Annotated in this window: 51 protein-coding genes, 1 riboswitch and 1 other annotated feature (1 of these 53 running past the window's edge); of the genes, 22 read left to right on the forward strand and 29 right to left on the reverse strand. The window is 53.8% G+C overall.

The window, feature by feature from the left end; all coding sequences use genetic code 11:
• Window positions 1–343 precede the first annotated feature (343 nt).
• The 4 genes from IDH45_RS28240 to IDH45_RS28255 form a co-directional block, all read right to left on the reverse strand.
• The gene (locus IDH45_RS28240; protein ID WP_190931505.1) at window positions 344–595 is read right to left on the reverse strand and encodes a hypothetical protein; all 252 of its coding nucleotides are present in this window, start codon (window positions 593–595) and stop codon (window positions 344–346) included.
• Window positions 596–1,168: 573 nt separating this feature from the next.
• The gene (locus IDH45_RS28245) at window positions 1,169–1,507 is read right to left on the reverse strand and encodes a DUF4870 domain-containing protein (RefSeq protein WP_190931506.1); all 339 of its coding nucleotides are present in this window, start codon (window positions 1,505–1,507) and stop codon (window positions 1,169–1,171) included.
• 39 nt (window positions 1,508–1,546) lie between these two features.
• On the reverse strand, window positions 1,547–2,032 hold the full coding sequence (locus tag IDH45_RS28250; protein ID WP_190931507.1) for a hypothetical protein: 486 nt from the start codon (window positions 2,030–2,032) through the stop codon (window positions 1,547–1,549).
• A gap of 34 nt (window positions 2,033–2,066) precedes the next feature.
• Window positions 2,067–3,332 (reverse strand): stalk domain-containing protein, encoded by a 1,266-nt coding sequence (locus tag IDH45_RS28255; RefSeq protein WP_190931508.1) that lies wholly within the window; start codon window positions 3,330–3,332, stop codon window positions 2,067–2,069.
• A gap of 269 nt (window positions 3,333–3,601) precedes the next feature.
• Between IDH45_RS28255 and IDH45_RS28260 the strand changes: the two genes are divergently transcribed.
• Together IDH45_RS28260 and IDH45_RS28265 are read left to right on the forward strand one after the other, a co-directional pair.
• Window positions 3,602–3,961 carry a zinc ribbon domain-containing protein gene (locus IDH45_RS28260; protein WP_190931509.1) on the forward strand — a complete coding sequence of 120 codons (360 nt, stop codon included), beginning with the start codon at window positions 3,602–3,604 and terminating at the stop codon, window positions 3,959–3,961.
• A gap of 24 nt (window positions 3,962–3,985) precedes the next feature.
• Complete coding sequence (locus IDH45_RS28265; RefSeq protein ID WP_190931510.1) at window positions 3,986–10,144, forward strand: VWA domain-containing protein; 6,159 nt, start codon at window positions 3,986–3,988, stop codon at window positions 10,142–10,144.
• Here the strand turns inward: IDH45_RS28265 and IDH45_RS28270 are convergent.
• Window positions 10,066–10,443, reverse strand: coding sequence for a hypothetical protein (locus tag IDH45_RS28270; RefSeq protein WP_190931511.1), 378 nt, complete (start codon window positions 10,441–10,443; stop codon window positions 10,066–10,068). The genes IDH45_RS28265 and IDH45_RS28270 overlap by 79 nt on opposite strands.
• A 726-nt stretch (window positions 10,444–11,169) precedes the next feature.
• On the opposite strand from IDH45_RS28270, the gene IDH45_RS28275 reads away from it, so the two are divergent.
• Window positions 11,170–11,700 carry a hypothetical protein gene (locus tag IDH45_RS28275; protein WP_190931512.1) on the forward strand — a complete coding sequence of 177 codons (531 nt, stop codon included), beginning with the start codon at window positions 11,170–11,172 and terminating at the stop codon, window positions 11,698–11,700.
• 668 nt (window positions 11,701–12,368) lie between these two features.
• Here IDH45_RS28275 and IDH45_RS28280 read toward each other — a convergent pair.
• The 15 genes from IDH45_RS28280 to IDH45_RS28350 all read right to left on the reverse strand — a co-directional run bounded on the left by IDH45_RS28280 (window position 12,369) and on the right by IDH45_RS28350 (window position 29,553).
• Window positions 12,369–12,719: a VOC family protein gene (locus IDH45_RS28280; protein ID WP_190931513.1), complete on the reverse strand. Its 351-nt coding sequence runs from the start codon at window positions 12,717–12,719 to the stop codon at window positions 12,369–12,371.
• A 78-nt stretch (window positions 12,720–12,797) separates the two neighbouring features.
• Window positions 12,798–13,226, reverse strand: a complete 429-nt coding sequence (locus IDH45_RS28285; RefSeq protein ID WP_190931514.1) for a VOC family protein — start codon at window positions 13,224–13,226, stop codon at window positions 12,798–12,800.
• 132 nt (window positions 13,227–13,358) lie between these two features.
• Window positions 13,359–13,970 carry a histidine phosphatase family protein gene (locus IDH45_RS28290; RefSeq protein WP_190931515.1) on the reverse strand — a complete coding sequence of 204 codons (612 nt, stop codon included), beginning with the start codon at window positions 13,968–13,970 and terminating at the stop codon, window positions 13,359–13,361.
• A gap of 214 nt (window positions 13,971–14,184) precedes the next feature.
• The gene (locus tag IDH45_RS28295; protein WP_190931516.1) at window positions 14,185–14,559 is read right to left on the reverse strand and encodes a hypothetical protein; all 375 of its coding nucleotides are present in this window, start codon (window positions 14,557–14,559) and stop codon (window positions 14,185–14,187) included.
• A 162-nt stretch (window positions 14,560–14,721) separates the two neighbouring features.
• Entirely contained in the window at window positions 14,722–15,786 is a 1,065-nt protein-coding gene (locus IDH45_RS28300; RefSeq protein ID WP_190931565.1) for an alpha/beta hydrolase, read from the reverse strand.
• 5 nt (window positions 15,787–15,791) lie between these two features.
• Window positions 15,792–17,135 (reverse strand): alpha/beta hydrolase, encoded by a 1,344-nt coding sequence (locus IDH45_RS28305; RefSeq protein ID WP_190931517.1) that lies wholly within the window; start codon window positions 17,133–17,135, stop codon window positions 15,792–15,794.
• A 25-nt stretch (window positions 17,136–17,160) separates the two neighbouring features.
• Window positions 17,161–18,075, reverse strand: a complete 915-nt coding sequence (locus IDH45_RS28310) for a LacI family DNA-binding transcriptional regulator (RefSeq protein WP_190931518.1) — start codon at window positions 18,073–18,075, stop codon at window positions 17,161–17,163.
• 61 nt (window positions 18,076–18,136) lie between these two features.
• Complete coding sequence (locus IDH45_RS28315; RefSeq protein WP_190931519.1) at window positions 18,137–19,885, reverse strand: glycoside hydrolase family 13 protein; 1,749 nt, start codon at window positions 19,883–19,885, stop codon at window positions 18,137–18,139.
• Window positions 19,886–19,919: 34 nt separating this feature from the next.
• The gene (locus IDH45_RS28320; protein ID WP_190931520.1) at window positions 19,920–20,798 is read right to left on the reverse strand and encodes a sugar ABC transporter permease; all 879 of its coding nucleotides are present in this window, start codon (window positions 20,796–20,798) and stop codon (window positions 19,920–19,922) included.
• Window positions 20,799–22,115, reverse strand: coding sequence for a sugar ABC transporter permease (locus IDH45_RS28325; protein ID WP_190931521.1), 1,317 nt, complete (start codon window positions 22,113–22,115; stop codon window positions 20,799–20,801). It abuts the gene before it with no gap.
• 13 nt (window positions 22,116–22,128) lie between these two features.
• On the reverse strand, window positions 22,129–23,427 hold the full coding sequence (locus IDH45_RS28330) for a sugar ABC transporter substrate-binding protein (RefSeq protein ID WP_190931522.1): 1,299 nt from the start codon (window positions 23,425–23,427) through the stop codon (window positions 22,129–22,131).
• 677 nt (window positions 23,428–24,104) lie between these two features.
• Complete coding sequence (locus IDH45_RS28335; protein ID WP_190931523.1) at window positions 24,105–25,421, reverse strand: ABC transporter substrate-binding protein; 1,317 nt, start codon at window positions 25,419–25,421, stop codon at window positions 24,105–24,107.
• Window positions 25,422–25,480: 59 nt separating this feature from the next.
• Window positions 25,481–26,839, reverse strand: a complete 1,359-nt coding sequence (locus IDH45_RS28340) for a chondroitinase-B domain-containing protein (RefSeq protein ID WP_190931524.1) — start codon at window positions 26,837–26,839, stop codon at window positions 25,481–25,483.
• A 151-nt stretch (window positions 26,840–26,990) separates the two neighbouring features.
• Window positions 26,991–27,980, reverse strand: a complete 990-nt coding sequence (locus IDH45_RS28345; protein WP_190931525.1) for a hydroxyacid dehydrogenase — start codon at window positions 27,978–27,980, stop codon at window positions 26,991–26,993.
• 160 nt (window positions 27,981–28,140) lie between these two features.
• On the reverse strand, window positions 28,141–29,553 hold the full coding sequence (locus IDH45_RS28350) for an extracellular solute-binding protein (protein ID WP_190931526.1): 1,413 nt from the start codon (window positions 29,551–29,553) through the stop codon (window positions 28,141–28,143).
• A 319-nt stretch (window positions 29,554–29,872) separates the two neighbouring features.
• Here IDH45_RS28350 and IDH45_RS28355 point away from each other — a divergent pair, with 319 nt between their 5' ends.
• Window positions 29,873–30,742: a copper amine oxidase N-terminal domain-containing protein gene (locus IDH45_RS28355; protein ID WP_190931527.1), complete on the forward strand. Its 870-nt coding sequence runs from the start codon at window positions 29,873–29,875 to the stop codon at window positions 30,740–30,742.
• Between the two features lie 188 nt (window positions 30,743–30,930).
• On the opposite strand, the gene IDH45_RS28360 is transcribed toward IDH45_RS28355, so the two are convergent.
• Window positions 30,931–31,374, reverse strand: coding sequence for a GNAT family N-acetyltransferase (locus IDH45_RS28360; protein WP_317891308.1), 444 nt, complete (start codon window positions 31,372–31,374; stop codon window positions 30,931–30,933).
• Window positions 31,375–31,554: 180 nt separating this feature from the next.
• Here IDH45_RS28360 and IDH45_RS28365 point away from each other — a divergent pair, with 180 nt between their 5' ends.
• The 7 genes from IDH45_RS28365 (at window position 31,555) to IDH45_RS28395 (ending at window position 37,790) form a co-directional block, all read left to right on the forward strand.
• Window positions 31,555–32,223: a GntR family transcriptional regulator gene (locus IDH45_RS28365; protein ID WP_190931528.1), complete on the forward strand. Its 669-nt coding sequence runs from the start codon at window positions 31,555–31,557 to the stop codon at window positions 32,221–32,223.
• Between the two features lie 202 nt (window positions 32,224–32,425).
• On the forward strand, window positions 32,426–33,247 hold the full coding sequence (locus tag IDH45_RS28370) for a metallophosphoesterase family protein (RefSeq protein ID WP_190931529.1): 822 nt from the start codon (window positions 32,426–32,428) through the stop codon (window positions 33,245–33,247).
• A 34-nt stretch (window positions 33,248–33,281) separates the two neighbouring features.
• On the forward strand, window positions 33,282–34,073 hold the full coding sequence (locus tag IDH45_RS28375; RefSeq protein ID WP_190931530.1) for a tyrosine-protein phosphatase: 792 nt from the start codon (window positions 33,282–33,284) through the stop codon (window positions 34,071–34,073).
• Window positions 34,074–34,121: 48 nt separating this feature from the next.
• Window positions 34,122–35,441, forward strand: coding sequence for an ABC transporter substrate-binding protein (locus IDH45_RS28380; protein ID WP_190931531.1), 1,320 nt, complete (start codon window positions 34,122–34,124; stop codon window positions 35,439–35,441).
• A gap of 41 nt (window positions 35,442–35,482) precedes the next feature.
• Window positions 35,483–36,454 carry a carbohydrate ABC transporter permease gene (locus IDH45_RS28385; protein WP_190931532.1) on the forward strand — a complete coding sequence of 324 codons (972 nt, stop codon included), beginning with the start codon at window positions 35,483–35,485 and terminating at the stop codon, window positions 36,452–36,454.
• A 13-nt stretch (window positions 36,455–36,467) separates the two neighbouring features.
• Window positions 36,468–37,286, forward strand: coding sequence for a carbohydrate ABC transporter permease (locus tag IDH45_RS28390; protein WP_190931533.1), 819 nt, complete (start codon window positions 36,468–36,470; stop codon window positions 37,284–37,286).
• 183 nt (window positions 37,287–37,469) lie between these two features.
• On the forward strand, window positions 37,470–37,790 hold the full coding sequence (locus tag IDH45_RS28395) for a DNA glycosylase AlkZ-like family protein (protein ID WP_190931534.1): 321 nt from the start codon (window positions 37,470–37,472) through the stop codon (window positions 37,788–37,790).
• A 133-nt stretch (window positions 37,791–37,923) separates the two neighbouring features.
• Here IDH45_RS28395 and lysS read toward each other — a convergent pair whose 3' ends face one another.
• Complete coding sequence (gene lysS / locus IDH45_RS28400; protein WP_190931535.1) at window positions 37,924–39,384, reverse strand: lysine--tRNA ligase; 1,461 nt, start codon at window positions 39,382–39,384, stop codon at window positions 37,924–37,926.
• A gap of 68 nt (window positions 39,385–39,452) precedes the next feature.
• Window positions 39,453–39,726 (reverse strand) — a binding site (T-box leader).
• Between the two features lie 323 nt (window positions 39,727–40,049).
• Here lysS and IDH45_RS28405 point away from each other — a divergent pair.
• From IDH45_RS28405 to IDH45_RS28410, 3 genes are all read left to right on the forward strand, one after another.
• Window positions 40,050–40,739: a helix-turn-helix domain-containing protein gene (locus IDH45_RS28405; protein WP_190931536.1), complete on the forward strand. Its 690-nt coding sequence runs from the start codon at window positions 40,050–40,052 to the stop codon at window positions 40,737–40,739.
• A 70-nt stretch (window positions 40,740–40,809) separates the two neighbouring features.
• On the forward strand, window positions 40,810–41,070 hold the full coding sequence (locus IDH45_RS35385; RefSeq protein ID WP_397327114.1) for a toxin-antitoxin system TumE family protein: 261 nt from the start codon (window positions 40,810–40,812) through the stop codon (window positions 41,068–41,070).
• A 256-nt stretch (window positions 41,071–41,326) separates the two neighbouring features.
• Window positions 41,327–42,043 (forward strand): sulfite exporter TauE/SafE family protein, encoded by a 717-nt coding sequence (locus tag IDH45_RS28410; protein ID WP_190931537.1) that lies wholly within the window; start codon window positions 41,327–41,329, stop codon window positions 42,041–42,043.
• A gap of 72 nt (window positions 42,044–42,115) precedes the next feature.
• Here IDH45_RS28410 and IDH45_RS28415 read toward each other — a convergent pair whose 3' ends face one another.
• The 3 genes from IDH45_RS28415 to IDH45_RS28425 are packed head-to-tail and all read right to left on the reverse strand — an operon-like array spanning window position 42,116 to window position 44,787.
• Window positions 42,116–42,826, reverse strand: a complete 711-nt coding sequence (locus IDH45_RS28415; protein WP_190931538.1) for a hypothetical protein — start codon at window positions 42,824–42,826, stop codon at window positions 42,116–42,118.
• A complete protein-coding gene (locus IDH45_RS28420; protein WP_190931539.1) occupies window positions 42,823–43,590 on the reverse strand; it encodes a hypothetical protein in 768 nt (255 codons plus the stop codon). The genes IDH45_RS28415 and IDH45_RS28420 overlap by 4 nt, the downstream gene beginning before the upstream one ends.
• Before the next feature lie 12 nt (window positions 43,591–43,602).
• Complete coding sequence (locus IDH45_RS28425; protein WP_190931540.1) at window positions 43,603–44,787, reverse strand: SPFH domain-containing protein; 1,185 nt, start codon at window positions 44,785–44,787, stop codon at window positions 43,603–43,605.
• 426 nt (window positions 44,788–45,213) lie between these two features.
• Here IDH45_RS28425 and IDH45_RS28430 point away from each other — a divergent pair, with 426 nt between their 5' ends.
• Together IDH45_RS28430 and IDH45_RS28435 are read left to right on the forward strand one after the other, a co-directional pair.
• Entirely contained in the window at window positions 45,214–46,503 is a 1,290-nt protein-coding gene (locus IDH45_RS28430) for an aminotransferase class I/II-fold pyridoxal phosphate-dependent enzyme (RefSeq protein ID WP_190931541.1), read from the forward strand.
• 160 nt (window positions 46,504–46,663) lie between these two features.
• Complete coding sequence (locus tag IDH45_RS28435; RefSeq protein ID WP_190931542.1) at window positions 46,664–46,801, forward strand: hypothetical protein; 138 nt, start codon at window positions 46,664–46,666, stop codon at window positions 46,799–46,801.
• 562 nt (window positions 46,802–47,363) lie between these two features.
• Here the strand turns inward: IDH45_RS28435 and IDH45_RS28440 are convergent.
• Window positions 47,364–47,867, reverse strand: coding sequence for a trypsin-like peptidase domain-containing protein (locus IDH45_RS28440; protein WP_190931543.1), 504 nt, complete (start codon window positions 47,865–47,867; stop codon window positions 47,364–47,366).
• 46 nt (window positions 47,868–47,913) lie between these two features.
• The gene (locus IDH45_RS28445; RefSeq protein WP_190931544.1) at window positions 47,914–48,630 is read right to left on the reverse strand and encodes a hypothetical protein; all 717 of its coding nucleotides are present in this window, start codon (window positions 48,628–48,630) and stop codon (window positions 47,914–47,916) included.
• Between the two features lie 492 nt (window positions 48,631–49,122).
• Window positions 49,123–49,203: riboswitch (ZMP/ZTP riboswitch) on the forward strand.
• Between the two features lie 85 nt (window positions 49,204–49,288).
• Here IDH45_RS28445 and purT point away from each other — a divergent pair.
• Entirely contained in the window at window positions 49,289–50,449 is a 1,161-nt protein-coding gene (gene purT / locus IDH45_RS28450) for a phosphoribosylglycinamide formyltransferase 2 (protein ID WP_190931545.1), read from the forward strand.
• A 189-nt stretch (window positions 50,450–50,638) separates the two neighbouring features.
• Window positions 50,639–51,046 (forward strand): DUF6855 family protein, encoded by a 408-nt coding sequence (locus tag IDH45_RS28455; protein WP_190931546.1) that lies wholly within the window; start codon window positions 50,639–50,641, stop codon window positions 51,044–51,046.
• Window positions 51,047–51,469: 423 nt separating this feature from the next.
• Here IDH45_RS28455 and IDH45_RS28460 read toward each other — a convergent pair whose 3' ends face one another.
• A complete protein-coding gene (locus tag IDH45_RS28460; RefSeq protein WP_190931547.1) occupies window positions 51,470–51,808 on the reverse strand; it encodes an ArsR/SmtB family transcription factor in 339 nt (112 codons plus the stop codon).
• Window positions 51,809–51,988: 180 nt separating this feature from the next.
• Window positions 51,989–53,080: a sialidase family protein gene (locus IDH45_RS28465; protein ID WP_190931548.1), complete on the reverse strand. Its 1,092-nt coding sequence runs from the start codon at window positions 53,078–53,080 to the stop codon at window positions 51,989–51,991.
• Between the two features lie 397 nt (window positions 53,081–53,477).
• Between IDH45_RS28465 and IDH45_RS28470 the strand changes: the two genes are divergently transcribed.
• From IDH45_RS28470 to IDH45_RS28485, 4 genes are all read left to right on the forward strand, one after another.
• Complete coding sequence (locus IDH45_RS28470) at window positions 53,478–54,047, forward strand: TetR/AcrR family transcriptional regulator (RefSeq protein WP_190931549.1); 570 nt, start codon at window positions 53,478–53,480, stop codon at window positions 54,045–54,047.
• Between the two features lie 15 nt (window positions 54,048–54,062).
• Window positions 54,063–55,424: an MATE family efflux transporter gene (locus IDH45_RS28475; RefSeq protein WP_190931550.1), complete on the forward strand. Its 1,362-nt coding sequence runs from the start codon at window positions 54,063–54,065 to the stop codon at window positions 55,422–55,424.
• Between the two features lie 315 nt (window positions 55,425–55,739).
• A complete protein-coding gene (locus tag IDH45_RS28480; protein WP_190931551.1) occupies window positions 55,740–57,062 on the forward strand; it encodes a helix-turn-helix transcriptional regulator in 1,323 nt (440 codons plus the stop codon).
• Window positions 57,037–57,671 carry the 5' portion of a WYL domain-containing protein gene (locus IDH45_RS28485; protein WP_190931552.1) on the forward strand. 220 nt of this gene lie beyond the right edge of the window, so the window shows 635 of its 855 coding nt (coding positions 1–635); it begins with the start codon at window positions 57,037–57,039; the stop codon falls past the right edge of the window. The genes IDH45_RS28480 and IDH45_RS28485 overlap by 26 nt, the downstream gene beginning before the upstream one ends.

The following is a 57,671-nucleotide window of genomic DNA, read 5'->3' on the forward strand; positions in this document are numbered from 1 at the left end:
CATCCGCTCCCGACCCGACTCTCGATTCTATGACTCTAGCATACACCAAAATTCGCCATTTTCAGAGTCGTAGGGGTGCGGAATGTGAGTACCCCTCAATTTTTGCTATCTTTATTTTATCCAGCCTCCGCCCCTCCTTTATTGATGCACTGCGTTGTATCTATAAAATGAATTATTATAAAGTTCGATTGAGTATGAATTTTTCAGGTTAAATCTTCCAAATTAAACTGCCCATTAACTGAAAAAAAGCAGCCGATCGCTTCTTCTGGACGGCTGCCTTCAACTATCGTACCCGTTAGCTGAGCCACCTTCACTTTACTTCGGCATCCCACTAACAATCGCTTCATGGGTTCGGCTGCTCGTCTATCATTTTCTGTGTCTCTTCCGCCATCATACGCAAGCCTGTGTTGAGATCGACCGTTCCCGCAAGCAACGCATTCAGATGCTTCTCATAGATGCTCCTCGCTTTGGAATCGACGTTCGTTGTCGCTGCAAGCGGCGCGAAAGGATAATAGGTGACCGCCTGCCAATTTTTACTCGGGAAAGGAGATTCCGATCCAAGCGTCTCCCTCACTTCCTTGGCTCTCGAAGCCATCAATGTACCGCCCTTCGAATTCTCGACAAAAAATTCGAGCGAGTTCAACAAAGACGATTGCTTTCGTTTTCATTGACATGCCTATAAAATGTTCTATGCTTCATATTCAATTTCTTCATCGCATCTGTAGCTGTGATCGCCCAGCCTTCCATTCATCATAGACGAGAGCGAATGCTGCACCGATCTTGACCTTCGGACGACCGAGCTTTCCCCGGTCTGCTTTAGCAACCTCAGTTCCCTCCGCTTGTCGCTGCCGGTTCTTCTTGCGTTCCTCTCGGCCACGTACGCAAGCATGCTTAAAAACTGATCCTCGAGCAATTTCCTCAAGTCACCCACTGTTTTTAAATGTCCTGGAGTCAAATAAACGGGAGCCGCGGATCAGGTCGGCGTTCGCCTTCGATCCGCATCCCAAAGATCCGCGATTTCACGGCGCCGTTCACGGAGCGCTGGTCGGCGCGCTGTTCAGCGGCAGTCAATCCAGCCGGGGTGATCTTTAAACCCCTGCTACAGTCACGAAAACGCCGCTATTCTCCTTAAGGAAAAAAGCGGCGGTCCGTGAGACGCGGTTTTCGATTAGTGTTTGATGATCCGGAAGCTTCCGATGAGCGGAAGCGGCTTGCATCTTCCCCCGGCCGCATTAAGAATTCCTAGGATTGCGAGAATGAATAAACCCAGATTCGCGAGCGGGCCGATCAAGAGCCAGCCGATAACCGGGACGATCGTGCTGACGATATTGACGGCAACCAACGCCAGAAACAAGATCAGCCCTTGATTGGCATGATACATCGCGAACCTCGATTGCTTGGCCGCGAGCAGCGGGATAAGGAAGAGAATGTAGGCCAGAATCGCCATCCCTTTGTTGTTGGCGACATCCGTCGGTTCGGCTTGAAGCTCCGGATTTTCGACGTTCATTGTTCATTTTCCTTTCCGTCGTTTAGAATGGATTTTCGTTTATTGTTCGGTCTCCGGCTTATTCGAATAGACCAGAGCTCCTGTAACGATCTTTTTGTCCTCCAGATCGAGCTGCAGCGTAAATACGAACCGTTCCATGCCTTTCTTGGACGAGTAGTTGATAAAATCCTTGTCCTCCAGCTTATGAACCTCCGAGTAGCCGGCTCGCTTCGTATAGTCGTAATACAATTTGACTACGTCATCGTAAGGCATCTTCGTTTCGATCGTCAGCGTGACGGAATCCTTGCCGCCGATAGACGACGTAACTTGAATCTCGTCCGGAATCGGCACGTCGGACGGGAACAAATCCGGGATGTCCGCTTTGCTGGATAGCTTAATCTCCTCGCCGTTTCCCTTTGTGATTGTCGTCGTTCCCTGTTCGGCCTCTTGGATTGCCTTTTCGACCTTCGAGCAGCCTGTCGCGAAAATCATGGCTATCAGCATGACGGCGGACATAGCTATACTCCATTTTTGCCTGTTCTTCATTTTACGCTCTCCCATCTTTTTTGTATTCGGACCGTTACCAGTTCCATTCCTTGTTCTGATCTATCCGATTGCCATTAATATCGTAGACCGCGTCCCAATCTATCTCCGACGGGTCCTCGGCCGGCGGCTTGACGACATCGAGCTTCAGCTCAAGCTCCATTTTGTAGATTTTGTCTGTGACTCTTTGGAAGCCGGCGACGACCGATGGATGAAAAGGATCATCCTGACCCGGGTTCACAACCCTGATCAGCATGTGCTGGGGCTCGGCTCCGGGAGACGCATAGACCGCGCTTACTTTGTACTTGCCGATCGGCACGTTATGCACGCCGTAACCGTTGTTCGACCGGCTGCCCTTACTGACGATTTTCTTGCCCGAGGTTCCGTCCAGCATCTTGCCCTCCGGCTCGAGCGTCAGCGTGACGTCGTCCCGGTTCGGCGGCTCGGCGACGGGGTCGAGCGGATGAATGAGATCCATCATATAGAACAGCACTTCCGCGCTTCCGCCCGTTCCGGTCGAGCTATCGAGTTTGACGGTAAAATTGCGGACCGCGCCCTCGTTGCCGGCGAACGGACTATCGTCATCGGGAATCAAATCGACGCTATGCTTCACACCCTCGTACATGATCGAATATTCCGCATACGCCTTATAAGTCGCCGCCATTTTTGTCAGCTCGATCCGATACTGTCCGTTCGCGTCCGTCTTGATTTGCGAATTGCTGTTGTACAGCAGTTGGTTGTCGATCGTGATCAAAGCGCCCTTGATCGGCTCGCCTTGCGGGTTGACGACTTTGCCCTTCACGACATAAGGCTCCGCCTGATCACCCGTTTCGCCCGCCGTATTGCCGGCAGGCGCACCTGTGCCGATCCGGATGACTGTCGTGCCGGATTCTTGTGAGTAAATTACGTCATAGCCGCTGTTCTCCGAAACGAATCGCAGCGGAATCATCGTGTGATTGTTGATGATTTGCGGCGGCACGGACAGCTCCGCTGCTTGGCCGTTGACTTTGGCGGTCAGACTGTCGATCGTCAGCTCGATTTCCAGTCCTTTTTTTATCCCAATCGCTTTCCTTTCCTCGCCGTTCCATTCTACTTCATAACTTAGTGCTTCGAATATTGCGCGAAACGGCACGAGTGTCGTCCCGTTTTGGATCACCGGCTGTTGATCGGCAAATGCAAGCAGCTCCCCGTTAAAATAAACCTCCACCTCATCTTCCTTGGCCATGGCGAACGATGCCGTGCAGGCAAGGACAAGAATCAGAATGGAGAGCCAAATGACCGCTTTAGCTGAATACTTTCCCATTCTCCCATCTCCTCGTCAAAAATCCGCAGCACTCCTACATCTGCAGTTGTAAGCGAAATTCGATTTCATCGTATTCCTTTTGATAACCGGACGCCAGTTACAAGATGTCATTGGAGTTGTCACATCATTGTCATCGCCCGCTGCCGAATCTCCTTATGTTGAAACAATCAATGGAGATGACAAAAAAGGTGACAGCCTGTAACTAGGGGGTGTCTCGGCATTCTTTTACAATGAACGTAATAAACCTTTATCTCTTGGGAGGAATGGACATGAGCTTCATGGACAAAGTGAAATCGGGCTTCTCGGAAGCTGGCAGCAAGGCGAAAATCGTCGTGGAGGTCAACAAGCTCAAACTGCAGAACAGCAATAAACAGAAGGAAATCGAAAAGCTGCATCAGAGCATCGGCCGTCTGTTTTTCCTGAAGGCGGTCGGTCGGCTGGAAGAGGTCGCGGAATCGGATTATCAATCAGACGTAGCGGAAATCGTACGGCTGGAACACGAAATCGAGGAGAACAAAAAACAAATCAAAACGATCGCGAACGAAAAAGACTGTGTCTGCGGCAAAGCGTCCCCGCTGGATGCCCGGTTCTGTCCGTCCTGCGGGCATACTTTTTCGGCGACGGATTGAGCGGGAACGGAGGAAAGACAGTCCATGAAAAGCTTGCTTGCCAATAAGAACGCCAAGATCGCCTTGCTTCTTCTCGTCGGCGCGCTCTTGGCGTTTGGCGCTATTGTCGTATGGGTCAAGAATAACCGCGGCCCCCTCGGCACGGTCGTCGAATCCGTCGCTCCGGGACCGTCCGGAAGAGCAGAGGCCGTCAAAGATTTGCCGCGCAGAAAGACGTATCCGATCGGCAAGTGGGATATCGCGATCCCCTACTTGAATCCGTTCGGCTCCCAAGACAACTATCAATCCGTCAATTACACTCCGAATCAGACCCAGGAGCTGAAATACGTCGATGAAGAAAACATGGAAATGTCCCGAATCACCGGCGGGGATCTGTGGCAATTGCAGGTGCAATGGAAGGATTCGCAAACCGACCCCTGGGAGGATCTGCGGCTGTACGTTACCGAGCTCGGCGGAAAATATTATATGGGCGCCTCCGAAGGCAGTTGGGTGCTTCGCGCGGACGATCCGGAGGGAACCGCCTGGTGGGGAGTCGCTTCGAAGAGCGGCGAGGGATACCTGTTGAAGATATACAAGGAGCTTCGTCTGAAGCATGGAGAATCCGTCTCCTTCCAGACATCGTCTTACCCGAATCAGGAAATCTATTTCATGACGGACAACGAACGGCACAAGTACCAGAGCTTCAAAGTCGATCTGGCAGGAGGCCATGTTCGGCTGTCGGGCAAAGGCTCGTATTCGCAAGGGCAGTACCGTAGAGATCTGTCATACATTCAAGAGCTGTTCGCCTACAAAACGAATCATTATACGCTGAGCGATATTCCCCAGGATACGTCCGCCCCCTTGCTGTGGAAGCTGTCCTGGAGCCCGGATACCGACCCGAAGGAAATTGTCTTCACGCTTGACGAAGGGGAGGACATCCGTCCGGTCAAAGACGGGGAACGGCTGGGAGCGCTCAAGGTTCGCGGGAATGCGCTGGACCTTATCCAAGTCGAAGCGCCTCCGGGAGTCACATTGACCCACCCCGAGCTTCATCTGAAAGGCGATAAGACGCCGGAAGGAGACACGCTGTTCTGGCTGCCCTCCGGCTTCTGGAACGTCGTGGCACAGCCGGAAAATCGCCCCCCTCTGAATACGAGGCTGGTTCCCGTCAGCGCGGGAGAGATGACGGAGCTGGAGATCAAGCCGCTGCTGCAGAGCGCCTATCGGAACGACGGAATTGGAGACGCCAGCGGCGAAGAGAGCAAGCTGAAAATCGAAGAAGCTGTCGAGCTGGGCAATCAGGCCCGCGTTACCTTCATGCTGCTCGATTCCCAAAACCCCAAATTTACGCCCGATATGAAGGATATCGATATTGTAGAGGGAGGCAGGCCGGGACAGCCGGTCAAGCTCGATCGGATCGAGACGCCGCCTAGCGTCGTATTGGCGCTTGATTCCTCCGGCTCTATGTCAATGTCGATGGAGCAAGTGCTGGAATCTGCCCGCGCCTTTATTCAAGGGCTGCCGGACAACGCCTATATCCAGGTGATCGATTTCGATTCCCAGATTCGGGTGTTGGAAGGCACGAGTAAGAAGGATGTACTGGCGAATCTTGGTCAGATCAAGGCGCTAGGACATACCAAGCTGTACGATTCGGTGATTGAGGGACTGAACCTGCTGAACGATAAGCAGCGGCCGACGCTGGTCGTGTTCACCGACGGAGTGGACAGCAACACCGAGAAGGCGGGAACGGGCAGCAAGGCGAGCAAGGGCGATGTCGAGCAAGCTGTGGGGCATTCCGGCATTCCGATCTACTCGATCGGCTTCGGTCCGGATCACGATAACTCCACGCTGTTGGAGCTGGCAGCGATGTCGGAAGGAACGTATTATCCCGCTAAGGATACAGCCGCGCTGAAGCATGTGTTCGCCGCCATTAACGACAGGCTGGGCAATCGGTTCGAGCTCACCTACGAGCGGCCGAAGGAGCAATCTCCGTCCGACGTTCCGGTCATCGCTATGACGCTGGACGTAAGCGGATCGATGGATGTCGATCCCGCTTCGGGCAACGGCGCTTACCGGATCGATAAGGTGAAGCATCTGTTCCACGACTTCGTCGGACAGCTTCCGGAGCATAGCTTGATGCAGTTGCTCAGCTTCTCCGCGAAGCTGAAGTTCGATCAGGTGTTCACCTCTCGCAAGTCTGAACTGATGCAGGCGCTGGGCAACCTGAAGGCCGTCGGGGGAACCGACATTTTGAATTCCGTCTACGTGACGTACAATTCGATCAAGCAAATCCCTTCCGAAAAGCGCGTTATTGTCTACTTGACCGATGCGGCGCTTGATGTCGAAGAGAGCAAAAAGGCCTTTTTCGAAGAGATGCTGACCGGTATTAAAGAAGAGGGCATCCAGGTGCTGTGGGTAGGCCTCGGTACGGACGACAGCGCGGAAGCGTTCAAGTGGGCGGCGGAGAAATCGGGAGGCAAGTACGTGATCTCGGAAGATCCGGCCATATTGGCCAAAGCGTTCCAAGATGCGCTTGCTGAAGTCCAGAAGCGGCCTTCCGAGCAAATCCCGCTGATGCTCGCCGTCCGCAACGAATCGGATGACGGCCGAGCTCGTATTTATTCAGACGATCGATTGGTCGATTTCCCTGTGCTGCTTGACGCAGGCGACAAGGTCGAATTCCAGACGATCGGCTACGAGACGGGCAAGAAGGTCGCGCAATACGAACAGGCAACAGCTGCGCTGGTCTACGGACGCGATCTGCCGAGTGAGGAGGTCAAAATCTACAAGCGCGTTCCGCTGAACAGCCAAGGGAAAAACAAAGCGGTCGAATGGACGGCCCGGGAGCTTCTCTTCCTCAAAAAGCTGAAGGGTGTAGATGCGCCGGCGAAACGCAGCTTTGCCGCTATCGAGATGGAGCTCACAAACGCTCACCCGGGCGGAGCCGACTACTTGATTCCGGATTTCGCTTCGCATTTCTTCATGAACGTAAACGGCGAGGGCACCTATCCGGCTTCGACGGCCACTTGGTTGACGGAACAGCCGCTGGCGCATTCCGGACAAGGAGACATCACGGTCAAAAAAGGCGAGAGCGTTAAAGGAATGCTAGTATTTCTCGTACCTGACGAAGAGATTGAACGGGCTTCCGTCCACTACTACGACGTCGAACACGGGCATATATCGCTCGCCTTGGTAGGTTCCCTGCCGAGGGAGGAGCCCGCCGTATTGGCCGGCATGCCGAAAAGCGCCACAGGCAAGCTTTCGGATACGTTCGAGCTGGTCTTGACGGCATTCGGTGAAACGGATCATATCGAGAAGGTCGCGCTGACCCGCAAAACGAGCGTGTTCAAAATCGTGGAAGCCGAATTGAAATCCCTGGTTCAGGCCGATCTGAAGCTGAACCCGCAGGATCGGTTTTATATGAACATCATAACAGCCGAGGGCCCTTTCCTTATCCCCGTTCATACGGCCACCGCCCTGCTGCCTCACGGCTTGCTGCGACCCGTCATGTTCGGTCCCGGGTCTTCCAACAAAGCCCGCCTGGCCTTTCAGACGCCGAATGCGCTGGGGGCTATGCCGATGGAGCTATACGTCGACCTTTTCGGCGGCGCGACGGTGCTTCCGGTAAGAGACGGTTCGGCGGACAATGTGGGCGCAGGTGACGCAACAAGAGCATTAGGTGCGGACAACACAGCGATGCTCCCAGACAAGGGGGTATCGCTGGTCGTCAACTCGCTGGCTCGCATTCGCGACATCGAGTCCAGCAGCGGTAACTTCGTCATAGCCGACGTGACGGTTGCCGACGAATCCGACGGCTTCGGATCGTCCGGCTTCCGCGAGACGTTTAAGCTTGTGCCGGTTCAATCGCCGGCAGGACGCGAGGTTTCGGATCTGCAGGCAGACCCGGTTACCGACGAACTGCTGCTTGGCGTCGATAAGGATTGGTCCGTATTCGACGGCGCCTCGCGGCGCGGGCTGCTCGTGTTCTCGATCCCTCACAATCAAGCGGATCTGAACTGGACGCTGCAATCCGACCTGTTCGCCGACCTGAACCTTCCCGTCGGCAACGAAACCTACAAGGAAAACGGGCTGCTCGTCAAACGGGTGGAGCCGCCTCTGGACGAGAAATTCGATATCCAGCTCTCGAAGGCGCTCACGGAAGCGATCAGCCGCCACCGCACGCTGGAGGCCGCCAAGGTGCCGGCCGACGCCGTGCGGACGGCCGATTTCGACGCCGGCCAAGGCCGCAAGGAAGGCATTCCGGCTCCTCTGCCAACCGTTCACGGCATGCTGCAGTTGGAATCGGTCAAGACGTGGTCCGACTTCCAGGCACTGGTGAACGGACTGAGATGGCTGCCCTCCGCCGACCCGTATTCGACTTATCGGAGCTCCCCGGAAGCCGTGTTGGCGCAAGGCTGGGGAACCGAAGGCGACTTGGCCTACCTGACCGGAGGCCTGCTCGCCAAGTTCGGTTACAGCCCGGCGCTCAGGATGGTGCAAGTAACCGATCGGGGAAGAGCGGCGCTTGCGGAGCTGGGAGCGGTAGATTCGGTAATTCTGAAGCATTTGCCCGCATGGTCCTACCTCGACGAAGAAGGAAAAACGAAAATCTTCGTCGTGCCGTTCATGAAAGACCTGTCAGAGCTGGACGGTCTGGCCTTCTTCCCCGGCGGTCAGGGAAGCAGGCGGATGACGTCCGCGCAAAGCACGATCAGCGTCTATTTCATGGCCGAAGCGAAAGAGGATCGGGGAGTGGGAGGCATCACCGGGGACATCGGCGGCGCGCTCGGCGGAGGGGGAGGCCAAGATAAGCCATTAATCGAGGAGGTTCGTGTTCTCGAAGCCGCTCTGGACCTTGATCAGTTGAGCCGCGAGCCGGTGGATATCCGCGCGGGCGGTTCCGAAGGCAAGTATACCGCCGTGCTGGAAAGCCAGACGTTGCAAATCGTCGGCAACCGTCTGATCGACGCTAACGAACAGAAAATCGTTGGCGTGCGCATCGAGGTTCAATTGCCGAAGAAGAAACTCACGCATGAAACCCGACTTAAGGACGGAGAAGAGATCGCCGACGTCTTCCATACGGTCGCGGTCAATCTTCCCGATCTGTCCGCCGAAGCAGCCGAAGCGCTTCAGCAAGCGGCCGACCGGGTGCATAAGGCGACGGAAAAACCGGATGACCACTCCGCGCTCATCTGGTATACCCGAAGCGTTCTGTATCGGATTATCGCCAATCAAACCGCCTACGAAAACGAACTCGCAGCGGTATTGGACGTTACTGCGGGACGCGTCGACAAGGAACGGGTGATTTTCGTAACCATCCGAAACGACCGGGCGCAATCGAAGTTCCGAACAAGCGTTGACCTGCAGCAGAGCGCCAATCGGATTCATCGGGGCTCGGAGGAAGCCGTCCGCGGCTTTCACATCATGAGCGGCTTGTTCGCCTCCCGGCTCGAAGGCGCCGCGCTGCCGGGTGACAAGACGGATTTCATGGACGTATGGCAGAGCAGCCCGGAGAATACGATGCTGTTCCTGAGCCTCAGGAACAACCGAAACAAGGATTTGAAGTATATGGAGGAAAACGGCTTCCCGGACACGCTCATCGAACGGGCCAAAACCTCTCCCGCGATCATGCTGATTCCGAACCGGCCGGCGAGCATTCAGGGCGAAAGCCGCTGGGCTTGGCTGGAGATCGACCCGAACACCTACGAGACCATCTCCGTCACGGACACGGGCGAGCACGGAAGCTTCGCGGAGTACCTGATGTCGCTTGAGCCCGTTTCTCCGACGGGCGACGATTATATGGCTTTCATGTCCGGCGCGTTTATCGGCGTCAGTTCTTCGGTCTGGAGCGTCAGCTCCTTCGCGTTAAAGCTGGACGATTACGAACAAATCATCAAAGCCGCCAAAGCGTATACGTACGGATTGGGCGAAGTGCTGAGCGGCATGATGAGCAACAAGGATCTCCCCAAGCTCGAGTACAGCATCGGCTCACTTAAGCTGAAGCTGACGGACTTCGATCAGGATAAACTGGCCAAACAGTTCCATATTCTGAAATCGGGCAAGGCAGTAGAAGGAGCCGGCGACGTCGTAGGCTTCGGACTCGGCTTCCAGATCGGCGCCGCTTACTACTTCAAGCAAGCGGAGATGGCCATTAAGAAGCCAGTCGTCAAAAACGGGCCTCCGAGCGGAGGCTCCGCCAAGTAAAACGAAAGGGATCGTCTCAGAGGCAGCGATAAATAGCGCGACGAATCGGTGCGGACGCTGCTTCCTGAGATTTTGGAGCCTTGACCGTCGTAATCCAGATAAAGCTTAAACGCATACTCGATCGGCGTGTCCGCCTGGAAGTTGCCGAAGCGTGTGGCCAGATCGACACCCTCCTTGCCGAAGATCGCGAGCGCTTCCGCCTGCGCCAGACCCGCCGTAACGCCGAAGCCGTTGCCGAAGTTGTACTCCGTAATCGCCAGCTTCAGTCCGGGCTGATTGCGCTCGATGACTTCTTTCATGCGCGGAATGAGTCGAACTGGCTCTTGAATCCAGGATTGATCGACGAACTGACCATCGTACAGCCCCTTCCGGCAGCCAATGCTCGAGCGGGCGTCCGAAGGCCGTTACGCCTCCTGCAGTCAGCGCCAGTTGTACTTGCTGTCCGCCTTCGGAACCTCCATGCACCCACAGTCTCAGCTTGTCGTAGTCGTTCACCGTCAGCAGTTGAGTGCTGTATAGATACAACGCTCCGTCTCCGTTTGGAGTAAAGCGAATCGAACGAGCGCCTGTCCGTTTCACCGAGCCTTCCGCCAGGTTGACCTGTCCCCAGATGTTGTTCGTTACCGAATCCGCCAGCTTGTCATCGAACAAGTACAATCCCTCGACCGGCTCGATCGGATCTCCCGGTTCTTCACCTGGATCTTCACCGCCAGGTTCTCCTCCCGGCTCTTCTCCTCCGGCTTTGCCCGTAAAGACAAGGTTGTCCAAAAATAGTGGACTCTGCTGGCCCTCCCGAAGCAGTCTCCGGTCATCCACGATGATGATGGAAATCAAGTTGGCTAAAGTTCAGCAAACGCCGCCCGAAGCGTGTAGAGGTACGAACGCGATCATGACATACATGACTTAGATGATGACAAACGGTAACTGGTCGTACAAGTGAACACGATCTATGATGAATGAGGAGCTTGCGCCGTTCCGTAGCAGAACGGCAAATCTTTCACCACTCGTCGAGGAGGAACGGTTTCATGGAAGTAAAACAAATCATTAGAATTTTAGGCGTTGTTGCGCTTCTGGGAGGAATCGCACGAATCTGTATGGCGCCTTCCGCCTACATCTGGGGAGCCGACAGCATGCCGGAGCTGGTTAGCGGATTCGTCGCTTGCGTGTTGATGGGGATCGGCATCATCGGAGTTTACCTGTATCAGGCACCGCGAAGCGGTCTTCTCGGTTTGATCTCGGTGCTGCTTCTCTCCGTCAGTAGTTCGCTGACGGCAGCGCTCGTCTGGAACAACATGCTGGGTTTATTGCCAGAAGACCACAACTACATCTCAATGCTGCTGCCCATTAACTCCATTCTGACGCTGATCGGGCAGATCGTTTTCAGCCTTACAGCGATCCGTGCCCGCGTTTATCCCATTTGGAGCCTGATTTTGTTCATCGTATATCCCGGCATTTACTTTATCCCTGCTGTGTCGGATTTGGGTTCGGTCGCCTGGGGACTCTGTTACGTCGTATTTGCGCTCTACATTTTGCAAGTGCGCGCTCGCAGAGCCTGATAGGACATTCGGTGCGAAAAAGGCCAGTCGTCTAGGGACTGGCAAAGTCCTAAAGGAGAAGTTGATAACATGGGAGCAGCGACATTTTGCTTGGTTACAATTACTCTGGCCTCTATCGTTCAAACCGTACCACCTCTCGCCGGTCACGATTCCGGTGGGGGTTAATCTGGTTACGGCCGTGCCTTTTCCCGAGGTAGGAGGCAATGTCACTATTGATCTCTTACCCATACTTGGGGTCGATCTTGATATTACGGTTCCTTGTCCGAGTGTCACAACGCAAGCTGTAGTCGTTACTCCGGTATTAACTGCAAACCTCGTTATTACCGTAACTGATTCTCCGTAATGAGAACGTTAGGGATCAGGTAGCATGCCCCCCGCTGGCTTCGGCTGGCGGGAATCTTTTGCTAGTCCGGCTTAATTTTTAATTATTCTCTTCGCTGCGGTTGTTAACGAGCCTACGCTGGTGCGACATATAAAACAGAAGCGATATTCTGTAATTCGTTTTACAGAAAGGTATGCTTTCTGACACTCTTTGAGCATTCAAAAAGGCCGTCGAAGTAATCGACGACCTTGCATCCCCTTTACTAAGTCGATCTGCACGTTCCTCGTTTTTAACCTTTAAAATGCATTCCACATTCTCTGAGATTTCATAGTTAGTCCTATACTTTTTATTGCCACACTGTGATTACATTTCCATCTAAATCCTTTAAGTTAAAACAATTGATTTCCCTATTTATTTCGCTAACTTCCACTCGTAGTTCCTTCAACTTGTTGTAGCTTTCCTCAAGATTAGAGGTTTGGATTACAAATAAAGATTCAGAACAAGGGCTGAAGTTTTCTTTTTCGAATAATACTAATCCAACCCCCAACTGATTCGTCCTGTTCCCATCAAAACCACCAAAATTTAGTCCGAGTACTTCCGAATACCATTGTTTCGACTTTTCCAAATCTTTTACATAAATAAATACAGAAAGAATCTCTTTAGCTAATACAAAACCTCCTACGTTACTATTCACCATTTCCACTACCTCCAAATCACTATTCATTTGTCCGTGTATGACTCTTAAAGCCTTTGGTATACTTGTGGGCCTGTGGAATCAATCAGAGTGCACATAAACCAGATTTCCATCTGGATCGTAACATTCCAACCACTTCCCACATCCATCGTCAAACCGTTCGTTCGTTCGTATGCCACTGTCCCTAAGAACAGAGTATACAGCCTCTATATCATCGGTATGATAGGTAAAGACGATGGGGGATCTGCCATTGTTTTGTGAATTTGGTTTCTTAACAAGAATAATGTTTGGACCGCCATCGACTCGAATAATAGCATTGTCTTCAACGTCTTGATCGAGATGGAATGGTGGTCGTACTAAGGTGAAGCCTAATAATTCAACATAGAAATTCAATGCCTTTTTCAAATCGGAAACATGCATGTCAATGGTGATCATCGCTTTAATCTTAGCCTTATCCCGCTGGCTAAATGGACTATCGACTTTCTGAGCGACCCGAACTTCTTCAGCCATTTCATACATCTCCTCTTTAAGTTTTATCCTCGTTCTTCTTAAACGACTTTCAACGGTGATACTTGAAATAGCTGAATTTTTCGCTTTCTTTTGTTTGGGTTGAACTATGCTGCCCGTTACGGAGCTAACTTATTAGAAGTGCGGAAGGACATTTTCAAGCGTAACTTGCCATTTCCCATCACGATGCTCCACTTTATGAACACTGGTGTTGGCCGCAGGAAACGATTTGTTGGTATTGCTCCATTCCAATTTTTTTAGAACATGGTAAATGACATTAATGACCCCGCCATGAGTAACAACGAGTACATGCTCACGGTGACTGCTTGCTGCCTGTTCCTCGCACAATTGCTCAAACGTTTCCCGGATTCGCGTAAAAAACTCGATAGGGCTTTCGCCGTCAGGATATCGTTCATCCATCCGTAAACTTGAAAAATACAAGCCGGGGTATCGTTCATTTACGATCTCGTTCGGCATCCCGGCGATTAGGCCATTGTTCGTTTCTCTCCAGTCGCGGCTGCGATGCACCGGCAAGTCAAGGAATTGGGCAATCTCATTTGCGGTATCCAGCGCACGCTGCAAGTCGCTGCTAACGATCCGATGAATGTTGTACACATCCCGGTTTTCCTGAAGATACCGGCCTAGTTTCTCGGATTGTCTGTACCCTTCCGCGATGAGTCCCCGCTGACTCCAGCCGCCGCGAAACCCGTCCTCGTCTTTACCATGCCTAACCAAGTAAATAGCCATTGTTCCCTCCTTGGGATCGCGATAGTTTTTTGCGGCCCGACTACCCTCTTCCGGAAGTATCACTTCCGTTATTTGTTTCTTGCAGCAGGAAATCGACCCATAGCGGAAATATCGTTTCCGCTATTTGCTGCATAACCGCCTGGATCAACCCAAAAAGCTAAAATAACGGTAACCAAACTTCCGCTAAGGCATGAAAGTTGCGGGTTTTGCGAAATTAGCGGAAGTCATACTTCCGCTGCGCCCACATCCGATAAAACCCGATAACCAGGCAGCCGTACGCTATCAGCTGGAACAGATAGGTAATGGAGCCGTTCGCATAAGAAATCCACATGAGCAGTTCTCCCGGCCTCATTCCAAATGAGGGCTTCGAGGCAGCATTGACGGAATCCATATACGTTTGGAGGATGGGCGAGAGCACCCAAGTAACCAGAAAGGAGTAGATTTTGCCGATCAGCAAAAACAGAAAAAAATAGTAGCCTCCCCGAAAGGAAAGCTTCCTGCATAAAAGAAGTCCCGCGATCCATAGCACGGAGAGCAGTATAAAAGACAAAACAGCAGACGCGACTCCAAACACAGGTACCAGAGCCAACCGATCATCCCCCCTGCGGCCGTTTCCTTTCTTATACGCTTCCAATACCTGGAAGGTTGCGCGTATCTATACAGGACCGCACACAAAAAGGCCGCCGGATCGCTCTCCGGCAGCCTCGTTACTATCCTTTTACGTTTGAACCGGAATATCCAGCCCTAGAGGTTATCCGGCGGTGACGCGAACCGTTCGGCTCGCCTGCACACCGCCGTATTCGGCGGTAATAACGGTCTCGCCGGTCGTTAGCGGCACGATCGTTCCGTCCTCCCGCACCTTCAGAACGGAACGGTCTTCGACCGTATAAACCGGCCGCAGCACCGAGTGGGTCAGTCCGTCGGCACGAACCGCAACCGGGTTCAGGCGGCAAGCCGGACCGGCCATGCTGACTTCCCCGCAGCCGCACAGCCTCAACGTATCGACAGGCGACCGCTCGTCGCCGAACAAATGAAGCAAGGGCGAAGCCAGCCGTGCGGCCCAATCATGCTCTACATGCTCCGCCTCGGCATCCAAATAATACGCCAGCTCGCTGTCCGGCGCATAACCAAGCGCAAGCAAGTGCTCGACAACGCCGCGGACGTGCTTTTCCATCACCAATGTGCCTTCGCGTCCGCCGAGATCGATCCAGATCCGGGACAGCGGCTGCTTCTCCCGGAACAGGTGCACGAGCGGCACTTCGGCCGAGCTGCTTGGGTCCACGCAATAAAAATAAGGAGACACGATAGCGAGCTTGCCGAAAACGTCCGGCCGGCGGAAGCCGATATGGTACGTCACCTGTCCGCCCCGCGACGATCCCATCAGCGCCGTATGCTCCGGACCCGGCTCGGTGCGAAACACCGCATCGATATACGGCTTCACTTCATCGATCAGAAATGACTCATACAGCAAGCCTTTCGGCTGCACGGTTACTTTATCCTCACGATACAACACGCCGGCCAGATCGTGGGTAAACTCATCCGATCGCTCCGTCCCCCGGTTGGCGATCCCGACCACTATGATCTCTTCCATCAGGCCGAGTGAGACGAGACGGTCGACCGTTTCGTGCACGTTCCACGAATAACCGTTGAAGGCCGGATGAAATACATTTTGACCATCATGCATATACAACACCGGGTAACGCTTGGCCGTATGGTGCCGGTAGTTTGGAGGCAAATAAACGAACAGTTCTCTTGAGTTGTCCAGGCTGGCGGAATAAAAGTTTTCGATTCGCAAAAGGCTCGATCCGTTTGTCATCTTATTCACCCCGATAAGCGCTCCGACGCCGTATCTATCCAATCTTCCACTTCATAATGCAGCACCTGGCGGCCGTCCGCCGTGAACGTCCGGTACGGAACTTCCCGGCCCCGGGCATCGACCTCGTGCCGGCCCAAGCCGCGGGAAATGCGGAACACGAAGGAAACGTCTCTCGGCACCTCGAACGTCCCCCCGTACCAGCCCTCGCGAAGAAGGGGCAGCTCGATGCCCGCGTACAGCTTATCTGCAGGCGGCGTGCCCTCCGGTACCTTCACGTACATCTCGACCGGAACCGTAGCGGGCACATGCGGGACGACGGCGAGCTCGTGACAGGCTGTCACCGCAGAGCCGTTATACGTAATTTTCGTGCTTCCGGTCCGCTTGGGCAGCAGCTTGCCGTCCGCGCTCGCCTCGACGATCCCGGGATCGTCCGCTACATAATGCGCATTCAAGTCCGTGACCATAAACCCGCTGTCGTAATGGACGACCGGGTTCAGCGCACGCCTCGGCCCTTCCAGCCCGATGACGGCGGGGCCGTGCAGCTCCGCTCGGACCGGCTTGCCGATCCCGCCGAAAAAGTACAGCAGCGGAGCATGGACACGGGCGGCCCAATCCCTCTGGGAATGCCCCGAGCCGATGGCCACATGGAACATGAGATCGACTCCCGGCTGGAAGCCCGCCCGGATCAGAGTATCGGCGACATGCCGCACATGTTTTTCCATGACGGTATAACCTTCGGAATCGCCCACGTCCATCCATATTTTCAAATCCTGCTTCTCCGTATATACCCGGCTTAACCAGCGTTCCTCCATCGTCGCCGGATCGACGCTTACGAAGAACGGACATAATGCGCCGATCATGCCGAACGTATCCGGATGCCGGAACCCGATATTGTACGAAACCAGCCCGCCGGCGGACGATCCCATCAGAGCGGTATGCTCCTTGTCCGGCAAAGTGCGGTATTTCCTGTCGATAAAAGGCTTCACTTCGCGCAGCAGGAACAACTCGTACAGCTCGCCCTGGTTCGTCATCCCGAACACGTCATGCCCGTCCGGGCTTGCATGCATATATTCGGCGATGCGCGCATCCTCGACATGGGCGACCGCAACCACGATAATTTCGCGCATGCGTCCTTCCGCAACGAGCCGATCCACCGTAAGATGAACGTCCCACGACTCGCCCTTCCGGTCTTTGTGGAAGACGTGCTGGCCGTCGTGCATATACAAAACCGGATAACGCGCATCCGGATCGCTATCATAACTCGGGGGCAAATAGACGAACAATTCGCGATTGTTGTTTAAAATAGCGGAATGAAACGATTCGAATGCGATCAACCGCGATGAATTCACTTGGTGCCTTCCTCCTGTCCTTGTCTTACGAGATAACGGGCAAATAAAGGAACTTCTCCGGACTGCTGTGATCCGCATCGTGAATGTTGCGGTCCATCATATCCACAATCCGCTTGTAATCGCTTAGATCGAACGTTACCTTGGCGATCCGCTCCGCCAGCATTTCCGGACAATCGCTTGTGCATACAGCGACGATCCGGTCATGAGTCCGCACTGCCTCGCCTGCCAAAAATTCGTTGACGACGATTCCCGGACAGCCAGGGTACTTGGCCAAAAAAGCGTTCAGCCCTTCGGGCCCCTCATACACGTGAATCCGTTCCTCGTCCATACCCGACAGCCGCTTGATTTGCCCGACAAGTTGCGAATCGTTATATCCGTCCATCACGAGGAAATGCGGCTCTTCGCCAAGTTTCTCCCGCGCGGACCGGAAGCCGGCCGCGAAGTCGGGAAGCACTTTATGGAAGATCGTATCTTCGATATGGCTGTCGATCGCAAAGACGGGAATGCCGAATCCGAAGTAGCGGGAGATGGTCGCAAACCGCTCCTGGTCCACATTCATCAGAAACACCCCGTCCAGATTCCGCTCCCGGATCATGTCATAGGACGGAGCGTCCCCTTCGATCTGCATGAAGATCGTATGGTAGCCGAGCTGGCCGCACAGCCGTTCGATCCGGTATAACGTTTTGACGTACTTCAGCTCCGACCAGCGGTGGGGCTGTAAATCTTTGAACAATAAAATCCCGATCAGCCCGGTTTTCTGCAGCTTCAGCGAACGGGCGCTCCGGTTCGTCACATACTGGAGCTGCTGGGCGATTTTCAATACTTTAACCCGTGTCTCGTCGGAGATCGATTGGGTTTTGACGTCGTTCAAAATATAGGAGACGGTGGCAATCGACACGTTGGCCGCCTTAGCAATATCTTTGATAGTCGCTTTTTTCATCTCAAATCTGCCGCCTTTGCTTAAACGTTTCAGTCGATTTAATCACACGCCATCCGATTTGTCAATCGCTCCCGGACGCCGCGATCAGTACGTGCCAGCCGAACGGAGGCAAGGTGACGTTCGCCTCCTTCTCCGCGATCTGAACGACGCCGTTCCCCCACACCGGAACGGGCGAAAAGCGCGGCTCGACGGCGAACACGAGATGAGCCGGAGCGGCGTCATGATTGAAGCACACGTACACGTCCCCGCTGGCATGAGTTCTCCGCACGACCAATTGGCGGCCCCGGGCATACAGCCAGTCGAACGAGCCTTCCTGCAGGGCGGGGTGCGACTTGCGCAGCGAGACGAGGCGGCGGTAAAAGTCGAGTAGCTGTGCGTTTTGCCACTGCGGGTCCCATACCATCGGCCTCCGGCAGTCCGGGTCGGGCCCTCCCTGCATTCCCGTCTCGTCACCGTAATACACGCACGGCGTCCCAGGCAGTATAAATTGAAACAGCGCGGCCTGTTTCCCTTTCCGCTCGTCCCCGGCGACCGTAAGCAGCCTCGGCGTATCGTGGCTTCCGACGATATTAAAAGCCGCCTCGTTCACTTGCTGCGGATAGCCGGCCAGCAGCCGGTTGATCCGATCCGCTAACGTCTCGGCATCGATCTCGCCTTTGGCAAAAAACTGCAGCACCGCCTCCGTCGCCGGATAGTTCATCACCGCATCGAACTGGTCGCCTCTCAGCCACGGCATCGCATCGTGCCAGATTTCCCCCAGAATATACAGATCCGGCTTCAACGACTTCAACGTCTTGCGGAACTGCCGCCAAAACCCGTGGTCGACCTCGTTCGCCACGTCCAGTCTCCATCCGTCGATATCGCACTCCTTGACCCAATACTGCGCCACGTCCAGCAAATAATCGCGCACTTGCGGATGAGCCGTATTCAGCTTCGGCATGTGCGATTCGAAGGCGAAGCAGCGATAGGACGGCCGCGGCTCCCTCGTCAGCGGATATTCGTCGATATGGAACCAGTCGCGGTAAGCCGACGCCTCCCCCTTCTCCAGCACGTCCTGAAAAGGCGCAAACCAAAAGCCGCTATGGTTGAACACCGCATCGAGGACGACGCGAATGCCGCGTTCGTGGAACGCCTGCACCAGCCGTTTCAGCAGCTTGGCGTCTCCAAAATGGGGGTCTATACGCAGATAATCCGACGTATCGTACTTGTGGTTCGTACGCGCCTCGAAGAGCGGAGTAAAATAGACCGCGTTGACGCCGAGCGACTGGATATAATCGATCCGGTCCAGCACCCCTTGCAGATCGCCGCCGTAATAATCGTGCGGTCCCGGATCGTCCTGATCCCAAGGACGGACGCCTGCCGGATCGTTCGCCAGATCACCATTCGCAAACCGTTCGGGGAATATTTGATAAAAAACGGCCCGCTTGACCCACTCCGGCGGCTTCAACACCTCGCTCGGCCACAGAAACGGGTAGTCGAAGCAGGACAGCGGATCTTGCGGCTTCCGCTCCGAGAAGCCCTGCTCCGTATACCACAGCTTCCTGCTGCCGGACGCCAGCTCGAACGCATAGCGGAGCCGGCCGTACGGAGGCGTCAGCTCGGCCTGCCAATAATCGAACAGCTCGTCGCTGGCGATCTTGTGCAGATGTTTCTCCTTCGCGGTATGTTCCCAATCGTATTTGTCTCCGTATAAAGCTTTGACAGTCCGCAGATCGCCTTTTTTGGCGCGCAGCCGAATGTGGACCGTCCGGTCGTCATAGGCGTAACAATAACTGTCCGTCGACCTGTGATAGATCGCTTCGACGTGCATGGCGCACTCCCCCATCCTCCAAATACCGGCTTCGTCAGCCTTTGTCGGCGCCGGCCGCGAGCCCGCCGATCAAATATTTCTGAAAATACATGTACAGCAGCGTAATCGGCAATGCGACAAGCACGGCCCCGGCGGCAAATACGGTAAAACTGGAATTCGTCTCGTTGGCGACCATATTGTACAGCCCCTGGGCCAGCGTCATCTTCTCCGACGACCTCAAGACGATTTGCGGCAAGATGAAATCCATGAACGGCGTAATAAAGCTGTTCAGCGCCACAAACGTCACGGCAGGCAGCGACAAGGGGACAATAATTTTGAAAAACGTGTCCTTATGGGTAGCGCCGTCCAGAAAAGCCGCTTCCTCCAGGTTGCGCGGGATCGTATCGAAATGGCCCTTCATCACCCACGTTCCCATCGAGACGGCCCCTCCGGCGTATATGAGCACGATGCCCAGATGCGTATCGAGCATTTTCGTTTGCAGCAGCAGCACGAAAATCGCCATGATCGACAAGAAGCCCGGGAACATTTGCAAGACGAGCAAGGTCATGAGTCCTTGCTTCCTGCCCTTGAAGCGGAAACGGGAGAAGGCATAAGCCGTTATCGCCACCAATGCCGTCGACAAGACGGCGTTGCACACCGCGATCTTGATCGTATTGCCGTACCACAGCACAAAATCGGTATCGCCGATCAGCTCGGCATAATGGCCGAACGTCGGATTCGCCGGGAACATGCTGCTGACCAGTAGTCCGGTGCCGGGATTCAGCGACGTCCCGATCACCCATACGATCGGATATACGATCGCCGCGAGCAGCAGTGCGAACACCGCGTAGATGCCGGTTAAGATCAGCTTCTCCCGGAACTTCGCCGAATTTGCGCGTATTCCGTCACGTCCATTGTTTTTCAGCTTCGACATTCAGACCAAATCCTCTTCTCGGGTAGACTTCATCCGCCTGTAATTCCATAACGAGAAAGCCGCGATAAACACAAACATAATAATGGAGACGGCCGAGGCCATGTTGAACTGGCTCTGGTTCAGCGTCATCTTGTAAATCCACGAAATCAATATATCGGTGCTCCCCGCATAGTAATAGCCGGGATGGTCCGGACCGCCGTCCGTCAGCAAGTAAATCAGGTTGAAGTTGTTGAAATTAAACGCGAACTGCATAATGAGAATCGGCGCGGTAGCCGCCAGCACGAGCGGCAGCGTAATGCCGACGAACTTCTGCCGTCCCGACGCCCCATCCACTTCCGCCGCTTCGTACAAATCGCGGGGCAGCGTCGTCAGCACTCCCGACATCAGAGCCATCAGAAACGGAGTCGAAAACCACAGGTTGACCAGCACGATCGTCACTTTCGCCATCAGCGGGTCGGATAGCCACGGAACAGCCGGGATACCCAGCTTCATCAGCATATCGTTTACCGGGCCGAACGACCCGTTGAGTAACACCCGGAACACGAGAATCGAGATAAATTGCGGCACCGCCCAAGGCAAAATGAACATGGTTCTCCAAAACCGCTTGAACCGGATGCCCGGGTAATTCACCATCAGCGCCAGCAGCAGCCCGCCGAAAAACACCGATACGGTCGAAGCGGCGGCCCAAGCGATGTTCCAGACGGATATGCCGAGAAAGGTCGAGCGCCAAGCTTCCTGCGTGAACAAATCGGTGAACGTCCGCAGCCCTACCCAGTCCACCAGCGCCCGGTCGGGAATATGGGCGGGAGCGGAATAATTCGTAAAGGCGATCAGCACGTTAAACGTCAGCGGTATGACGGTGACGAACAGCGCGAAGCCGCAGGCGGGCAGCAAGAGCAAATAAGGCAGATGCCGGAACTTCGCCGTCCGGAACGAATCGATAAGACCGGGAACGCGCCGTCCTTCGTCACGAAGCTCCCCGTTTTTGCGGGCGTCATAAATATTCAGCGCATAAAAGCCGACGAACAGCAGGACGATGACAAGCGTGATGAGACCGCCTATCAGCAGGAAGATGGAATGGTCGCCTTGAACGATTTTGCCTCCGACGATGCGGGTAGGCGCTTTCCCCAGCGTAATCAGTCCGGCAATTCCTTTGAAAGCGATCGGATAATAAGTCCAGAACAACAGCTGCGCCGCCGTCATGAACAGCAGGCCTTTGCCGTATTGCCTGTTGTACAGCTGACCGAGCCCGATCAGCAGCGCGGATAATAAGCCAGCCTTCGTCCGGTACCGCCCGGCTCCTTGTGTCAAGTTCATACGTGTAACCGCCTTACTTCGTCGTCTTGATTGCTGTTTTGATCTGCTCGACCGCATTGTTCAGAGCGATGCGCGGGTCCTGATTGGAGTTCCAGAGCGAGGAAAGCGCAGCGCCCGCCGGCACCCATACGTTGCCCATTTCCGGAATCGACGGCATCGGAGTGGAGTATTTCGCCTGCTCCAGGAAAGCCGAAGCGTTCGCGTCCTGGGTAAGAATCGGATCTTCCATCATATCTTTTCTCGGCGGCAATTGCTTGGTCATCTCGAACCGTTTCGTCAGATTCGGCTTGTTCGTCGCATAACTCGCAAACAGCTTGGCCGCAGCCGGATATTTCGTATACGAATTGACGTACAAGCCGCGGATGCCGGAGAAGCTGATCGGGTGCTGGCCGTTCGGCAGCAGCGGCAGCGGAGCGACGCCGTATTGGAAGTTGACCTGGGTCAGGCTCGATTGCAGCCACGGCCCGTTAATAACCGCCGCCGTTTTCCCTTCCTGGAAAAAGCCCGTAATGATATTGTCGTTGATGTCGTTCGTATTTAACGGCAAAATCTGCTTAAGCGATTGGATATAGGATGCGCCTTCGACCGCTTTTTCATTGTTCAGCCCGATATCGCCCGCATCGGTTCCTTTGCTCCCGAACACGTAACCGCCGTAACCGGCCAGGAACGAGTAAGACTGGTACAATTGGCCGACGTTCCACATGAAGGCGTATTTTTTGTTTTTCGGGTCGTTGTACCCGGCGGCGAACTTGACGATATCTTCGTACGTTTTCGGAGGGGCCGCCATCAGGCTTTTGTTGTAATACAGCGCGTACGTATCGATGGCCGTCGGAAATCCGTACAAAGTCCCTTTGTTGCTCACCCCGTCGATGGCCGACTCCATGTATTCGCCCCTCGCCGCCTCATCGAATACGTCGTTTTGCAAAACAAGCCCGGCCAGCACGGCATTCCCCAATTGATCGTGCGGAGCGGCGAATACGTCAGCCCCGAGGCCGGCCGGACCGTCCGTCGTCAGCTTTTTCACCGAGTCGATCGCGGGTACGGGCTCCACCTTCACCTTGACCCCGTATTCTTTCTCGAATTGCTCTGCGATCGCTTTCAAATAGTCCAGCTCCGGGCCCTTCGATTCCCATACGAGCAGTTGCGCTCCCGCCTCCGGTTTCAACCCACCCTCCCGCTTGACGGTTTCGTCCGCAGGACGGCTTTGCCCTTGATCCGCCGGCGGGCTGGCCTTGCTGCCGCAGGCGGCCAAAAGCGCAAGGCTGGAAATAACGGCGACCGAGGTGAAAAGATGCAATCGTTTGAACAACATACGTTTCCCCCTTGTTTATCATACTTAATCGTTTAAGTGAAGTTGGTACTGAAACGTTTAAGTATTAATTTGCCCCTATCTTATCGCGCTCTAACGGGAAAGTCAATGGAAAATAAAGGGGGATGCGCCGCAGTTGGCTTTGCTTTCGGACAGTAAGCGTCCCGCTTGGCTGAACCCGAGTATACATGCCGGTTCCCAAACGAATTAAGAGTCTTTTGCACCCGCTATTTCCGGCAGATTGGGCAGAATGAAGCGAATAAAGGCGGTTTGCACCTCTTATTCCAACCATCTGACGGGGTCTGCGCCCTATTCGCGGATTATAGCAGCTTCAAACCGCTCTTATTTCCCCATTCAAGCTGGTTTCGGACCAAATAAAGGGTACAAACCGCTCTTAATCGGCTCTCGGCTCTTCCCCGTCCATGAGCAGGGAAGTACAAGGCCACACGCCCGCCGCTCTCCCGTGATATATGCCCGCTGCCGCGTAAGCGGCTAGCGCCTTATTGCAAGCAAAACATGCCCATCCCAGCCCAGCTTCGCTGCACCCTTATCCGTTTTGACCTCTACTAGAAAAGGCAGCCTATCGTTTAGGATAAGCTGCCAGCCGTATTTTCATTCACAGGATCGAATCCCTTGCCAGGTTCATCCTATCGGCTTTCGCACTTCAAGCCGTCGCTTGCTTATTTCGCTGCCGTAGCGGTTATCGCCTGGTCGGTCGCTTCCGCCGCTTGGCGCAGCGCCGTATTGACATCGCTGCCGCTCGCGTATTTGTTAAGCGCATTCAAAATTTCTTTGTCGGCGGCATCCTGGAATTTCGTTTTCGTCGTCGCAGGGGCGAACGATTGCGGCATGAGCGACTTCACGTTTTTGCCCACATAGATCGGGTTCGTTTTGCCGAAGTCCTCCATCAGTTTGGACGATTCGCGCACGACCGGGAAGCTTCCTTTTTCCGTCAGCCATTTCTGGTATTCCAGCGAGGTAACGTAGTCCATCACCTGGAAGGCGGCATCGCGTTTTTTGCTCATATTCGTCAAATAAAAGTAGTTCGGATACGCCTGAGGCCCTGCATTGCGCTTGTCCGCGAACACCGGCAGCTGCACCGCATCCCAGTTCATCGCGCCGAACGATACGGCCGATCCGCTGAGCGACAAGAACATCGCGATATCCTGCACTTTGTAGAAGTCGTCCCGCTGCGAACCGAGCGCAAACTTGTTATTAGGCAGCTCGTTGCCTTGTATCCGGTAAAACCGTGCCAGGTTTTCAAAGGATCGGACAAAGCCATCCTGCAAAAACGCCGCTTTGTTCGTTTTCTTATCCACATGGGGAGCGGACAATTGGTTCAGGAACAGCACATGCTGGAACGCCATCGTCAGCCCGCGGTATTTGACCCCGCCGTCCTGACGCGTCATCTGCTGCGCCAGGGCAAACGTCTCGTCCCACGTCATGCCGTCCTTCGGATAACCGACGCCGAACTTATCGAACAGGTCCTTATTGTAGAACAGCGCTGCAGACGTATTGGTCACCGGCAATCCGTAGATGCCGCCGTCGGCCAAATCCCGCTGAATATCGACCAGAGACGTCTCGAGACGGGTCAAGTCGTAGCCGTACTTCTTGATCAGATCGCTAATATCGCTCTCCAGCCCGTAATTCAGCAGGAAGGCGGGCGTCAGCCCGATGGAGGCCATCAGAATATCGATTTGCTGACCCGTTGTCAGCAAGTTGGGCAGCGTCTGGCTGTTTTCTTGCGTCACGAATTTGAGCGTGTAGTTCGGAAATTTCTTCGCAATCGGATTGCCGTACTCTTCCATAAACCGCTCTTGCGTCCAGCCGTTCGACGTGTTGTAAAAGACGAGCTCGGTCGGTTCGCTGGCGATCCGGGCCGCTTCTTCCTTGTTGGCGTCGGCGCTTGTGGCCGTGCCGTCATTGCCGCATCCGGCGAGCAATAGTGCCATACATCCTGCTGCGATAAGCGATGTGCGCGTGCGTGTCCTGTTCATTGATCTACCCCTCTCTGTTTTGGAACGAACTCCCCTATGCCCTTACCCTTGGCTAACGATTAACGTATGACTGGCTCCGGCTGCTTCCAGGCCGTCCCCGTTCGGCTGTCCCGGCTCCCCAGCGGCTCCTCGCCCCAGAAGTCCGAGGGCGAAGGAAAAACCGGTTCGGCTGTAATCGTAAATGCAATCGCCGCAGGGTCGCCAGCAGTGACGCTTCCCCGGTTGAGCCGGTCCGTCCCGAACGTACGATTGCCCTTAAACGTTGCCATCGACGGATCAAATGCCGGCGCTTGCTCGTGCATCGTGAAGTCTTTCGCTCTGACGGACGAAAGATACACGTCGTTGTTCTCGATCCGCAGCGCGGTCGGCAGCAGCGGCCACTGGTCCGACTTGTAGTTGCGTCCGAAGACGAACGCCGCTTCGCTGGGCCGCACGATGATGTTGTCCGTAATAAGCGAACGGTCGGACTGGTAATACGGAGCGGCGACCTGCTCTTTCTCGCCGGTCTTCGTGTCGGCTGCCGGGAACTGGATGCCGATCCGGCCGCCTGCCAGGTAATTGCGCGCGATCGTCTGATCGTACCCGTACGAGCGAATGCCTTTCTCCGCATTTTCGAAATAGTTGTCCCGAATCGTATTGCCCGCCCCCAGACGGATCGTCAATCCGGACGGACTGTTCAGAAACGAATTGCGATAGATCGCGTTGCCGCTCGTTTTGACGCTGATAATCTCATCCAGGTCGCCCGCAACATGCTCGAACACGTTCTCATACACTTGGGTCCGGTGGACGACATGCACATCACGCCCCTGCCCCAATTGAACCGCTTCCATTCCGTTCGTTTTGTTGTACACGCTTTTCACCGTCGGAATGTTGTAAAACAAATTGGCGTAGATCCGATTGTCGGTGTTGTTCACGTCATCCGGCGTATGCCCGTTGTAGGTCGCCACCGACTGCCCGTAGCTTTGATCGAACGTATTGTGATGAATCTCGTTGCGGGCCGAACCGTTGCGAATGCCGACGATTTTGCTCGTCGGGGTGCGCCCGTTGCGGTAAAAGTAGTTTTCCGTCACGTGGACGTCAGACGACCCATCCAGCACGACGCTGTTGTCCGACGTTACGGCGTCAAACCAAAAACCGCTCAGCACGACATGCCGGCTGCCGCGAATCGTTACAAGCGAAGTCCCGGTCAAGCGGACGCCGCCTTCTTCCCGGGCCCGGATCGCCACAGGGCCTTCGCCCTTGTATGTCCAGACGAGTTGCCGGTCTGCATAAGTACCCGAAGCGACCCAGATCGTCTCGCCCGCCGCTTGATCCAGGGCGTCCTGCACCCGATCTATCGCCACAGGCTGCGCGTCCCCGGGAAGCTCCGCCGCCGCTTGCGGGTTGATCCGCCCGCGCCGTTCTTGACTCGTGTTCATGTGCTCCGCCTCCTGAATGTGCTCTGCTTCCCTTATCGGCGGAGACGACGTGCAGGAGACGAGCAGCAACAGCATGGCTGCCGCCGCAGCTCCCCGACTCGTCCCCCGACACATCCTGAGTCTGGATGGAATGGGACACACCTCCTTATTGTTAGGCGAGTACGGCCATCTGCTCCTCCCTTACCTCTCCTTCCAGCGGCTGTCCCTGCTGCAGCCTGGCGATCTCGTCAACGGCAAAGGCGCCGAGACGCTTCAAGCCGTTCGTCACCGCTCCCGCAATATGCGGGGTCATGATGCAGTTGGGCAGCTGACGCAGCGGATGATCCGGCGGCGTCGGCTCGGGATCGGTCACATCGAGGCAGGCAATCAGCCGGCCTTTGCGCAGCTCCGCCTCAAGCGCCTTCTCATCGATGATCGAGCCGCGTGCGGTATTGATAAGGATCGCATCGTCCTTCATCGCGGCCAGACGTTCCTGATTGAACATGTGGTACGTTGCCGGCAATGACGGCGCATGGATGGAGATGACGTCGCTCCTGGCGAGCAGCGTATCCAGATCCGCCTTCGTCCCGCCGTGCGCCGCTATCGTCTGCGCGTCCATAACCGGATCGTACACCAGCACGTCGACTTGGAACTGGCGCAGCAGCCGGATGTAGTGCTGGCCGGCACGTCCTGCGCCCACGACGCCAACGGTTACCTCGTACAGCTCCCGCACGTCGCCGCGTCCTTTTGTCCACTGGCCGTCCCTCATGTTCTGCGTCAAGGCCCACATGTTTTTCAACGTCGCGATCGTGAATCCGAGCGCCGTCTCCGCAACGCCGATCGCCAGCGCGTTGTTGCCGCTCGATACGCGGATGCCCCGCTCCCAAAGCGCCGGGGTCACGATCGGTTTGACGGTGCCGGCCGCATGGATGACGGCTTTCAATTGCGGGGCGCGGTCGAGCAGCCGCGCGGTCAGCGCCGGAGTGCCCCAGGACGTGATGACGATATCCGCTCCGGTTATGAGCCCGGCAATCGAATCCTCCGTCGGTTTTTCCTCGACCTCATTACACGCCACGGTTCCCAACGATTGGAGTTCTTCCCACGCCCGCGCGGAGAACAATCGCTTCTGACCCGCAGGTGGTGGCAATACAGCAATTCTCATCTAGTAACACTCCCATTAGCCGCATTTACAATCCAAGTATTGACCCACTTCTAACCCATATCTAATGTCATTATAACGCATAACGATCAAGTGTCAACGGTGAAAATAAAAAAAGACTGGCACAATGCCAGTCAGTTGCGAGTCAATATGACGTTGTATCTTATTTCGTCGGCATCATCGGCTGGAGTCCTTGGCCCGCTTCGGTCAGCGTCTGCTCCACCCGGCGGCAGAAATCGTGCGCGTTAAGCAGGCCGGTCCAATACAGCTTCACGTCCCGCTGCATACGGGACAGCTGCAAATAGCTCAGCTGCAAATCCCCCACGGTCCGGTACGAAGGGACGATCTCCCGGTACATCCCATACCGGGACGGCCGGTACCCCGACTCCTCGCCCCGCCATTCGGCGGCGCGCCGGTTCGCCGGTATGCTCATCGTGTTTTTGCGAATATGCTGCTGCGTCTCATACCCGCTCATATAATCGGCAAGCAGCAACGCTTCTTCGCGGTGGGCGCTCTGCCGGTTGACGGCGACCCCGATGAGCACCAGCATCGTCCGGAATGAATCAAACTGCGGCAGCGGCGCGATATCATAAGTGACGTTCGCCTGCCTCAATTCATTCAGGCCGAAATACGTCGTCATAATCATCGACACTTGCCCGTCCCTGAATAAATCCTCCGCATCCGTATCGCTGGCCGACAAAGCAATCGGGAAGGCGTCGGCCATGCCCAGCAGCTGCTTGCCAACCTCGAGGCTGGCGATCAGCTTGTCATCGTCCACGACGTACCGTCCGTCGCCGTCCCTTTGGAACACAACGCCGTTCTGCAGCAGAAAAATCGGCCAACGGTTGCGCATGAACATATTAAAGTAAAATCCGAACCGGACTCCGGGCCTCGCCAACCGCACCGCATAATCCAGCAGCTCCGGCCACGTCCAGCCGCTGTGCGGCTCCGGCAGCGCGCACTCTTCGAGATGGTCCTTGTTGTAGCAGATAATCACCGGCGAGAAGAGCAGCGGCTGGACGACCGGCGGGTTCATCGGCGGCAATAGCGGCATCAGGAACGGATACGTATCCGGGTGGATGTCGCAGGGCTGCAGCAAGTCCGCCGCTCCTTGCGTTATCAGCTCGCGCACGTTCATCTCGTTCACCGTCACGACATCGAGCAGGCCCGCCTGCAGCTGCTCCAGCACGAACGGGACGTAGCCGCTCGTCGGGAGAGCCACCGTCTGCACCTGAATATGCGGGTATAACGCATGAAACCGGTCCAGCAGCCCGCGAACTCCCGCATCATTTTCCATCGTGCTGTGGTACCCGAACCGAATGACCGTATGCGGCTTCTCGGGCTTCTCCGTCACTTTATTGCCGATTCGCGGAATTTTCTCGATCAGCCGTTCCTGGACGAGCACGTCCAGCCCTTTGCGAACCGACTGGTTGCTCAGCCCGTACATCCCTTCCAGATCGCTCTCGGACGGCAGGAAGTCTCCCGCAGCGTATTTGCCTGTCACGATACCGGAACGAAGCTCCTCGATCATATGCTCCAACCGCTGTCGAAAAAATTTGCGACTTCCTTTGTCCACCATCGATTCTCCTCACATTTCCGCACGGTTCCTACGAGTTGCTTGCTCGCCGCTGTAACTCATTTCTAACCCGTTCATTTCTCTTCAATATAGCCTATGTCCGAAATTCAAGTCAACTCCCGCGCACCTTCCGCTCTGCAAACCGAAACAATAGGGCGTATAACGTCGGTGCGATCATTGGGATTTCTTCGGTGATCGCATGTTTGGCGAATTATTTGAAGATCCCGTTGCTTCCACCCTCACAAAGATCGAGGGGGAAATCGAACATGTTAGGGTACATAGATTTGGAAAGTAATTCTACTACAAAGGAGCTTTCAAAATGAAAACAAAGAAAGCATGGTCAATCACAGCAGCTTGTCTGGTGGCAACAAGTCTTATGGCAGGATCCGCCTTTGCGGCCAAGCCGAACGACAACGGCAACGCGGACAATAAAGCGGAAGCTGCGGCTCATTCTAATGCGGCTGCGAAAGAAAAGGAACCGAAGGTCGAGTCAGAGTCACAAGATTCTGTTACCTCCGATACCTACGGCAACAACGGTAAACAAGGATATAAGGGGCTTCTGAATGCCTTGGAGAATGTGAAGGACAAGCCGGCCGGACCTGTTATCGCAGACCTGCTGCTGAACAAATACGAAGTCATGCTTAGCGCAGAGCAAAAGGCTGAACTGGAAGCGTTAATCGAAAAGGACAAAGCGCTTTCCGCCGTTGCCGATATTTTGGACAGCCAAGGCAATGTAACCGATGCCGTATATGTGCAAAAGGATGCGATAAGAGCTAACCTGAAAAATATCGATTCTTACAAAAAGTTGGGCAAGCTTTATGAGAAACTGGGGAAAAAGGGCGTTAAATTGTATGTAAACGGTGAAGAACCGGCAGTCGAAGTGCCGCCATTCATCCGTGACGGCAGCACGCTGGTACCTTTCCGCGCCATCTCGGAGGCTCTAAAAGCGGAAGTGAGCTGGAATGCCGACGAGCGTTCCGTCACAGTTACGCGTGACGATATCACAGTGAAGCTGTTTATCGACAATGCAACCGCTTATGTGAATGGGAAAGAAGTGACTTTGGAAGTACCGGCCGCGATCGTTGAAGGAAACACGGTAGTACCGGTTCGTTTCGTTAGCGAGGCTCTAAAAGCAGCTGTAGATTGGGAAAGTGAAACGCAATCGGTTGTGATTACCGAAGAGGAGTAAGGCGTACCATTAATCTAGATTTTAAAAAAGCAATAAATAATTTTTCTAAACGAAGCCCGAAAGCTCCGGCCAGGATCATAAGCCGGAGCTTTCGGTGCGTTTATTGCAGACAGCTCGAAAATTAAATGTCGACCGACATTAGCCTCACCGGATTCGTCTGTAAAGCTAATTTCTTTTCTCCATGGCAATCAAAATCGTTTTGATAACGATAATTCACGCTCTTTTTGGTAGCCTGAATCCTGGTAAACTTGAATTGCCCTTTCATTAGTTAACCCCGTAAGCAATTTGACACTTCGTACCCCGCGCTCCCGAAGCCCCTCCTCAAGCAAGGAGATCATCCCGGCAGCCAATCCTTTTCTGCGGGCATGCTCCTGCACATACATTTCCGTTATTTCTCCATACGGATGGTCGTAACAAAATGACGTAAACCATTGAGCGCAAACGAATCCTACGACTGTATCATCCAAGCAGGCCAGCACAACCAGTTCCCGGTTCCCTTCGAGTGACGCCCGTACATGTTCAACGGCCCGATATCCGCCGTTAAACTCCCGGTTTAAACGGGCAAGAGCTTCTGCATCCTCTACGGCAAACAGCGTTCGATGCTCCTGTCCGTTTAACCGTTCCTGCCCTATTACCTCATCACAACCATTTTACCTCAAATTTTGGAAAACCGCTCCGCCATCATCCTGTTATACCTAGCAATCCATGTAATGTTCCATCTTTGAATTGTACCTTCATTGCCCCCTGCCTCTCCGATGAGATATACTAAAAGGAATGTAAATTATTTTTTCAACCTCTAAGGAGCTTCAGCCATGCCGGACGTGCCTCTTGTAGATATCGCCTATCAGGAAATTCGCCAAAAGCTGTTGAATGGACAATATTTGCCAGGGAGTCTTCTCTCGGAGAGCGACCTTGCCGGCAAACTGAGTATGAGCCGTACTCCCGTTCGGGCGGCAATCTCCCAACTGGAGAAGGACGGCTTCGTCGAAACGTTGAATAAACGCGGCGTCCTGGTAAAAGAGATCGATGTCCAGGAGCTGTACGATATGTTCGACCTGCTGAATGCCTTGTACATCTACGCTCTCGATCAGTTCGACGAGCATGCGTACGATCTGGATCTGGAGGCGTTCAGGACGTATTTGGACCGGTTGACGGAGGCGAGCGCGGAGAAAAGAGACCGCGATTACTACGAGAACGGGCTGTTGTTTATGAGAACGATCCTCGAGGCACTCGACAACCGGTGCATGGAGCAAACGTTCGATCGCTACAAAGATAAAATTTTGTTTTTCGTCGTCGCTCACCGCTCGATGGAAGGCAAGCATCGTCCCTATACCGGTAAAAAGCTGTATGCGGACATTTACCGGGTCCTGTGCGACAAAAACTACCGGGAAGCCAAGCTGATGATTCTCGAATCGAAGCGAAACCTGCGGGAGGAATTGCTGCGGACCGGTTTTAAAGCCATCTCACACCGACATGCGTGAACCTTGCTCGGTTCTTATCCCCCATACACTCGCGACTTCTTCCCGGAGGTCGCGAGTTTTTTGCGTTTCACCGCCGAATCCCCCCTTTTTACAAAATCGATAAATCCCGTTAACACTGATCTTACATACAAGATTTATAGTTCTTGTATACAAGTTATTCTTCCGTTTTACAACCTACCCATTCCATTTGGAGGCGATTTCGATGAAACCTATTCAATTCGTGCACCTGACAGACACCCACATGAACGCGCCCGACACAGAAGGCCCGTTCGCGAAGCTGCAGTTGGCGGAAAAAGTCAAACACGTTTTCGGCCATATTCAACAATCCGGCCTCCGCCCTTCTTTCCTGCTCATCACAGGCGATTTGTCCCATGAAGGCGACACCGCGGATTACGCCTACATCCGCAAGCTTCTTGACGAAGGCTCCGAAACGATTGGCGCGCCCGTCTATGTCGTGCTTGGCAACCACGATCACCGCTCTCCTTTCCGTGAAGGGTACTTGGGCGAGACCGCATCCGAAGAGCCTTACTACTACACGCATATGATCGACGGCCTGCGGCTCATCGGTCTGAACTCGCAAGTTCCGGGAGCGCACAACGGAACGATCGACGACCGGCAGCTGGCTTGGCTGGCCGAGCAGCTCCGGACGCCGGCTTCCCGTGGAACGATCGTCGCCGTCCATCATCCGCTGCTGACGATCAACGGCATGCCCGGCGATCATAGTCTTACAAACCGTGATGCGCTCATGGATGTGCTCGCCGGTACGGACGTCATCGGAATGATGGCGGGACATGTGCATTCGAACAATGTCGGCACGTTCCGCGGCATCCTCAGCGTTGCCGCAGCCGGTACCGCATTCGGCGGGGAACTGGCTGACGCCGAGCATTTCCGCATGTTCGACGCCTGCAGCTATAACGTGGTGACCGTCGATCAAGACGGCGTCGCCGTATCGACCGTCACTCTCCCGACTTCGAACGCCGAATTTTTCCGTTTTCCGCTGAAGGCGCTGGCCGAGCAGCACTAATTATTTCAATAGAGACAGGAGATTCCAATTCCTTATGACTAGCCACACGATCCCGCAACCAGAGTGTCTTCTTCCTCTGGAAGGCGCCTTTAATTTCCGCGATATGGGCGGATACCGGACGGCTGACGGCCGCACCGTCAAGCATGGTCTGTTCTACCGCGCGGCCGAGCTGACAGGGTTAACGCCGGGCGATCATAAAGTGCTCGAGGCGCTTGGCATCCGGCATGTGCTGGATTACCGCAACCGGGCGGAAGCCGAGCTGAAGCCGGACCCGCAGATCGGGCAAGCCGTCCTTTCCCGCGTTCCCGCCAATATGGCAGCCGAATCATCACCGCACGTTACCTTGGAGCAAATGTTCGAAGCCGGCATGCATAAGGCGTTTACAGCCGACATGCTGACGAAAATGTACGCGGCGCTGCCGATCGGCAACGAAGCCTACAAGCATCTCATGAAGCTGCTGGCCGAGCCGGAGCTCCACCTGCCCCTCGTTCATCACTGCGCCGGAGGCCGCGACCGGACAGGGGTAGGCAGCCTGCTGATTCTGCTTACGCTTGGCGTTCCCTATGAGACGGCGGTGGAAGATTTTCTGCTGTCCAATGTAACGCTGACCGCCTATCACAATCATTTGTTCGAGATGGCCTCCCGGTACGTAAGCAAGGAGGAGCTCGAATCGTTCCAGAAGGCGATGCTGCTCAAGCAGCCGCTATTGGATGCAACAATGACTTCCATTCATGAAACGTACGGGTCGTTCGAACGTTATCTGCAAGCCGAATTCGGAATCGACGCAGCCGCCAGAGAACGAATTCAAGCCTATTGTCTTCAATAAACATGGCAAGTGTAGTTCCGATCCCACTCTTTCTCTGGAGGCGTAACCATGAAACGGATTACGAAAACGGCAGCCATCCTTGCAATTGCAACCGCAACTGCCGTCAGTCTCACCGCATGCAACTCCAACGCCGGATCTGCCGGCCAAGCGGAGCTGGGCAAGCTGGACCCGAGCAAACCGACGAAAGTTACCTTTTACTCGTACAGTCTGGCCTATCCGACGATGAAAGCCGGCATGGAGCAGCTGATACGGGAATTCAACGAAACGGTAGGCAAGGAGAAGGGCGTCGTGGTGGAAGGCGTAGCGGATGCGAGCTTTCAGCAATTTAAGGCCGACATTTCCGCCGGAAAGCAGGTCGATGTCGTTCAGCACGCTTTCGGCACGCTCGACAGCTCCCGTTTGACGCTTGGCTTCAAAGCTTACGAGGACGTATTCCCCAAGGACGTTCTGGACGAGCATTTCCAAGGCATTTCCAAAAACGCTCTGGAGCTGGGCAAAATCGACGGAAAGATGTACGGCCTCGCCTTTACGTTCAGCACGCCGATCGTGTTTATTAACGGCAAGCTCTTCCAGGAGGCGGGCCTCGACCCGGCCAAACCTCCGCAAACGTGGGAAGACATCAAAGCCGCCTCGCTCAAAATTAAAGCCGCAACCGGCAAGGACGGCTTCGGACTGGCGCCGAACAACGGCTGGATTACGGAAGGACTCATTCTCAGCAACGGCGGCGGGGTGCTTGCCAAGGACCGCAAATCCGTGACATTCGGAGAGGATGCGGGCGTCAAGGCCATGCAGATGTGGAAGGACCTGTACCAGAACGGCGCTCATGCCAAAGGCAGCGACGCCGAGCTGTCCGAGCAGTTTATGGCAGGCAATCTCGGGATGTTCGTTACGTCGACCGCGCTGCACAGCGGATTCAAAAAGGCGTCGGAAGCGGGCGGCTGGAAGCTGTACGGCGCCGGGCTGCCGAGATTCGGCGACAAGCCTGCGGTACCCGTCAACTCCGGAAGCGTACTCGCCATCCGTCCGGACAATCCGGTCAAAAGCGCTGCGGTCTGGGAGTTCGTCCAATTCGTAACGGGCAATCGAGGCTATACGATCATCACGTCCTCCGTCGGGTACTTGCCGCTTCGCACCGCGCTCGCCGACGATCCGAACTATTTGAAGAGCTTCGTCGACCAAAATCCGCTGTATAAAATCAATCTGGCGCAGCTTGAACAAATCAAGCCGGTCGCGATCTGGCCGGGCGAATATGCGACGGAAATATCTACCGCCTTCTCCGACGCTGTGGCCAAAACGATTATGACGAATGAAGACGCCGCGGCCACGCTCAAGAAAGCGCAAACCGAAATTAACGCTTTGCTGAAATAAACGTTCGAACCTTTCGAATCCAGCAACGGAAAGGAACTGTCATGAGCCAGGTAATCGAGAACTCGTATGCTCCCCCTTTGACGGGGCGGCCTTCTCTCACCGGGAAACGGAAAGGGAACCGGATCAAGATGCTGCGGCGCCTGAAGCCTTATTTGTACTTGTCTCCGGCTTTGCTGCTGCTTGCCGTCTGGATGTACAAGCCGCTTCTTTCCACCTTTTATTTGGCTTTTCACAAATGGAGCATGGTGCCCGGCACCGAACCGGCCTTTGTCGGATTGGACAACTTCACGCGCCTGCTAGCCAACAAAAGCTTCGCCGATTCGATCGGCAACACGGTTTTTTATACGATCGGCTTGCTGCCGTTCTCCATCGTAATTCCCGTCCTGCTTGCAACCGTAACGCATCAGATGACCGGCACCATGAAAAACGTATACCGTGCTTTATTTTTCATCCCGATGATCCTGGCTCCGGTGTCCATAAGCGCGATATGGCGCTGGCTGTTTCACCCGTCCAACGGATTAGTGAATCAGGCGCTGATCCAGCTCGGGCTGCTTCAGGAACCGATCGCCTATTTCTCGAATCCGGATTTCGCCAAGTGGATCATCCTGCTCATCACCGGCTGGAAAATGATCGGCTTCAGCACGCTTATGTTCTCGGCGGCGCTAACGAGCATCAACCGGGAGTATTACGAGGCGGCTTCCCAGGACGGCGCCGGGCGGCTCGCGTTGTTCCGGCATATCACCGTTCCGCTTTTGTCCCCGATGATCCTGTTCATGCTGACGATGAGCATTTTGTTCTCGAGCCAGTGGACATTCGCTTATATCGATATTTTGACCGGGGGCGGACCGTACGGCACCTCGACGAACATTTATTACGAGATGTACAAGTTCGGCTTCTCCAACCTCAACGTCGGGTTCAGTTCGGCGGCGTCCATGATGTTTTTCTTCGTATTCGGGCTGATCGCCCTGGCCTTGACCGGATTGACCCGCAAATACTCCTTTTACGACAACTGATGAGGAGACGACGATGAAACGCACACCTCCGGCTTTAAAGCTGATCCAGCACGGACTGCTCGTCGCCATGAGCGCGGCGGCTATATTTCCGCTGTATTGGATGATTATTTCTTCATTCAAAAACGAATCCGAAATTTTCACATCCAGCCTGCTTCCTTTGCACCCGACATGGAGCAACTACAAGTATGCGTTCACGGAAATGCCGATTATCCGGATGCTGCTCAATTCGCTCGGCATGTCTACCTTAATGACCGCGTTTCAGCTGGCCACGAGCCTGTTGGCCGCTTACGCGCTGGTCCGCTGGCGGTTCCGGGGACAAACGTTTATTTTCATGCTTCTCAGCTTAACGTGGCTTATCCCGTTTCAGTCGATCATGATCCCGAATTACGTATTGGTCAACCAAATGGGGTTAAACGAACAACTGCTTGGCATCGTTATCCCTTTTGCCGTGTCCGCCTTCGGCATCCTGTCTCTCTACCAGAGCTTCCAGTCGTTTCCCCGCGTGTTGATCGAGGCGGCGAGCATCGACGGCCAGAGCGATTTCGGCATTTTGACGAAGCTGATTTTGCCCAATATCCGCTCGACGATCGCGTCGCTCGGGATCATCATGTTCATCAACAGCTGGAACGAATACTTATGGCCGATGCTGATCACCAAAAAGATGGAGAACGCACCGCTGCAGATCGGTCTGAAGCTATTCGTCAACTCGGATACGAACATGTGGGGATCGTTGATGGCGGCGACGACCGTCTCCTGCTTGCCGATCCTCCTGCTCTACCTGACGCTTCAGCGGCAAATCGTCGATTCGTTCGTGCGCTTCGGGATTAAATGACATCTATGCGAAAAAAACAGCGGCTATCCGGGACGCGAAACGAAAGTCCTGGATTGCCGCTGTGTTGATTTGATCCTGACATACTGTTGTCAGGGAGGGAGGCTTACCATAGAGATATAAACGAACAACACGCCACAATAGACACGATCCCCCAACCATCCCGATAACAAAGGCGGCCAAGCGATGAATCCACGGACGAACGAACCGAATGCCCTTAAGCCGAAAAACAGCATGCTGTCTTACCACAACCGCACCCGGATCATGCAGGATAACGATAAGATCAGCGTCTTCACGAGGAATGGCATCATTCGGGCCACCGTTCTCATCGACGGATTCGTCAGCGGTTTGTGGTCGATCGAAGAGCAGCGCGGGACAGCCACTTTACAAATCAACCCGTTCCGGCCCATCTCCTCCGCAGACCAAGCCGCCCTGCACGAGGAAGGCGCGAAGCTGCTTACGTTCGCCGCAGCAGATGCAGCCTATCATGACATTCGCTTTCTTTAGATGAGTGAGGATGCGCATTTTTAATCTTTCCTTCAAATTAGTTTCTCGGCAAACGCATCTACGACGTAACATTTCATTATTGAAAAAGCCTCCTTGTTAGTAGCGCGCCATGATTAAAAAGATCTTCGCACATTTAAACTTTCTTAGTCAAAGGAAATAAAACGCAATCCTTAATCGTATCGCTATCAGTCAGCACCATCAACAGGCGTTCTATGCCAAATCCCCAGCCGGAGATAGGGGGCATTCCGTATTCCATCGCGGTAAGATAATCTTCATCCATCTCCATAGCTTCTAAGTCCCCGCTGCTCTTAAGAAGGGCTTGTGCCTCTAACCTTCTTCTTTGTTCAAGCGGGTCAACCAGCTCGGAATAGGCATTAATGATTTCCGCACCATTCACTACCAACTGAAAACGGTCTGTAAGTGTTGGATTCTGATCATTAGCTCTAGCTAGTGGAGATAAATCAATCGGGTGCTGGACCAGAAAAGTCGGCTTTACCAGTTGGGGGCGGCACATCTTCTTGTACAGAAGATCAATAAAATTACCTCTGCCTAAAACTTCAAGATCCGCATGCTCTAAATCGATATTTTTCCTTTTCGTTTCCCGGTACAACTCTTTAACATCAGGGTACAGGTCTATATCAATCCCTGTGTCTCTTAAGATTAAGTCCCTGAAGGAAATTAGGTCCCATTCTAATGAGAAATCGATCATGCGGCCTTTTATTGTAATAGTTGTCGTACCAAAGGTTTCCTCAAGAATAAACAGGATCATATCACGCATGAGTTTCAGGGTGTCGACATAGTTCCAGTATGCAGCATATCCTTCAACCATCGTAAACTCTTGAAGATGTTGAGGGCTGATCCCTTCATTTCTGAAACACTTTGCGAATTCAAATATTTTGGTAAAGCCGCCTATAATCAATCGTTTTAAATAGGTTTCGGGGGCAATACGCAAGTTTAATTCCGTATCTAACGAGTTATGATAGGTCCTGAAAGGTTTAGCTATTGCACCTGAGGACGTATGCTGCAAGACCGGCGTTTCTACTTCCAAGAAATGTTGATCCTCCAAAAATCGCCGAATAGCACGAACCATTTTCGTTCTGGCTAACAAACGTAATTGAGTTTCTTTGGTCATGATTAAATCCAAATAGCGTTGCCTATACCGGGTTTCAATGGAACTTAACCCGTGCCACTTATCCGGTAAAGTACGCAAAGCCTTCCCAAGAAAGACGCAGCTTTGAATCCGCAACGTTTTCTCATTCGTTCTAGTCGTATACATATGTCCCTCAACCCCAATAAAATCCCCAATATCCACCGAGTTATGGAATTGTTGAAACGACGACTCCCCGATCTCTTCCTTATTCAAAAGAAGCTGTAAACTTCCTGCTATGTCCGATATCGTGATAAATGTGAATTTACTGAAGTTCCTAATACCCCGTATTCTTCCCGCGACTCGTACATCCGAAATTCCGTCTTCAAGCAGAGAGGCTTCAGCAAGTTCATAATTGGCAGAAAATCTTTCAGGATATACCGGGATTCCTTGAGATCTTAAAGTCTCTAATTTCTCTAACCTAAGGCTCGTTTGTTCATTACTCATTCATCTCACTCCAGTTTTCGTTTATGTAACAAAAAAATCAAAAAACTCCCGTCTTCAAGATCATTAATCTTGAGGACGAGAGTTATTCACTTCGTGGTACCACCTCAGTTTATCGATATGTTGCCATATCAACCTCTTCGGGTACGGCAATTTTATAAAAAAAATTGATTATACCCTATCTCTATAACGGGAGATCCCGTCGCAGCATCACTAAGAAAACAATCTTAGATCCATGCGAAGCTCCGAGTCTTTTTTCATTTAGATCCTTATTACTCCTTTCCACCAGACAGGAGCTCTCTGTAAATAATGAATCCAAATTACTGTTCTCTTCATAGCCGTATGTTATTTTTTGAAAATTTAAAATTAACTTAGCAAATAGAAATGGTTGTTGTCAACCTCAATCTTCCTGCGTTCTTTATTAATAAAATATATGCTGACCGTTAACTTTGAGACCGCCCGATCATTCCTCAGCGTCCTCTCTGTCGATTTCATCTATCTTGTCGTATCAGATAGCATGCGTCTCATCTCGCTTACCACTCTTAGTCATACAATTTATGGAATAATTTAGCGTTTTCAGGTTTATACTAAATTTGAAGTTTGTTATATGTACAATTGAAGTTCAATTGAAGTTTTGAACATAACATGTTAAGATAGGCGGTGAGGTGATGTTTATGTTTAATCTAGCGGAAAAGGAAATCGCCATTACCGAAGCGGTCACGATCTCTGAATTAGTTAAGAGCGTTCCAGAGCCACAAAGCAAAAATCTTCCACTTTTTGTCATGGCTCTGGCCAACTACATTGAAAAAACATCCTCCCATAATCCAAGCGGAATTTTACAGGAAGTTCAACGTTGTCTTACTGAGCAAAATACGCATCGTGCTCTACAGCGGTTGCTTGTGCATATGGTGACTGTAGGTACGTCAGAGGACTCCTTAAACATGCGCATGTACACGACAGGAGAAGTTGCTCGCTTTTTCGGTGTAAGTGTCGCTACGATCAATAACTGGCTCAACCAAGGGCGTTTTCTCGGTATTGAGAAGGGGGAGCGGTTTAAGCAGGTACGCATACCGGAAAACGCCGTTTATTCTGCTCCAACAGGTGTACAAACATCAGTGGCAGATGCCGCCGAAGCGTATGAGCGCGAGCAAGCCCGTCTGCACCGGGTCCGGCCGATGACAGAGGCTGAAGAACTTGCTGAACTGGTAAATGCAGTCGTTTATTTCGAGGAAAAGTATGACGGCACCTACGAGGATACGCTTGACACCAAACTGGAACTTACGCCTGACGAAGCCCGCGACGCGCAGCAGTGGGAGGGCTTACTGCGATCGATAGAAAGACGAGGAGGCGGCGCTTGATGAAATCACATCGAGCTGCAAGGCCGCCTTCTAATATACCGCAATTAGAGCGGGTTACGCCCACATCATAATCGACACCAGAGACGGGGATGGAACTGGATTAAGGTCCTCCCGCAAATTTACGCGTCATACGTTCGTCTTCGTCGACGGGTCGCGTCTGTTGATCACAGAAGAATTGCACAGCGGTATCATAGATGTTTCCTACTACAATTGGGTGGATTCAAACGGAAATACGATCCTCTGTTTCCATAGCGAGCCGCACGACCTGAATCCGAGTTATCAAACTGCGACCGAGCCGCACCACGTTCATCGCCCGACGATACCAAGTTGACCAACATCACGCGTTACCCAAACTTTCATCATCAGGAACTACATACGATCATGGAGCATATTTTCTTCTCGCTTGTGGCAGCAAAAAAAATTTAAATTCACCCTTAATTACAAGATTGGACTAAGACCCTAAGACGAAATTTCCTGCGCGCTTCCATTCGATAACCCAGCTGCCCCCCTTCATTTTATCCATATTAAACTTTATAATAGGTGGACGGTTCCGTTCACAAAAGTAATAATATGGAAGTGACGCTTTAATGGAGGATTGGATTCTGCTCGTTGTGATTGTCCTTGCCGCCTCGCTGTTGCAGACCAGTACCGGGTACGGCTTTTCAATTATCGGCACGCCGTTTTTGTTTCTGATTTACCCGGCTCATACCGCTATTCAGATCAATATTATTCTGTCGCTCTGCCTTTCCTTTGTGATGATCTATAACATTCGCAAGGAAATCGATCCGGTTTTATTAACCCGATTAATCAAAGGCAGTATCCTGGGGTTAGTACCGGGAATATTCATTTATTTATACGTGGATGTTCAATGGTTGAAAATGGTCGTAGGCGGCCTGATCCTGCTCTTGACGGCACTTCTGATCCTCAAGCTGACTGTCCGGCAGACCGTAACCAAAGATTATGTCACCGGCGGCATCTCGGGTCTGTTAACGACGAGCATCGGGGTGCCCGGACCGCCTCTGCTGCTCTACTTCGCAGGCGTCGGCACTCGCAAGGAGACGCTTCGCAGCACTACGCTGGCCTACTACCTGTTCGTCTATTTGGCCAGTTTGATTATGCAAATCGGATTGGACGGGACGAATTCCGAGACGTGGATCTCGGCTGCGATTGCGTTGCCTTCGCTGTTCCTCGGGATTTTCCTGGGGCAATTTTTATTTAAGTATATGAATCAACAGGTATTCAAAATGATTACGTACGTCATCCTGCTGTTTACCGGGTTGTATCTGTTGATCAGCAGTATGTAAAAAACCTCCACTCCCGCGTTCTAACGGAGTTGGAGGTTTTTTATTCCATCGGGCCCGGGAGCGTTCCCGGGGTCATCCGACCGGAGAACCGCAATATTCGCACTCTTTGCTTTGGCCTTGTACCAGCTCGGTCTTGTAGCCGCAGCCCGAGCATTCTACGACTTTCACAGCGGGTGCGGTTTCTTTTTTTACGGGAGCTGCAGCGGGCGCCGCCTGCATGCGGGAGTATCCCGTCTCGATCACGATGTTCACGTCGTGTCTGTGAGGGTCGGCATGCGCGTTCCGGAACAACACTTCGCGGGAATACGAATCTACGAACGCGCCCGGCAAGCGGCCGGTGTAGATCATATGACAGATGTCGTTCATCACCGTATGGGCATTTTGTTTGGTCATGTCCGCGATCCGGTCGATCGATGCGATATGCTTATGTACGATCAGATTTTCGTAATAGGTATACATCTGATGCAGCTTACGCTCCTTGCGTCTGGCCCACAAACCAAGGAGGACGCCGGGAAGCGCAAGGAATAGAAACGTGATCACGGCGAACAAGACGACATCCCCGGGATACTCTTGCACCATCGCCACCATGTACACGAACGACATGAACGCCCAAACGACCATCAGCGACACGGAAATTAATTTTATATCGTCAATTTTCAAATGATTGGCATGGCGGTGCTTATAGATCCGGAACAGCAGAAAGAAAACACCGATCGGAAAAAACAACGTACAGCCAATAAACACCAAACAGCCGTGAACGGATGGCTTTGCCTGATAATTCATCCGATACCTTCTCCTCTCGATGCCTCGCTCCGAAGCTTGCGTCTCCGCGTCTCCAGATCCGTGAGCACGTCCTGCGCGAGCTGACGGGCCATCTCCAGATGACCGGCATGACCGTTCTCTTCACGCAGCAGACGCACGCAATTCTCCAGTTCCCTCATTTGCCACAGCAAGCTGTCTTCCAGTTGGGAGACGGAAGGGCGGCTGACCGGATCGCCGGCGGACAAGCGCTCGGCCAATTGTTCCACAAGCGAATGCAGCAATTCCTTCTCTCTGCCGCTCCCGTCTAACGCCAGCAGCTCCCGGATCGTGTGCAGGGAACTTTTCATTTGCTTCATAAATACGCTCCGCTGTCGAAGCTCCGTCTCGTGCTTCGCAACGAACCGGACGTACCGGCCGGACGCCATTACACCTGCGGCGAGCAAGACGAGCATGCCGGCCTGGACCCCGGCATAGACAGGCCACGACAGGCGGAAGGCAAACCCGAACACGAACGTAATCACCAGTACAGCCGCTCCGTACAGCACGATCAGCGTGCCTTGCACCAAATAAGCCGGTACCAGCTGTTTCTCCTTCGCTCCGGCTCCGACCCGCTCCCAAACAAAGCGGAAGGCGAGCAGCTCGGCTACAAGCATAGCGGCCCCGGAGACGATACTATGCGCAGGCGGCAAGCCGATCCGGCTCAACAATCCGAACAAACCGGCGGTCGCGGCAGCCGCGATTAGAAAAAGCACCGTCATCAAGCCAGTCACGTTGCGTTTGCTCATCGTCTTCTCCTCTCAACCCAGCTTATGTCCGCATTCCTTGCAAAACTTCTCTCCGGGTTGAAACTCCTGCTTACACGAGCTGCACTGCAGCGTCTGGCTCTGCCCGCATTCCGGACAAAACTTGGCTCCCTGCGTTATCGAAACGCCGCAATGCCTGCACCCTCCGGCCATCGCCTGCCCGCACTTGGCGCAGCTCCGGGCGTTCGCCGGGTTGTCCGCTCCGCAGGCTGCACACGGATGGTACGGATCGCCGCAATTGGAGCAAAACTTCGAACCTGCGGTAATCGGGTGGCCGCACTTGCTGCAGCCAGACGCCGGGGCGCTCGCCTGCCGGGACAGCTCGGACATCGTTCTCCCCATCGTGCCTCCGATTCCGGCTCCCATCTCCATGCCGATGCCGACTCCCATAAACGTTCCGGAAGCCGCCTCGTTTTGCGCCGCACTTTGCAAGGTGTCGAACGTCCGCTCCTGATGATACGTGTAGCCGAGAATGTTCATCTCCGCTTTTTTGGCCAAAGCTTCCTTCAGCCGTGCCGTTACGGAGTCGCTTTCCGGAATGTTGATCGAGTCGGTATGAAAGTTCACCAGCCGGATTCCGTAGGATTGGAATGCCGGAGCGATCCGCTCTTCGATATGTTTCGATATTTCGCCGACATACGCATTGATCTCCAGTATGCTGATCTTCTTATGGATCAAGTAGCTCGAGATCAGCTCGTTAATATTCATCATCATGGCGGCCCGAAAATGTTTGCCGAGCGTCGCCTGATCGTATTCCTCAACCGTTCCGATCAGCTTGGTCAAAAAACTCCGGGTGTCTTCGATCTGAATGCCGAACTGCCCGAACGCCCGCACCGATACCGGAACCTGGTATACCGGGTCCTTCAACTGGATCGGCGCCGCCGTCCCCCATTTTATATTCAGCGTCCGCAGCTTGTTGACGAACCACACCTCCGCCGTAAACGGCGACTTGCCGCCGAACGGAAGCTTGACGATCGAAGTCAGTATCGGAATATTTTGCGTAGAAAGCGTATGGCGCCCGGCCGGAAACACATCCAGCGCCTGTCCGCCCATGAACAATAACGCCTCCTGCGACTCGTTCACGATCAGCTGAGTCCAGGTGCCCAGCTCCTGATCCGGATATTTCCAGGCCAGCACATCGGCAGGCCCGTCGTATTTCACCACTGTAATCAGTGCCATCGTCCTATCCCCCTGTCGTTCGATCCATTCTTTCCCTCGTAAAGACTATTCTGATTATAGTACGAACAAACTATTTTTTCGATTCATATTTATAGCTATATAGGTTGAACTAATGAAAGTTGAAGTCCATTTCGTTGCGAAAAAAATTGCTTGAAGCTTCAGACATCTTGTTTTGAGTGTCTCGGATTGAATTGGCCTTCGGACTGTTGACACTCAAAGCTTATCCTTCCGAAGCAGCTTTCTAACGAAAGCTCTTAAGCCAAAACTCGCTTTCAAGCTAATTTCTTTTCTCCACTACATTGGGTTTTACCATCGTAGATCTTTAGTTCAACTTATATAGATTCGAAAGAAGGACGGGAAGCAAGGAGATCCAGCTGGCCGCAGCGAATAGTAGATTCATGGAAACTAGACTAGGAGGCCGCCTGCATGAGCAACTTATGGACAAGAAGCACGGACGATTTACAACAACTCGAACAATCTTTACAAGCACGGTATGAGGCGTATCAAAGCCGCAGGCTGCGCCTGGACATGTCGCGCGGCAAGCCTTGCCCGGAGCAGCTCGATCTGTCGATGGGCATGCTGGATGTCCTAAGACCGGACGAAGCGCTGAGGGCGGCGGACGGTACGGATCTGCGCAATTACGGAGGGCTGGACGGCATTCCCGAAGCAAAGGCGCTGTTCGCTTCCTTCCTGGGCGTCCAGACCGGCGAGATCCTCATTGGCGGCAACTCCAGCCTGAATATGATGCACGACACGATCTCCCGGGCGATGCTGCACGGCGTAGCCGGCGGCGAAGTGCCGTGGAGCAAGCTTCCGTCGGTTAAATTTCTGTGTCCGAGCCCGGGGTACGACCGCCATTTTGCGATCTGCGAGCTGTTCGGCATCGAGATGATCGTTATCGATATGCGGCAGGACGGTCCGGATCTGGACCGGGTCGAGGAGCTGGTACGGGGAGACGAGTCGATCAAAGGCATCTGGTGCGTGCCGAAATACAGCAATCCGGACGGTATCACGTACTCGGACGAGGTCGTCGATCGTCTGGCGCGGATGGTGACCAAAGCGTCCGACTTCCGGATTTTCTGGGACGACGCGTACACGGTTCACCATCTAAGCGATACGCCCGACCGCTTGAAGCCGATTCTGGAGGCTTGCCGGGCTGCGGGCCATCCGGATCGTCCGTTTATTTTCAGCTCCACTTCCAAGATCAGCTTCCCGGGAGCCGGCGTAGCGGTGATGGCCGCCAGCGAGCATAATCTGAGCTTCATCCGCAAGCAGCTCTCGGTTCAGACGATCGGACCGGATAAAATCAACCAGATGCGTCACGTACGCTTTTTCGGCAGCGCAGACGGCATTCGTGCCCATATGGAAAAGCACGCTGCGATCATAAAGCCGAAATTCGAGGCGGTGCTGGACATCCTGGAGTCGGAGCTGGGCGGACTGGGAATCGCCTCCTGGAACAAGCCGAACGGCGGTTATTTCATTAGCTTGAACACACCGGACGGCTGCGCCAAAGAGGTGGTCCGGCTGGCCGCCGAAGCCGGAGTCACCTTGACGGGAGCCGGTGCCACGTATCCGTACGGACTCGATCCGCGCGACCGCAACATCCGGATCGCTCCGACCTTGCCGCCGCTGGAGGAGCTGCGGACCGCGATCGGGGTACTGGCGCTTTGCGTGCAGCTGGCGAGTGTCCGGGAGCGGCTCGGCAGGAGCAAATAAGCCGGCACCAAGCCTCGTTCCTTTAATTCAAATCAAACGCATCGGGTCAGGCAGCCTTCGTTCATGACTTGAACTGAGGCTGTTTGTTTTACTCGGATATTCGCGATCCTATTGCCGTTTTCGACAGTAGGCTGCCGCTAATTTGGGGAGGGATTCCAGGATGCATCAATCCACCGTTATTTGTATTAGCGGGCCTTCGGGCGCAGGGAAAAGCTCGTTAATGGAAAGAACCGTCGAGCTTCTCGAGGATTCGGTCAGTTTTTATTTCGATGCCTATCAATCGACGCTACTGCATTAAGAAAAACCGTCCGGAAAATCATCCGGACGGTCCTTGACGTACAAACCCATACGCTAACGCGTGAAAGGGAATGGGAACCCCCTTCCTTCGCTCCAGCCGCTCGCCCTCAGTCGTGTTGTCTTTTTACGGTGGTATCGCTAACGAACCCAGCAACCGTTATCAGAGCCGAATGCGGGCGTTTGAATTTGTAACGAACTCTAGTATGGTTATTTCCGCCCAAATCCGATCGTTTTTTTCCACTTTCGGTTCAATAACGATCCACGGATTCGTTACGTCTGGAATAACGTCGTTTTTCAGTCATAAGCGTGATCCGATTCGTTAGTCATCGGACCTGAGTATACGTTCTCTAACGCCAAGGAAGGAAACTCCTCCCCTTCATTTTAGCACGGTAAAGAACTTAAACTTTCTGGCAGATAAAAAAGCCTTTCTACCCACGAAATTTTATAAATTCTTACATGTTTAAAAAGAGTCCGCTTGGTTTCCCAAGCAGACTCTTCGTGCTTCTTAAGTGATGCTCCGATGCATGTCCAAATTTAAAGTTTGGTGAGAACCTTAGTCAAACCTAACTGTGATTAATGTTCCAGATAGCGGATATACTGGTCGAGCTAGAGGTACCGTGGTTTGCCAAGCCAGCCACATTAATAGTTGTCCAGTTAGGTGTTACAAAAGCTGGTCCGCCACTGTCACCGCCAGAAATTTTCATGTTCGCTTGTATTTGATTATTGAAATAATAAGAAGTATCAGTCCATGTTGTACAACTAACACAAGTGATCGGTCCGGATTGGAGATTATTAATAATTCCTTCGTATGCAATATAATTACCAACATCTATATTGCTAACGCTCGTTAACTCTCCCTTTACCGGATCGTTTTCCCAAATCAAAGCATCCACATCATCATAAGGGATAAAGGCAGCATCTGCAGTTGTAGTTTCCCCGGACCAAGCCGTAGGTTTAGCGGTTCGATTTGTTGTACTGAAAGCTTGTACTTCGGGTTGCCATACATATTGACTGGTATTAAAGCAATGTCCTGCTGTTATGAAACCGTTGGTTCCGTTTTTCTCCACTGCAAATCCAGAAGTACAAGGGATATCCCCAAAAGCAGTATCTTTTTCAAATTTTTACTCCAGCGATAACAGGACGAAATTTATCTGTTCGTGCCATTGGTTGGTATGGCTCCCCATCGACTTCAATGAGGACGTAATCTTCACCGATGATTTCTTTTATTTTTTGTATCTTTTCTCCTGGTGTCTTTTCGGAAACCACTACTCGAAATTTATTATGCTCGGGATCGAAACCAGAAGAAACTAGACCAAACGCTTTGAATTCCTCTGGACTAACGGATTTCATAAAATCTTTAAGAGGAATCTCTCTGTCTTCGAGTTCCTTCTTTGTGTACTTAGCAGTAAAGAACTTAACTCTTTTTTTATCTTTTTCGGAAAGAGGCGAAAGAATCTGTGCCTGGATACTTGGATCGTCATTAGTAAACCCAATATGCAGGTTACCTGTCTTTGTATCAATGTATTGTCCGGCAAAGGAGTCGATCTGTTTATGCTTATTACCAATTTCAGAAGGCACTCTTTGTCTATCAAATAGCTCCTGTGCTTCAGCTTCCGTTAATTCAACGCCATACAGCCGCTTTGATTTATTATTCCCACTTTCTTTTTTCCCTTGTTCAAGAGCAGCCGGACTAACGGAAAAACCAGCCTCTTCTCGAAATTTGATACTTTTAGGATCTGACAAAGTATCCGCAGAAGCTGAACTCATCACAACAGAAACAGCTAATACACACGAAATTGCAGCCATTGAAGCGAACTTTTTAATTTTCATAAAGCACCTCCTCCTAAATTTAATATCATCCCCAAAGCATGTAAACCAACCATCATAAAATACAAAATATAGGTAATTGTCACTTAAATATATAATATATCAATACTATACAGTATTCCATGGTACAATTATTCTATTTTTTTCCAAATATTTCATTATTAAAACTTAAGAACCCAACATAACATATTAAGCTATGAAACCAGCTATCATGATTATGAAGGCAAGGCGATACGCTACCTGTACGAACAGCTCAAATTAAGGGCGGATCTGCTGCTAGACGGTCTCAAGCCTAAAGAAGTGATCGTACAGCAATTACTGGAACATATTAGGGAAATAAATCGGCGTTAGCAGGAGCCGGTGTTAGTTCGTAACCGGCCTTTGATTGGTCCTTATCCTCCAGGGGGAAGGCGAGGCTAATGATAACCGCTGTTGCCGATCACGAGGCCAATTGCATTTCGCCCCGGATTCCGGTATGATCAAGCTGACAATTTAACGTGTATGTGTAACTGGCGGAGCATGGGGAACCATGAGGGAGCACATGGACGGTAACGGCCGTACGCCTGGGCAGAGGTAAGGGGACTTGGTTTCTCCTTGCCTCTTTTTGGTTTACTTGCGGGAAATGGGCATGACAAAATAGAACGAATTGAGGGACAAGCCGATGTTGCGTACAACCAAATTGCTGCTGTTAGGCTCGGGAGAACTCGGGAAAGAAGTGATCATCGAAGCTCAGCGCCTGGGTGTGGAGACGGTCGCCGTAGACCGCTACGCGGACGCGCCTGCCATGCAGGTCGCCCACCGCAGCTACGTGATCGATATGCTGGATGCGGAGCGGCTGCGGGCCGTGATCGAGCAGGAGAAGCCGGATCTGATCGTACCGGAGATCGAGGCGCTGGCCACCTCCGAGCTGGTGAAGCTGGAAGCGGAAGGCTACCGCGTCATTCCGACCGCCCGCGCGGCGAAGCTGACGATGGACCGCGAAGGGATACGCCGGCTTGCCGCAGAGAAGCTGGGACTTCCGACCGCCGGCTACAAGTTCGCCGATACGTACGAACAGTTCGTGCAAGCCGTCAAGGAGACTGGCTACCCTTGCGTCATCAAACCGCTCATGAGCTCATCGGGCAAAGGGCAGAGCGTATGCCGGGAAGAGAGCGATATCGAGAAAAGCTGGAATATCGCGATGGAAGGCGGCCGGGTGCAGAACGGACGGGTCATCATCGAAGAATTCATCCGATTCCAATCCGAGATTACGCTGCTGACGGTCCGTTCGGTAAGCGGGACAAGCTTCTGCGCGCCGATCGGGCACGTTCAGGAGAGCGGCGATTATATCGAGTCGTGGCAGCCCCACGAGATGACGGAACAGCAGATCGCGGAAGCGAAGCATATCGCGAAGACGATTACGGACGAGCTCGGCGGTTACGGCCTGTTCGGCGTCGAGCTGTTTCTGGCCGAGGATAAAGTGTACTTCAGCGAAGTTTCTCCACGGCCGCACGATACCGGGCTGGTGACGCTGGTCACGCAAAATTTATCCGAATTCGCCATCCACGTCCGCGCCATCCTCGGGTATCCGATTCCGGAGATCGTACTCGTTACGCCGGGCGCCAGCCGGCCGCTGAAGGCGGACCGCGAGCTGGAGCATTACCGGATCGGCGGCGCGGCCGAGGCGCTGGCCGTCTCGAACACGCAGCTGCGCATCTTCGGCAAGCCGGTTACGAAGGCAGGACGCCGTATGGCGGTAGCTTTATCGTCCGCTCCCACGGTTCAAGAAGCACGCGACCGCGCCAAGCAGGCGCTAGACAAGCTGTCCGTCGAGGAAGCATAGGAGATTCAACCGATCCGGAACAGGAACAAGACACGGGGCCGCCTCAGCAGCGGTCCTTTTGTTCGATCTTGAAGCCCGTTCGCATGGCCTGACGAGTAAGCAGCATACATTTTCTCGCACTATGACATGTTATGCTATATTGGGCATACGCACTGTACTGCGAACGATACAACCCAAAGGAGAATCGATGTGACGAACACTCAAGGCACCCAAGAAAATCCTTGGAAACTAAAAACTCCGCCGCAAACGTCCGAATACGAAATGTACAAGGACGAGAAAGACGGCAAAGCCATCCTCGTATGCACAGTCGGGAAAACGGTACTGCACTATGACTACCGCTGCATCGAGGACCTCCACGCGATGCTGAAGCAGCACGGAGACTGGATCGAGCTCGGAAGCGCCGACGAGCAGAAACCGGCCAAGGAAGGCACAGTCGAAGCGTGGGGACGTTCCCCGGATAACCCGATCGGCGGCTGGTACGGCCTGAAGAAAGGATTCCGCGGCCGGTTCGGAATGTATATCCCTCCGCTGATGGAGCAGCTCGGACTGGCCGAGGTCGAGCACCATCCGAGGAATAACCGGATGAGGGCGATCTGACGATCGGCATACGCCCATATGCCGCAACGGAACAAGTCCTGCTCAGAAGCAGGAACATTGCTGGAAATGGACGGTAATCGAATGTATTCCTGCTGGAGCGCAGGAATCTTTTTCAGAATGAGCCAAAACGAACGTCAACTTGCTCCAATTCCTGCAGATACGCAGGAATAGTACTGGCAGGAGTAGCCGCTTCCCGGGATTTGGGTAATACTTTCCCACAGTTGTACAGGCTCCCCATTTCCACTATAACAAAGAAAGCAGCAGGCTCCGCGCCTCGCTGCTTCTTTGACTTTGGACGTTTAGACCGGAGTCCGATCGCTCCGGCTAGACGTCTGTGCGGCCCGTTCCCGGCCCACGGCTTCGTTCAAGAACGAGGCCGACCCGGGCACTGGCGCGACCTGCCATACATCCCCCGCGGGAACCTTACTTGTTCCCGTCTTGATCGTGTTCCTTCGCTTGCAGCTCGCGCAAATATTCGTCCAACCGGTCGTATCGTTCCTCCCATAGACGGCGGAACGACTCCAGCCAGCTATCCAGCTCGAGAAGCGGCTCCGGACGCAGCCTGTAAATCCGCCGATTGGCGACCGGATTCACCTCGACGAGCCCGGCATCGTGAAGAACCCGAAGATGTTTGGAAGCTTGCGGCTGGTTGAGTTCGAGCCTCTCGGTTATTTCCCCTACGGTAAGGGGGCCGTCGCGCAGAAGTTCGACGATGTCTAAGCGGTTGGGCTCGGCTAATGCACTGAATGTGGTCGTATCCATGACCTGAACCCCACTCCATACAAATAATGGTGCTACGGATATCCGACGGCGCACGCGCTAGACCGGATTCGAGATCCGTGCCGCCCTCCGGCAATGAACCGGATAACAGCAAAACAGCTAATCTTATAACGTTATCATGATTAGCTCCTGTTCGTCCATCCTTTCAGCACGCCGGCCCGGTTACTTCCCGTACAGCTCCGCCAGCTTATATTTCTTGACCTTCAGTCTGGCCAGGCAGATGCCGTCCTCCGGCTCACCCGCACAATAAGCCAGCAGCAGCGAATCCGCTGTAAAATGAATCGCCGTGTAACAGTACCCGCCCCGCGTCTGTTCTCCTTCTATCGTAAAGCGGTGCCCCCACGTCTTCCCGTCATCCGTGCTGATCGCGCCGACCAGCGGGATGCGCCCCCAGGAATGCCTCTCCAGCGTCCGGGTCTCATAGTTCGGGACCGGATTCCAGACAGCGAACAGATCGCCGCTCTCCGGATTGCGCTTGACCGACAATGGTGAGGTCGGCGAAGTGAACCGCGACGGAACGGCGGGACTCCACGTCTCCCCCCCATCGAACGAAAACATCTCGTATTGGCGGCCGAGATCGGTGCGGGCGTAAGCCCATAAGGTGCCGTTGGACAGCTCGACGACTCCCGGCTCCTGAAGCCCGCTGCCGCAATGTGCCAGCGACAAGGAGCATCCGCTTTTCGCTTCGCGCCACGTCGCCCCGTCGTCGTCCGACAAGTAAAAGTAGGCCATGCCCCGCTGGTCGAACGATTTCCAGTCGGTCGTGCTGTCTGTTCTCATTTTATGCAGGGCAGCAGGTACTATGGTCCGACCACTAGATAAACGAACGACCCTGTCGTTATTCGTCACATAGTAGCCCAGGCCCGGGACGCAGCACACGGGTTCCCCCCAAGTCTCCCCCTCGTCGGATGAACGCCATAACCGGAGCCGCGTGTCATGCCAGCCGTACCGGATAATATAAAACAGCCCGACATCACCGTTGCCCATCCTCAGCAAAGATACGCTCATCAGATTCAGCGCGTCATAATCGCCCGGCTGTGCCACAATCCGGTCATCTGACCACGTATCGCCGCCATCGGACGAATAGCGGACCGCAATACACGCCGCCGCCTCGTCGCTGTGCGAATCTCCGATAAACCGGCTGTACGCGAACATCAGCCGTCCGTCCTTCAGCTCCAGAAATGCTCCCTCGCTGTTGCGGGGATTCCCCTTGGCCGGCCTCAAATCCAGCACGACAGTCCCTTTGTTGTCCATTCCATTGCCCCTCCCTTTACCGAATCCGATGAAATGCACCCGGGCGGCTGATCGTACATTGCGGCTGTTGGATCAACAGATCGCAAGCCAAACCGGGCAGCGCTTTCATTTTAACCGCACTTGATTTGGATCGTCAATCTATTTCCATCTTCAGGATGCCGCCCCGCCGCAGCCTCCCTCCTTCCCGCGTGCACGGTCCATTCCGCGAGCCGAGAAACTTCAGCAAGGTTGCCCTATTCCTGTTACCGTTAAACTGACCAGAGTTCGTGTCCCCAACTAGATCTGTTATGTAAAATATTTGTAGAACAATTGAAAATCAATGAAAATGGTGATAAAATCCGATTACAGTTACCTGACTGAGGTAAGGCAACTACTAATTCGCCGAGGGGTCATGCAGGTGAGCCGAAGAGACGAGATCAAAAAAGTTGCGGTCCGCCATCTTCTGCAGTTCGGTTACGAGGGGACGAAGCTGGCGGATATCGCCCAGGGAGCCGGCATTAAGAAGCAGTCGATGTACGCTCATTTTGAGAATAAAAGAGACCTGGTCGTTGAAATCCACGAGGAGGCGACCAAACAGGAGATCGCCTTTCTCACTGCGTTTTTCGACAAACACCGGGGAAAGCCCCTGCCGAAGACGATGCAGACATTCGCTGCCGAGATGAAGGAGCGTTACGAGACGAACCCGAACGTGAAGCTCATGTTCCTGATGGCCTTTATGCCGCCCGAGCCGCTCCAGCAGCTGTTCATCACCTTGTACGACCTGTACTCGCATCATCTGCTGCATCTGCTGGAGCTCGCCTTCCGCAGCGACCCTACGCTCCGTGCGGACGCCAAGGAAGCCGCATTGGCCGTCCATACGGTGCTCGAAGGATTGTCCGCGAAGCTTATATTCGGCAGTCCCGATTATTTTATCCAGGCGTCGGAAACGACCTTCTCCTTCTTGTGGAAAGGCATTCTTCATTCGTAATCGTTATCGAGGTGTATGATGCATAATGAAAACCAAAAGCTGACGGCCCTGGAATCCGATTCCGTGGGCAAAGTGTTCGTCCGTTATCTGATCCCTTCCATGATCGGGATGTTTATGATGTCGGTCAATGCGGTCATTGACGGCATATTCGTAGGAAATCGTTTCGGCGAAGTGGCGCTTGCGGGCGTTAATGTCGCGTTTCCGGTGTTCTCGATTTATTTTGCGGTCTCGCTGTGGATCGGCATCGGAGGAGCGGCTCTGTATTCGAGACATCTGGGCGCCAAGCAGGTGAAGCAAGCCCAGTCGGTCTTCACCCATTCGCTTGCGCTTATATTCAGCCTGACGCTGATCATCGCCGGGATCGCTTATGTGTTCCGGCACAAACTGGCCGTTTTTCTCGGGGCCAACGACGATACGATGCCGTATGTGATGGAGTTTATGAACGTGCTGCTCGCGTTCGGCTTTATCGTAACTGTCCAGAATACGTTCAACATTTTCGTCCGCAACGACGGCAATCCGAACCTGGCGATGATCTCGCTGATCGTGACTTCGGTATGCAACGTGGTATTGAACTATCTGTTTCTGTTCGTACTCGATTTCAGCGTAGCGGGCTCAGCCTGGGCGCTGATCGGCGCTTCTGCGATCGGGACGCTCGTGCTGGTCACCCATTTTCTGCGCAAGGAATGCTCGCTGCGGTTCGTGAAGCTGCGCTTCTCCTGGGAGCTGCTGAGAAATACGTTCACAGTCGGCTTTCCGAGCTTCGTCGCGGAGCTGGGCATCGCCGTCTTCATGGCCGGATACAATATCGCCATGGTCCGCTGGGCCGGAACGCTCGGCGTGTCCGCCTTCTCCGTCCTGAACTATGTTCACAGCGTGATGCTTATGCTGTTCATCGGCATGGGGGCGGGCATCCAGCCGCTTATTAGCTACTACCGTGGAGCGAAGCAGCACGTCCGGGAACGCCAGACGATCCGGCTCGCCGTCAAGACCGCTTTCGGCATCGGCTCCGGCATCTTTCTGATCGGGCTCGTCGCGGCGGACGGGATCGTGTCGCTGTTCGGCTCGTTCGCCCCCGAAGTCCGGGAGATGGCCGCTACCGGCATCCGGCTGTTTTTTATCGGCTACTTGTTTATGGGCGTCAATTTCGTGATGATGACCTACTTCCAGTCAACCGATCAGGTCAAAATGGCGACCTGGATTACCGTGGCCCGGGAAATGCTGTTGATGGTCGCCATCCTGTTCACGCTGCCGCATCTGATCGGCACGACCGGCATCTGGCTGGCGATTCCGCTCTCCGAGCTGATCGTCGTTATTACGGTATACGCCTATATCCGCAGACGCGCGCGTATCGCTCCTGCAGCGAATTCGGCCGTGTAACGTTCCTGCGGCGGGAAATGTCCGGCTTCCGGACAGGTACACAACGCGGCGGCCCTGCTGGAAGGGACCGCCCGTTTTTGGGTTGGCCTGCGGGGCGCCGGGCTACCGCGATACAGCTTGCCCCTCTAACGTCAGCCGACTGCCAGCCGAACGCCTCCTGCGCCGCGATACCGCCCGCTGGAAGACGCATGCGGGGCGCAGCGGCAGTCCGATGCCGTTTCCCCTCGACCTGGCAGGGCGTACTCTTCCCCCTCTTTTTCCCGCCTGTTACAATAAAGACAGAACCTTTCGCCGCCAACCGAGGAGGGATCGCTGATGGCCCGAGAAAGCTTCGACAAGGAAGTCCAGTTTCTGCGTTTGCTCGCCTTGACGAGCGGTGCGTACAGCCGGCAGCAATTTGCCGAGCGACTTGGCATATCCGTACATACTTTCGATAAAACGATCAAGCGCCTCAAGGAAATTGTCGGCACCGTGCACGGGCAATTGCCGGAGGAGCAAGGCAAGGAGCTCTCCGAAGCGGTCCGCTACAGCTACTATGACTGCGCCGATCCGATGCTGCTGTTCCTGTTCCGCGCCAAATCGCTGAAAGAGTCCGAAAGCGAGCGGATCTCGATGCTGCTCGCCGCCTTAAACAACCGGCCGTTCACCGCGATGGAACTGCTCGATCTGCTCTGCGGCCAGCTGCCTGCCAGCTCCGCTCTGCCGGATGAGAAGACCGTTCGCTCCGATCTGAAATATTTGGAGGAAGTCGGCGTCATCCGCAAGGAAGCGGGTCCGCGTCCGTACCGGTACCGGCTGGATAACGAATTTATTATGCAATTATCCGAGGAGGAGCTGTACGATCTGTACGACTTCGTCGATGTGATGACCCATACGCAGGTGCCGTCGGTTCAAGGCTATATGCTGCGGGACGGGCTGAAGAAGCATTTCCTACGCGGCGCCGCCGACAAGCCGGCCGTGGAGCCGTTTCTATACAAATACCATTATTATTCGAGAATATTGGACGAAGCTCACCTGTTCCCGCTGATTCAGGCGATCCGCAGCCGCCGCAAGGTACGCTTTCTGTATTTCTCCCCGAAAGCCGACAAGAGCTACGCCTCCAAAAATACGAATCCGCTGTTCGAGCGGGAATCCAGCGGCAGGCTGGAGACCGCGCTTCCGCTGAAGGTGGTATACGATCATCAGTACGGACGCTGGTATATGCTCGCCTCCGGCCGGGAGGGCATCCGGAAATACCGGATGGAAGGCATGACTCAGATCGAAGAAGACGCGGCGGTTGCCGAGACGGAATTTGCCGATAAGCTCCGGGAGCTGGAGGAGCGCACGCGGTTCAGCTGGCTCATCGATACCGGCCGTCCGGTCAACGTGCGCGCCCGCTTCTATAACCCCGGACCCGGAGAGCCGAACTTCGTCAAGGAACGGGTGCTGCTGCAAGGGCAATGGGGGCGGATTACAGAGGAAACCGACGACCGCTTCGACTTCGAGATTACCGTGAACGGTACGATCGAGATCCGCCCGTGGCTGCGCAGCTTCGGCTCGAGCTGCGAAGTGCTGGAGCCCGCCGGGCTGCGCCGGGAAATGATCGAGGAATGGAAGGAGCTGCAAGCCCGTTATGAACCCGTTCGAGAAAATATTTAATTACCGCCTCTTGTCCCGGCTTGACGACTCGGGGACGTTCATGGTGACCTCGCACGAGCGGCAATGGCTGAAGACGATGCTCCGGCACCCTTCCGCCGCCGATGCGTTCTCCCCGGGCACGTTGGAGAAGCTGCGCTCCATCCTCGAGCGCGAGCCCTCCATCGAAACGGCCGTATATGTAACCGAGAAAGCGCGCAGCGCCGACAAGCAGCTGTATCATCCGATGCTTCGTCCGCTGCGCCGGTGCTTGCAGCGTTCATTGGGGGTGCACCTAACGTACTCGACCAAGGGAGGACAGATCGTATCCCGCCAGACGGGGATGCCGTTCAAGCTGGAATATTCCATGATCAAAAAAGAGTGGTACCTGCTCTGGTACCATCTGAGGCACCGCGCCTTGATGAGCACCCGGCTGCAAAAAATCGTCTCGGTCTCGGATATCGCCATCTCGCCGGACGAGGCCGAGAGGATTCGCGGACAGATCGCCCGGATGCTCGACTCCCGCAAGACGGATGCCCTCATCGAAGTCGTACCCGCGTACAACCGCGAGCTGTCCCGCATCCTGTACGCCTTCTCCTGCTTCGAGAAGGATGTCGAATACGATCCGGCGGC

The sequence above is a fragment of the Paenibacillus oceani genome (assembly GCF_014705615.1).
Classification (GTDB): Bacteria; Bacillota; Bacilli; order Paenibacillales; family NBRC-103111; genus Paenibacillus_AB; species Paenibacillus_AB oceani.

Coding starts and splice junctions, on each gene's coding strand:
- IDH45_RS28240 (WP_190931505.1), bottom strand. CDS start 595: ATGGCTTCGAGAGCCAAGGAAGTGAGGGAGACGCTTGGATCGGAATCT.
- IDH45_RS28245 (WP_190931506.1), bottom strand. CDS start 1,507: ATGAACGTCGAAAATCCGGAGCTTCAAGCCGAACCGACGGATGTCGCC.
- IDH45_RS28250 (WP_190931507.1), bottom strand. CDS start 2,032: ATGAAGAACAGGCAAAAATGGAGTATAGCTATGTCCGCCGTCATGCTG.
- IDH45_RS28255 (WP_190931508.1), bottom strand. CDS start 3,332: ATGGGAAAGTATTCAGCTAAAGCGGTCATTTGGCTCTCCATTCTGATT.
- IDH45_RS28260 (WP_190931509.1), top strand. CDS start 3,602: ATGAGCTTCATGGACAAAGTGAAATCGGGCTTCTCGGAAGCTGGCAGC.
- IDH45_RS28265 (WP_190931510.1), top strand. CDS start 3,986: ATGAAAAGCTTGCTTGCCAATAAGAACGCCAAGATCGCCTTGCTTCTT.
- IDH45_RS28270 (WP_190931511.1), bottom strand. CDS start 10,443: ATGAAAGAAGTCATCGAGCGCAATCAGCCCGGACTGAAGCTGGCGATT.
- IDH45_RS28275 (WP_190931512.1), top strand. CDS start 11,170: ATGGAAGTAAAACAAATCATTAGAATTTTAGGCGTTGTTGCGCTTCTG.
- IDH45_RS28280 (WP_190931513.1), bottom strand. CDS start 12,719: ATGGTGAATAGTAACGTAGGAGGTTTTGTATTAGCTAAAGAGATTCTT.
- IDH45_RS28285 (WP_190931514.1), bottom strand. CDS start 13,226: ATGGCTGAAGAAGTTCGGGTCGCTCAGAAAGTCGATAGTCCATTTAGC.
- IDH45_RS28290 (WP_190931515.1), bottom strand. CDS start 13,970: ATGGCTATTTACTTGGTTAGGCATGGTAAAGACGAGGACGGGTTTCGC.
- IDH45_RS28300 (WP_190931565.1), bottom strand. CDS start 15,786: ATGACAAACGGATCGAGCCTTTTGCGAATCGAAAACTTTTATTCCGCC.
- IDH45_RS28310 (WP_190931518.1), bottom strand. CDS start 18,075: ATGAAAAAAGCGACTATCAAAGATATTGCTAAGGCGGCCAACGTGTCG.
- IDH45_RS28315 (WP_190931519.1), bottom strand. CDS start 19,885: ATGCACGTCGAAGCGATCTATCACAGGTCGACGGACAGTTATTGTTAC.
- IDH45_RS28320 (WP_190931520.1), bottom strand. CDS start 20,798: ATGTCGAAGCTGAAAAACAATGGACGTGACGGAATACGCGCAAATTCG.
- IDH45_RS28325 (WP_190931521.1), bottom strand. CDS start 22,115: ATGAACTTGACACAAGGAGCCGGGCGGTACCGGACGAAGGCTGGCTTA.
- IDH45_RS28330 (WP_190931522.1), bottom strand. CDS start 23,427: ATGTTGTTCAAACGATTGCATCTTTTCACCTCGGTCGCCGTTATTTCC.
- IDH45_RS28335 (WP_190931523.1), bottom strand. CDS start 25,421: ATGAACAGGACACGCACGCGCACATCGCTTATCGCAGCAGGATGTATG.
- IDH45_RS28340 (WP_190931524.1), bottom strand. CDS start 26,839: ATGAACACGAGTCAAGAACGGCGCGGGCGGATCAACCCGCAAGCGGCG.
- IDH45_RS28345 (WP_190931525.1), bottom strand. CDS start 27,980: ATGAGAATTGCTGTATTGCCACCACCTGCGGGTCAGAAGCGATTGTTC.
- IDH45_RS28355 (WP_190931527.1), top strand. CDS start 29,873: ATGAAAACAAAGAAAGCATGGTCAATCACAGCAGCTTGTCTGGTGGCA.
- IDH45_RS28365 (WP_190931528.1), top strand. CDS start 31,555: ATGCCGGACGTGCCTCTTGTAGATATCGCCTATCAGGAAATTCGCCAA.
- IDH45_RS28370 (WP_190931529.1), top strand. CDS start 32,426: ATGAAACCTATTCAATTCGTGCACCTGACAGACACCCACATGAACGCG.
- IDH45_RS28375 (WP_190931530.1), top strand. CDS start 33,282: ATGACTAGCCACACGATCCCGCAACCAGAGTGTCTTCTTCCTCTGGAA.
- IDH45_RS28380 (WP_190931531.1), top strand. CDS start 34,122: ATGAAACGGATTACGAAAACGGCAGCCATCCTTGCAATTGCAACCGCA.
- IDH45_RS28385 (WP_190931532.1), top strand. CDS start 35,483: ATGAGCCAGGTAATCGAGAACTCGTATGCTCCCCCTTTGACGGGGCGG.
- IDH45_RS28390 (WP_190931533.1), top strand. CDS start 36,468: ATGAAACGCACACCTCCGGCTTTAAAGCTGATCCAGCACGGACTGCTC.
- IDH45_RS28395 (WP_190931534.1), top strand. CDS start 37,470: ATGAATCCACGGACGAACGAACCGAATGCCCTTAAGCCGAAAAACAGC.
- lysS (WP_190931535.1), bottom strand. CDS start 39,384: ATGAGTAATGAACAAACGAGCCTTAGGTTAGAGAAATTAGAGACTTTA.
- IDH45_RS28405 (WP_190931536.1), top strand. CDS start 40,050: ATGTTTATGTTTAATCTAGCGGAAAAGGAAATCGCCATTACCGAAGCG.
- IDH45_RS28410 (WP_190931537.1), top strand. CDS start 41,327: ATGGAGGATTGGATTCTGCTCGTTGTGATTGTCCTTGCCGCCTCGCTG.
- IDH45_RS28415 (WP_190931538.1), bottom strand. CDS start 42,826: ATGAATTATCAGGCAAAGCCATCCGTTCACGGCTGTTTGGTGTTTATT.
- IDH45_RS28420 (WP_190931539.1), bottom strand. CDS start 43,590: ATGAGCAAACGCAACGTGACTGGCTTGATGACGGTGCTTTTTCTAATC.
- IDH45_RS28425 (WP_190931540.1), bottom strand. CDS start 44,787: ATGGCACTGATTACAGTGGTGAAATACGACGGGCCTGCCGATGTGCTG.
- IDH45_RS28430 (WP_190931541.1), top strand. CDS start 45,214: ATGAGCAACTTATGGACAAGAAGCACGGACGATTTACAACAACTCGAA.
- IDH45_RS28435 (WP_190931542.1), top strand. CDS start 46,664: ATGCATCAATCCACCGTTATTTGTATTAGCGGGCCTTCGGGCGCAGGG.
- IDH45_RS28445 (WP_190931544.1), bottom strand. CDS start 48,630: ATGAAAATTAAAAAGTTCGCTTCAATGGCTGCAATTTCGTGTGTATTA.
- purT (WP_190931545.1), top strand. CDS start 49,289: ATGTTGCGTACAACCAAATTGCTGCTGTTAGGCTCGGGAGAACTCGGG.
- IDH45_RS28460 (WP_190931547.1), bottom strand. CDS start 51,808: ATGGATACGACCACATTCAGTGCATTAGCCGAGCCCAACCGCTTAGAC.
- IDH45_RS28465 (WP_190931548.1), bottom strand. CDS start 53,080: ATGGACAACAAAGGGACTGTCGTGCTGGATTTGAGGCCGGCCAAGGGG.
- IDH45_RS28475 (WP_190931550.1), top strand. CDS start 54,063: ATGATGCATAATGAAAACCAAAAGCTGACGGCCCTGGAATCCGATTCC.
- IDH45_RS28480 (WP_190931551.1), top strand. CDS start 55,740: ATGGCCCGAGAAAGCTTCGACAAGGAAGTCCAGTTTCTGCGTTTGCTC.